The 57671-nt window shown below is 57.0% G+C and carries 45 protein-coding genes and 1 pseudogene (2 of these 46 cut by a window edge); 22 read left to right on the top strand and 24 right to left on the bottom strand.

The window, feature by feature from the left end:
- Positions 1–361: pseudogene (locus SLH49_RS19955) on the top strand (transposase); its annotated part reaches 113 nt to the left of the window's first position; the annotation flags it as partial.
- Between the two features lie 60 nt (positions 362–421).
- Here the strand turns inward: SLH49_RS19955 and SLH49_RS19950 are convergent.
- Both SLH49_RS19950 and SLH49_RS19945 read right to left on the bottom strand, forming a co-directional pair.
- The gene (locus SLH49_RS19950; RefSeq protein ID WP_320270908.1) at positions 422–1087 is read right to left on the bottom strand and encodes an acyl-homoserine-lactone synthase; all 666 of its coding nucleotides are present in this window, start codon (positions 1085–1087) and stop codon (positions 422–424) included.
- Between the two features lie 1371 nt (positions 1088–2458).
- Positions 2459–2647, bottom strand: coding sequence for a hypothetical protein (locus SLH49_RS19945; protein WP_320270907.1), 189 nt, complete (start codon positions 2645–2647; stop codon positions 2459–2461).
- A gap of 205 nt (positions 2648–2852) precedes the next feature.
- Between SLH49_RS19945 and SLH49_RS19940 the strand changes: the two genes are divergently transcribed.
- A complete protein-coding gene (locus SLH49_RS19940) occupies positions 2853–3038 on the top strand; it encodes a hypothetical protein (protein WP_320270906.1) in 186 nt (61 codons plus the stop codon).
- 75 nt (positions 3039–3113) lie between these two features.
- Here the strand turns inward: SLH49_RS19940 and SLH49_RS19935 are convergent, their stop codons facing one another.
- The gene (locus tag SLH49_RS19935; RefSeq protein WP_320270905.1) at positions 3114–3416 is read right to left on the bottom strand and encodes a hypothetical protein; all 303 of its coding nucleotides are present in this window, start codon (positions 3414–3416) and stop codon (positions 3114–3116) included.
- Between the two features lie 427 nt (positions 3417–3843).
- Here SLH49_RS19935 and SLH49_RS19930 point away from each other — a divergent pair, with 427 nt between their 5' ends.
- Positions 3844–4089, top strand: a complete 246-nt coding sequence (locus SLH49_RS19930) for a hypothetical protein (RefSeq protein WP_320270904.1) — start codon at positions 3844–3846, stop codon at positions 4087–4089.
- A 574-nt stretch (positions 4090–4663) separates the two neighbouring features.
- Here SLH49_RS19930 and SLH49_RS19925 read toward each other — a convergent pair.
- The 6 genes from SLH49_RS19925 to SLH49_RS19900 all read right to left on the bottom strand — a co-directional run bounded on the left by SLH49_RS19925 (position 4664) and on the right by SLH49_RS19900 (position 11954).
- Positions 4664–5842, bottom strand: a complete 1179-nt coding sequence (locus SLH49_RS19925) for a tyrosine-type recombinase/integrase (protein WP_320270903.1) — start codon at positions 5840–5842, stop codon at positions 4664–4666.
- Between the two features lie 589 nt (positions 5843–6431).
- Positions 6432–8030: a CocE/NonD family hydrolase gene (locus tag SLH49_RS19920; RefSeq protein WP_320270917.1), complete on the bottom strand. Its 1599-nt coding sequence runs from the start codon at positions 8028–8030 to the stop codon at positions 6432–6434.
- Positions 8031–8316: 286 nt separating this feature from the next.
- Positions 8317–8910: a ricin-type beta-trefoil lectin domain protein gene (locus SLH49_RS19915; RefSeq protein ID WP_320270902.1), complete on the bottom strand. Its 594-nt coding sequence runs from the start codon at positions 8908–8910 to the stop codon at positions 8317–8319.
- Between the two features lie 79 nt (positions 8911–8989).
- Positions 8990–9733 carry a hypothetical protein gene (locus SLH49_RS19910; protein WP_320270901.1) on the bottom strand — a complete coding sequence of 248 codons (744 nt, stop codon included), beginning with the start codon at positions 9731–9733 and terminating at the stop codon, positions 8990–8992.
- 579 nt (positions 9734–10312) lie between these two features.
- The gene (locus SLH49_RS19905; RefSeq protein ID WP_320270900.1) at positions 10313–11215 is read right to left on the bottom strand and encodes an alpha/beta hydrolase; all 903 of its coding nucleotides are present in this window, start codon (positions 11213–11215) and stop codon (positions 10313–10315) included.
- A 157-nt stretch (positions 11216–11372) separates the two neighbouring features.
- Positions 11373–11954, bottom strand: coding sequence for a hypothetical protein (locus tag SLH49_RS19900; protein ID WP_320270899.1), 582 nt, complete (start codon positions 11952–11954; stop codon positions 11373–11375).
- Between the two features lie 357 nt (positions 11955–12311).
- On the opposite strand from SLH49_RS19900, the gene SLH49_RS19895 reads away from it, so the two are divergent.
- On the top strand, positions 12312–12974 hold the full coding sequence (locus SLH49_RS19895) for a hypothetical protein (RefSeq protein ID WP_320270898.1): 663 nt from the start codon (positions 12312–12314) through the stop codon (positions 12972–12974).
- Positions 12975–13025: 51 nt separating this feature from the next.
- On the opposite strand, the gene SLH49_RS19890 is transcribed toward SLH49_RS19895, so the two are convergent.
- The 4 genes from SLH49_RS19890 to SLH49_RS19875 form a co-directional block, all read right to left on the bottom strand.
- On the bottom strand, positions 13026–15884 hold the full coding sequence (locus tag SLH49_RS19890) for a DNA translocase FtsK (protein WP_320270897.1): 2859 nt from the start codon (positions 15882–15884) through the stop codon (positions 13026–13028).
- Positions 15885–15897: 13 nt separating this feature from the next.
- Positions 15898–17073 carry an aminotransferase class I/II-fold pyridoxal phosphate-dependent enzyme gene (locus SLH49_RS19885; protein ID WP_320270896.1) on the bottom strand — a complete coding sequence of 392 codons (1176 nt, stop codon included), beginning with the start codon at positions 17071–17073 and terminating at the stop codon, positions 15898–15900.
- A 175-nt stretch (positions 17074–17248) separates the two neighbouring features.
- Positions 17249–20398 (bottom strand): efflux RND transporter permease subunit, encoded by a 3150-nt coding sequence (locus SLH49_RS19880; protein WP_320270895.1) that lies wholly within the window; start codon positions 20396–20398, stop codon positions 17249–17251.
- A gap of 3 nt (positions 20399–20401) precedes the next feature.
- Positions 20402–21484: an efflux RND transporter periplasmic adaptor subunit gene (locus SLH49_RS19875; RefSeq protein WP_320270894.1), complete on the bottom strand. Its 1083-nt coding sequence runs from the start codon at positions 21482–21484 to the stop codon at positions 20402–20404.
- Positions 21485–21554: 70 nt separating this feature from the next.
- On the opposite strand from SLH49_RS19875, the gene SLH49_RS19870 reads away from it, so the two are divergent.
- Positions 21555–22187, top strand: coding sequence for a TetR/AcrR family transcriptional regulator (locus SLH49_RS19870; RefSeq protein WP_320270893.1), 633 nt, complete (start codon positions 21555–21557; stop codon positions 22185–22187).
- Positions 22188–22201: 14 nt separating this feature from the next.
- On the opposite strand, the gene SLH49_RS19865 is transcribed toward SLH49_RS19870, so the two are convergent.
- On the bottom strand, positions 22202–23536 hold the full coding sequence (locus SLH49_RS19865; protein ID WP_320270892.1) for an amidase: 1335 nt from the start codon (positions 23534–23536) through the stop codon (positions 22202–22204).
- Between the two features lie 44 nt (positions 23537–23580).
- Here SLH49_RS19865 and SLH49_RS19860 point away from each other — a divergent pair, with 44 nt between their 5' ends.
- Complete coding sequence (locus SLH49_RS19860) at positions 23581–24828, top strand: UbiH/UbiF/VisC/COQ6 family ubiquinone biosynthesis hydroxylase (protein ID WP_320270891.1); 1248 nt, start codon at positions 23581–23583, stop codon at positions 24826–24828.
- Positions 24829–25180: 352 nt separating this feature from the next.
- Here the strand turns inward: SLH49_RS19860 and SLH49_RS19855 are convergent, their stop codons facing one another.
- Positions 25181–26074, bottom strand: coding sequence for a LysR family transcriptional regulator (locus SLH49_RS19855; protein ID WP_320270890.1), 894 nt, complete (start codon positions 26072–26074; stop codon positions 25181–25183).
- A 122-nt stretch (positions 26075–26196) separates the two neighbouring features.
- On the opposite strand from SLH49_RS19855, the gene SLH49_RS19850 reads away from it, so the two are divergent.
- A complete protein-coding gene (locus tag SLH49_RS19850) occupies positions 26197–27081 on the top strand; it encodes an SDR family oxidoreductase (RefSeq protein WP_320270889.1) in 885 nt (294 codons plus the stop codon).
- A gap of 69 nt (positions 27082–27150) precedes the next feature.
- Positions 27151–27990: an SDR family NAD(P)-dependent oxidoreductase gene (locus SLH49_RS19845; RefSeq protein WP_320270888.1), complete on the top strand. Its 840-nt coding sequence runs from the start codon at positions 27151–27153 to the stop codon at positions 27988–27990.
- A gap of 107 nt (positions 27991–28097) precedes the next feature.
- On the opposite strand, the gene SLH49_RS19840 is transcribed toward SLH49_RS19845, so the two are convergent.
- Positions 28098–28517, bottom strand: a complete 420-nt coding sequence (locus SLH49_RS19840; protein ID WP_320270887.1) for a hypothetical protein — start codon at positions 28515–28517, stop codon at positions 28098–28100.
- Between the two features lie 329 nt (positions 28518–28846).
- Between SLH49_RS19840 and SLH49_RS19835 the strand changes: the two genes are divergently transcribed.
- Genes SLH49_RS19835 through SLH49_RS19815 form a run of 5 tightly spaced genes read left to right on the top strand, consistent with a single transcriptional unit; the run spans position 28847 to position 39206 of the window.
- The gene (locus SLH49_RS19835; protein WP_320270886.1) at positions 28847–32683 is read left to right on the top strand and encodes a DUF4132 domain-containing protein; all 3837 of its coding nucleotides are present in this window, start codon (positions 28847–28849) and stop codon (positions 32681–32683) included.
- The gene (locus SLH49_RS19830) at positions 32677–33768 is read left to right on the top strand and encodes an AAA family ATPase (protein WP_320270885.1); all 1092 of its coding nucleotides are present in this window, start codon (positions 32677–32679) and stop codon (positions 33766–33768) included. Before SLH49_RS19835 ends, SLH49_RS19830 begins: the two co-directional genes overlap by 7 nt.
- A complete protein-coding gene (locus tag SLH49_RS19825; RefSeq protein WP_320270884.1) occupies positions 33761–36145 on the top strand; it encodes a DUF5682 family protein in 2385 nt (794 codons plus the stop codon). Before SLH49_RS19830 ends, SLH49_RS19825 begins: the two co-directional genes overlap by 8 nt.
- Positions 36142–37254, top strand: coding sequence for a VWA domain-containing protein (locus SLH49_RS19820; protein ID WP_320270883.1), 1113 nt, complete (start codon positions 36142–36144; stop codon positions 37252–37254). The genes SLH49_RS19825 and SLH49_RS19820 overlap by 4 nt, the downstream gene beginning before the upstream one ends.
- Entirely contained in the window at positions 37251–39206 is a 1956-nt protein-coding gene (locus tag SLH49_RS19815; protein ID WP_320270882.1) for an SWIM zinc finger family protein, read from the top strand. The genes SLH49_RS19820 and SLH49_RS19815 overlap by 4 nt, the downstream gene beginning before the upstream one ends.
- A gap of 832 nt (positions 39207–40038) precedes the next feature.
- Here the strand turns inward: SLH49_RS19815 and SLH49_RS19810 are convergent.
- Complete coding sequence (locus tag SLH49_RS19810) at positions 40039–40320, bottom strand: hypothetical protein (RefSeq protein ID WP_320270881.1); 282 nt, start codon at positions 40318–40320, stop codon at positions 40039–40041.
- 82 nt (positions 40321–40402) lie between these two features.
- Here SLH49_RS19810 and SLH49_RS19805 point away from each other — a divergent pair, with 82 nt between their 5' ends.
- The 4 genes from SLH49_RS19805 (at position 40403) to SLH49_RS19790 (ending at position 45621) form a co-directional block, all read left to right on the top strand.
- Positions 40403–40753 carry a hypothetical protein gene (locus SLH49_RS19805; protein ID WP_320270880.1) on the top strand — a complete coding sequence of 117 codons (351 nt, stop codon included), beginning with the start codon at positions 40403–40405 and terminating at the stop codon, positions 40751–40753.
- Positions 40754–41517: 764 nt separating this feature from the next.
- A complete protein-coding gene (locus SLH49_RS19800; RefSeq protein WP_320270879.1) occupies positions 41518–42945 on the top strand; it encodes an alginate export family protein in 1428 nt (475 codons plus the stop codon).
- The gene (locus SLH49_RS19795) at positions 42926–44269 is read left to right on the top strand and encodes a serine hydrolase (protein ID WP_320270878.1); all 1344 of its coding nucleotides are present in this window, start codon (positions 42926–42928) and stop codon (positions 44267–44269) included. Before SLH49_RS19800 ends, SLH49_RS19795 begins: the two co-directional genes overlap by 20 nt.
- A gap of 62 nt (positions 44270–44331) precedes the next feature.
- On the top strand, positions 44332–45621 hold the full coding sequence (locus SLH49_RS19790; protein WP_320270877.1) for a mechanosensitive ion channel family protein: 1290 nt from the start codon (positions 44332–44334) through the stop codon (positions 45619–45621).
- A gap of 24 nt (positions 45622–45645) precedes the next feature.
- Here the strand turns inward: SLH49_RS19790 and SLH49_RS19785 are convergent, their stop codons facing one another.
- The 6 genes from SLH49_RS19785 to SLH49_RS19760 all read right to left on the bottom strand — a co-directional run bounded on the left by SLH49_RS19785 (position 45646) and on the right by SLH49_RS19760 (position 51841).
- On the bottom strand, positions 45646–46320 hold the full coding sequence (locus SLH49_RS19785) for a class II aldolase/adducin family protein (RefSeq protein WP_320270876.1): 675 nt from the start codon (positions 46318–46320) through the stop codon (positions 45646–45648).
- Positions 46313–47443, bottom strand: a complete 1131-nt coding sequence (locus tag SLH49_RS19780) for a Tm-1-like ATP-binding domain-containing protein (protein ID WP_320270875.1) — start codon at positions 47441–47443, stop codon at positions 46313–46315. Before SLH49_RS19780 ends, SLH49_RS19785 begins: the two co-directional genes overlap by 8 nt.
- A 3-nt stretch (positions 47444–47446) precedes the next feature.
- Positions 47447–48382, bottom strand: a complete 936-nt coding sequence (locus SLH49_RS19775; RefSeq protein WP_320270874.1) for a carbohydrate ABC transporter permease — start codon at positions 48380–48382, stop codon at positions 47447–47449.
- Positions 48383–48386: 4 nt separating this feature from the next.
- The gene (locus SLH49_RS19770; protein WP_320270873.1) at positions 48387–49298 is read right to left on the bottom strand and encodes a sugar ABC transporter permease; all 912 of its coding nucleotides are present in this window, start codon (positions 49296–49298) and stop codon (positions 48387–48389) included.
- A 100-nt stretch (positions 49299–49398) separates the two neighbouring features.
- The gene (locus tag SLH49_RS19765) at positions 49399–50724 is read right to left on the bottom strand and encodes an extracellular solute-binding protein (protein ID WP_320270872.1); all 1326 of its coding nucleotides are present in this window, start codon (positions 50722–50724) and stop codon (positions 49399–49401) included.
- A gap of 28 nt (positions 50725–50752) precedes the next feature.
- Positions 50753–51841: a sn-glycerol-3-phosphate ABC transporter ATP-binding protein UgpC gene (locus SLH49_RS19760; protein WP_320270871.1), complete on the bottom strand. Its 1089-nt coding sequence runs from the start codon at positions 51839–51841 to the stop codon at positions 50753–50755.
- Between the two features lie 124 nt (positions 51842–51965).
- Here SLH49_RS19760 and SLH49_RS19755 point away from each other — a divergent pair, with 124 nt between their 5' ends.
- From SLH49_RS19755 to SLH49_RS19735, 5 genes are all read left to right on the top strand, one after another.
- Positions 51966–52628 (top strand): GntR family transcriptional regulator, encoded by a 663-nt coding sequence (locus SLH49_RS19755; RefSeq protein WP_320270870.1) that lies wholly within the window; start codon positions 51966–51968, stop codon positions 52626–52628.
- An 85-nt stretch (positions 52629–52713) separates the two neighbouring features.
- Complete coding sequence (locus SLH49_RS19750) at positions 52714–53649, top strand: N-acyl homoserine lactonase family protein (protein ID WP_320270869.1); 936 nt, start codon at positions 52714–52716, stop codon at positions 53647–53649.
- 3 nt (positions 53650–53652) lie between these two features.
- Positions 53653–54486, top strand: a complete 834-nt coding sequence (locus SLH49_RS19745) for a TIGR01459 family HAD-type hydrolase (RefSeq protein ID WP_320270868.1) — start codon at positions 53653–53655, stop codon at positions 54484–54486.
- Entirely contained in the window at positions 54483–55457 is a 975-nt protein-coding gene (locus tag SLH49_RS19740; RefSeq protein ID WP_320270867.1) for a class II aldolase/adducin family protein, read from the top strand. Before SLH49_RS19745 ends, SLH49_RS19740 begins: the two co-directional genes overlap by 4 nt.
- Positions 55454–56755 (top strand): FGGY-family carbohydrate kinase, encoded by a 1302-nt coding sequence (locus tag SLH49_RS19735; protein ID WP_320270866.1) that lies wholly within the window; start codon positions 55454–55456, stop codon positions 56753–56755. The genes SLH49_RS19740 and SLH49_RS19735 overlap by 4 nt, the downstream gene beginning before the upstream one ends.
- An 86-nt stretch (positions 56756–56841) precedes the next feature.
- On the opposite strand, the gene SLH49_RS19730 is transcribed toward SLH49_RS19735, so the two are convergent.
- Positions 56842–57671: the 3' portion of a mannitol dehydrogenase family protein gene (locus tag SLH49_RS19730; protein ID WP_320270865.1), read on the bottom strand. The gene runs 661 nt beyond the window's last position; only the last 830 of its 1491 coding nucleotides appear in the window; its start codon lies off the right edge, out of view; it ends in the stop codon at positions 56842–56844.

Here is a 57671-nt window from a genome sequence, read left to right as displayed (position 1 = left end):
CTCCATCAGTCGCAATGACTTACGGTGGCGTGACGCACCGAGTGCCTAGGACCGGCATAAGTCACGCTACAACCGTTGGAAGTGCTGGAGCGATAACGGCATCTTCGCGAAGATGATGATGTAATTGGTAGCCGGTCACGGCGAGGAGAAGACCGTGATGATTGATGCGACCTATCTGAAAACGCACCGTACTGCGTCCCGCTTGGGCGTCAAAAAGGGGGGCGTGGTCGTCTGATTGGTCGCACCAAGGTCAGCATGAACACGAAGCTGCAAAGCCATCTGCGACAGCTTGCACCGACCGCTGAATCTGTTCTTAACCGCTCGACGGGTCAGTGACTGCATTGGCGTCCGTAGCAACTTATCTGGGCGCTGGAGGGGCGGCTCAGCAAATGCTGAGCCGGTAGAAAACACATGTGTTTTGTCAATCAGTCAAAGCAAGAAGGCTTGGAATATGAGTGCAATCATGAGCAAGCCTTCTTCTACAAATATCAGAGTTTGCTATGTCTACCTCCAACTCTACTTCGTCTGTTTGACTCCGGAGCAGCAGTTCTTGGTAGCCTGCTGACGAGTACTTCCATATACCGACATTGACTTCGCCATGCTGGGTCCGTCCGGTGCCAACGACCTCTGGTGAGACCCCTGCTCGCCTATAGATACGTTTCATCGACGTACCAAATGTTGCAACAAACTGCTTGATCGACATCTCTTTCATCATTCTGGCCCCTGCAGCGAGCAGCCGTGAGGCTGATTTTTGATCGGCACCTGGTGCCACGCAGAACCTGGTAACTTCCCAAGTGTTTGGGTTGCTGAATTTATGGATGCCACAGAGTTGGGGGAAGTGGTCGTTCAGCATAGTGCGACCTGTCGTTGGAAGTAGGCGCATGGAAGAAAGGTGCCTTCCATCTTCGTCTTGATCAATGATGTATATGGGGTTCTGGGTGTCGTATTCGTCTCTCTCCATACCGACCGGGTCGACATATACGTCCCACCCAAGTCGCCGACCGAATAGATCGGCTCGGTCCGTGAACATCTGGATTGCGAGATCAGTGTGAAGGAAGAGATTTGTAGCGTGAACGAATTTAATCATGACTTGCTCCTGTAGTTGGCAGGAGAAGCATCGGGCGTGATGGTTAACAAAGAAAAACACCACAGTACGGTGGTGTTGCGCGGCCTGATCCTCTTGCATTCCTGGCTCTAGGGTCGATCATGTCCAGGTCTGATCACCTTTCTCAGCGTGTGTAGAGAATCGAAGTTCTTAAGCCTTTGAGGTTCTTGTGTGGGTGGTGGTGAATGGGGCCCTCTGCCATGTCAAAATGGAACGCAGGAGTAAGGCAATGCGATCGCAACCGGTACTGTTTCATGCGCTCCTGTGCTGCCTGCCGCTAGGGCTTCGGACAGGTGCAACCGACTCGCCAAACCAGAGTTCTGCAAAAGATCCGTTTAATGGCTCAGAGTTCATCGCAGCACCATTGCAAGAATGGCTAAGACATTTGGGGACTCAGCCGATCCAAGTCTCTCCAGAGCCGTCGTGGGAGAACGGGTACAACGGTCGCTTCAACAGTACATTGCGTCGCTAGGTTCCTAGACGCAGAATGGGACTATATCACCATCTACGCCCAGATCACCCTCAATAGACGGATCAGACAGCGTTGTCATTTGCGACCACATCAGGCCCGAAACATGCGCATGTCCGTTCCTGAAACCTTGCAAAAAGCTGCTCATAGACAAGAGATTGGATACTGGTGCTTCAAAATTGCCAAACCCTAGTCTCATTGAAGTCAAGGTTTTCCGCACTATCACCTACTGCGAATAGTCTGCCCAATTTAAAGTGAACGACGGCAGAAAACCAAACTGGAGATGATTGATTGTGAATGATAATGCTTGGTTGCTTCCAGTTCTTTCCGACTTGGAGAAGGCCAGTCGAAAGGAAGGGTTGACAAAAACTGCTTCGTTTCTGCGGTTAGCTCAGGGAACTGCAATCGCTGAGATAAAGTGGAATTCCGAGATTTGGAGAGCAAGTGATGAGCATGACACAATTAGTGTAGCGGAAGATTTGGGTTCGGGAGTTCGCCAATGACTTCGCGTAGTCTAGAGCGCTTCAACAGGATTGGCTTGCGCTAGCAACACAAGAGCCTATATGGAAGCATCCTAACTTAAAACAGGTGCTCGATCTCTTCGTAGTCTCGGTGTATGGATTCCCTGATGCTCTCAACCATCAAGCATTTCTGATGTTCGCTCGATGACGAACTTATGTATTGTTGTTCGACACTTTCGTGGAGTAACCGTTTCAATGCGACTGCCGTATTCTCAAATCCCTCTTCGGCCATACGAGCGCTCGCTAGTGCAATGCTAAATTCATATTCTGTTGTTAGCATTCCATGATCTCCAAGATTTCCAGTTTGATGCCTCATTTTCAGCATACATATTAATGGTTGGCTAATTTTACGAAGCTGGAGATCTAGCTGAGCGGAACGTCGCTTACGGATCTTTGCGACATTAAAGGATGCTGGCGCAACACCTTCACTTCTTTTTCTGCCAATGCCACCTCAATACAGGCCTTAATTAACACTTCTTCCTCCTCTTCAGTTAGTTTCTCTACCAATGACATGGCATCATCAAGAAACTTAGCTATTTGTCGTGCGTCCATTGCGTCGCTCTTAATTTACACTACGGGCGTCATCTGTATTAGACACTACTTAATTCTTTATTAATGGCATTAATTAGAAAGCATGAAATTGGAGAGCGCTTCAACGAATCCCTCTCAGATTCACCGCGGGTTAACCAATTTAAGCTTAACGTAGGTCGAGTGGGGCAATGCTTCTTTGATTAGTGAACGTGTGGAGGCCTGAAGCGTGATCGCAAACACCAAACATCCGCTTGTAAATGACGAGCTTGTAGATAAGCCTGGGCAGCTCCGCGTGGATGAACTCATCAGTTTTATGGAGAAGGCCGCGTACAACTATGCCCATCATGGTAACTCAAACACTGCCACCGCCCTGTTCATTGCAGTTGCGGCCTTGGAAAGACATCGTGCATGAGACCGCACGCACTCCATCTCATGCGTTGTCAACATGAGCTATTCGTTGATTAGCTTGTCGTTACGAGAGTGCACTCTAGGCAGCGCGTTGTCCGCACATGTCTTCATTTTGGGCTCGTAGGGCCGTTAGCACCTGCATACCTAGAGCCGTCACCGAGACTTTTTCACGGTTCGGTGCTGCATCGGCAAGTCTAAGTTTGATGAGAGATTCAGTGACGTAGCAAATCGGTAGATTAGGTTCGGTCCAAAGGTCGATAAGTTTGCTTGCTTCGCGTTCGTTGAGGCTGACGACGAGCAATTCAGCTATTCTGCTCATTTTGTTTTGGTGCGTCCTATTGCTGTTTCCTTTTGTCAAGCCTGATCTGCTATTCTCAGTCATACTGATACAACTTGGTGGATCAACGTTGACTAAGGTGGGCGGCTTGCTTCCTGACAGTCGTACAACGAATCCCCTATTAACCAAGATGTTTTCTCCCCAAACTACCTAAAAGTACAGCTGTGATTGGATAATTTAACTTCACTTGACAATGGATTAAGTGAGTATTCATTCAGACACCCCGCAGATTAATACTTCTTCTCAATTGATTTGTTGCGACATGTGTCCGCGAAGTTAGCACTTGTCTTGTCAGATGCCGATTCGGTCAGCATTTGAGCCTGCAAGCTAATGTCTTAAGTGCAGGAGTGTATAGAAGTGTTCGTGTTGAACTCTGGCATGTGCGCGAGGGGAAGTTTCGTCGGTAATAAACCTAGCTGAAAGGAACCCATGAAACACTGTCTCACAATCAAATTAAATGAAGTAGGAACACATGCCTAGAAAGACTTGGAGCGCAACTGATATCGCTAACGACGTAGGCGAAAGCCGCGATCTTGTTGTTCGGATCTGCATGGACTGCGCCGTCTTTCTTACCGGAATTGTATTCTGGGACGGGGATGACCCGCGATTGAACGAGGATGCGTTTGAGGAACTCAAAGAGGTTGTCACCAAGTTACGCAGCGAACCCAGCGGCATTGCTGACTATCTGGCGGCAGAGGGTGTTCGTACTGAACTTTGACTTTGAGCTTGTGTAAGCTGCTCTAACGCTGCTCAATAAGGCATACTATTTGGCCAAGCAGATCATCGTCAAGTGCGGAGCTTCGTCGTTCTGAGTCTTCGCCCGATATCGCAGGCTAGAGCGTGCAACGCCCAAAACAGCGCAGATGCGGCGCTCAGGTGCATCTAGCTTTTGGCAGGTGTAAGTATCATCCTCTTTAAGGCTTTGTTAACCTCTCGTGCAGAATCTACCGATATGGATCAGTCATTATCATTTATTTGGATTAGCTCGGCACTGATCGGAGTAACGGTTGGGGTTCTGGCCTGGTTATTTGGGTTGCCTTTTTGGGCATGCTTCCTTGCCTACCTTATTTCTACGGCATTCTCTTTGTGTGTACTGGGGTACCTAACGAGCCATTCTAAGAAAGAGTAGTGATCCTCGCGCTCAACACAATACTTATCGTCAATGTCAGTTTTCAGGATTCTGGGACAGATGGTCTCCTGAGCTAAGAAAGGGTCTGGCGCATCTGGTTGGATTAATTATGCGGCAGGTTTGCCCGAAGATTTGGGACTTTCATAGTTCCCGACCTTGTCGTCTACTTGGAGAACGCGACGATTTTTGGGTCGCTATTGCTGCTTGTTGCCGCCGTCGCCCAAGCCGCCATCAATTTCCGCCGCTTTTCAAATAGATCCGAGCGGGCATAAGCCGCTTCCGCCTTGTCCTTAATGCCATGTGCCAACGCTGCTTCGATCACCTCGCGCGGGAAACCGGTGGTTTCACCTGCCCAATCGCGGAAAGTCGAACGGAAGCCGTGGACGGTGATGTCGTCGCGTTTCATGCGGCGCAGAACAGCGGTCATGCTCATATCTGAAATTGACTTACCGTGTTTGGCTTCGCTTTCAAAGATCAGTTCATTGCCGCCGCGTTTACTGCCAAGCAACGCAATCGCCGCTTTGGAAAGTGGGACACGGTGTTCTTTGCCCGCTTTCATCCGGCCCGCCGGGATCGTCCAGAGCTTCGCGTCAAGGTCAATCTCGGCCCATGTCGCGCCACGCGTCTCGCCTGAGCGCGCCGCCGTCAGGATAGTGAAGCCCAGCGCGCGTGCCGCCACGCCTTCGCGGGCGTCCAACTGCATCATGAAGTCCGCTATCTCGGCATGGGGCAAGGCAGCGTGGTGCTTGACCGCCCGCACATTCTTCGGCTTCGGCAACAAATGATCCAGATGCCCACGCCAGCGGGCCGGGTTGTCGCCTGTGCGGATACCCAGCGCGGAAGTATAGTCGAGCACCGCTTCGATGCGCTGCCGGACGCGGTTCGCAGTCTCGGGCTTGGCTGACCAAATCGGAGTGAGCGCGGCGATTACATCGGCAGTTTCAATCTTGGCGACTTGAACCTGTCCGATCTTTGGGAAGGCATATGCTTCGAGTGTCGAAGTCCATTGCGCCGCATGCTTGGCGTTCTTCCAACCGGGGCGTTTCCTTTCGATCAGTTCGAGGGCTGCGTCCTTGAATGTCTTTGGCGTGGCTTGCTGCTTTTTGGCGATGGGGTCTTCGCCTTCGGCAATGAGGCGACGCGCCTCGGATGCGCGGTCGCGAGCCATGGCGAGGGTAACGTCGGGAAAAGACCCAAGACCCAGATCACGCCGCCACCCTTGCATCTGATAGCGCAGCACCCATGACCGAGATCCGGACGGCTTAACGTAAAGGAAAAGCCCACGCCCGTCGCCATGGCGTCCGGGGCCTGCCGTCTTAACTTTTTGCGCATTCAATGCCATTACGTTCCCACATTTGTTCCCACACTTTTTTTTGATTTAGGATGAACAAGTGCAAACGTCAAGAAACCGGCACGGATCTAAAAAGCTGAATCTATTTTCTTAATCTGACTTTATACAAACTCCGCTGAACACGTAGAAAAGGGGGTTAGACGGTTCCCCAGTCCGCCATTCCCCCATTTGTGAGGCGACACATAGTTTTGCCTTTTGCGACAAAACCTTTCCTCTGTCTGCATCTCTCACGTTCCACTTCCAAACCCGCTTGTTTCGTTTGATCCCGTTTCCCAAGCGGAAAATCGGGGGCGATTTGAAGGTTAGACGGCGAAGCCGCCTGCTCCTGCAAATCTGCCACGTGGCGAACGCGGAGGGGGCGAGACAAGATAAATCGACAAGGTTGGTGCGGCCCGCAGGCGTAGCTGAGGACACAGCCTTGTCTATTTGTCTTGTCCGAGGGGGAGGCCGCGCCTCCACCCTATGGTAGTCCGCACGTTCCATCAATGTCTGCTTCCGGGAAGCCGGGCTGTAGCGATGTTGGAGTAGTCGAATGACCGGTTTGGGCCGTCGTTGAGAGGCGACCCAAAGTTGCTAGATTTCAATAGCTTCGATCGTGCGGAATAGCTGGCACCAAAAGATGCGCATCATACTCATCTCCAAAATGCAGCACGTGTAGGCCCCTGTTTAGACTCGTGTCCTTACCAAAAACTGGAGCGTGGACAAGCTCTCGCGGCGAAATGATCACATGCAGGCTTTCGCCTGCTGAGAAAAACGTAGCGATGGGACACAAAGGGATGTCGACCGGAACAATCTGTCCAGCCGTCAGTTCTTGAACCGTTCTACCGTCCAGAACGGGAAGCCAATCGGTTGAACGCGCAGCGTCAAGCGATCGCCGGGAAACGCGTAAGTATCCGCGGGACAAAAGATCGTCCTCCGACCCGATCGTGCCATTGAAGCGGACCGAATGGCCATGGACGTCGCGCTTATCCAAAAAACAACACAGGACCATGTCGGTGGGCGTCTCGGCGACAGTGTCGCCTCTTGCCTCTACCCAGAGGCGCAGTTTGATGTGGCCACTCAGTTCAGTGTCTTCGGAAAAGGTCAGACCGAATTCCGTAGCACCCTGCATATCATAGTACACCTCGGATGCGATTTCAGGACAGGTTTCGACAAGGCCTTCGCCAGATAGGAATAGAGGTCTGTACTCTGCATCAGGCAGAGGCCAATCCTGCTCCCAACGCACATCCTGAATTTGGTCTTTTGAGGAACGTATTTCCAGACGCAACTTGGGGAGACTGTCGAAACGGTTGCTTTGGCTCTTCAGATGGTGATCCATGAAGTCCAGAAGCAGTGTTTTGACTTCCTCCGAATAGTAAGAAGCCCATTTGCCAGTCCTGTGCGTATACATCCACTTTCGGGCACTTGAAGCCTCGCGAAAGGCGCGATCTGAGCCCGGTGTGTGCAGTTCGTGATCCGAGAAGGATGTACAAACGAGCATAGGTGTCCTTATCGCGCTGAAATCCACGGTCTTGTCGGCCCAATACTCATTGAACAATGGATGAGCGGTCAGAATCTCTGTCGGTTTAGCACCTTCGCGCGCTGCCAGTTCTTCGTGGGAGTTGTTAAGCGTTTCCTTGATCTCGGTGTGCCACCAAAACTCCAGAAAGGTCGTATCTGCAACGCCACCGCGGCAGATCAAATCCCGGTAGAGGTCCGAAACGCCCTCCCAGGGTGAGATACATTTGAGAGGTGATGCATCGCCATCTTTCGCGGCAGCGACGGCTGCGTGATACTGGCTGATGGCGAGGTAGCTGACACCGCTTAGGCCAATCGCGCCATCGCACCACGCCTGCGCGGCAACCCATTTGATTGCTTCGTAGAAGTCCTCGCCCTGCTTCGTCGACATGAGCTCTGCCTGACCCATGCTATTGGCGTAGCCGGGCAGGTTAAGGTTCACCAATGTATAGCCATTTGGAACCCAGAAATTAGGATCTGGTGACTCCCAGCTTGTGAGCGTCGAAAACTTTGGGATCTCTCCGGATTGCGGTATGAGGCGATATTGCTGCGGGGGCCCTTTTAGCGGAGTGCGACCTAAAACCGGTAACAGGTGATTGTCGTACGGATGGGCACACATCACGACTGGGTCTGCCAAGCCATCTTTGGCCCGCGACTTTGATCGGAAGACGTTGCAGGTCATAACGCTGCCATTATCGATGGGCACGGTCACGTCGTATTGACATAGAATGTCTGGGTCCGGCTCAATCAAACTGCATTGCGGGCGAAAGATCTGACCACTGCGGATCGCCCGAGATAGCATCGGCCAGGCCGCCCGAATTGTCCTCAGCCTTTCAAGCACCAGAGGAATCTCTATCAAAGGCCGAAATGCCTCTAGAAACACCCGTAGTCACAAAGATTTCGCTCATTTGGACGTCCTGTCGCTTTAATTGTGTCGGTGTAAGTGGATGTCTTCGGGCCCGCCGGGGTCAGTCGGGATAGGCTTGCCAGCGCTGAAACGATGGATCTCCTTCACCACAGGTGGATAGCTGAAGGGCACGCGCAAGATGCGAGAATTTCGGATTGACTGGGCGCCCCCGACCGCGCGCGTCCTGTCGTGGCTCGAGTGCTTCATCAAACCTTGGTCCGGTGGCCTCTACAGCGAGGCAAAGATCAGAATCGCTTAGGCGCAACTCGCCGATCTCTTTGAATGTGAAGTTCTGAAGTTCGTTCGCTTCGCAATCCTCGAACGAAAACGGCGCCTCAGCTTGCGCTGACGCAGCCGTCAAACAGGCGGAGCGCCCACCGAATTCCCAACGGATCATTCCGTTGCCATTGCCGTTGAAAATAAAGACTTGATCCGGAAGCGGATCGAAGTGACAGGTATGCGCTATCGCAGGCATCGCCAGTATCGCTCTGTCAGCCGGACCCGGGACATCGATGCAATACCCATCCGGCTCGTCGAGAAAGCGCACCAACCGAATACGCCCCTCATACCCGCCGGGAGATGAAAGCAGCGATGCGCTCTCGTTCAGCTCCTGGCTCTGCGCATACGCATCAATCGGTATTGCCTTCAGAAGCACGGCAAAGAACGCCATTTGTATGAAGTGGGATGTTCTGATGAGCTTTCTCCTTGTGTTGCGGCGCCACCTTAGGTGGATATCATTGGACACGCGCTGACCCCGTCGCGTGACGAGACCAGAGGTCAATTGCCGCGAGTTGGTTGTGCAGCGCGCTGGCGCTCGCGCTTTCGGCTCCGGGTGGTTCTGGGCCGAGAACGAGTAATGTTGCGACGAGAGCAACGGCAGAAAGAATACTCACCGCCAGACCGAGCCAGGTCGCTTTGGTCAAACTGCCGAAGTGTTGGATGTCGAGGACAGCAATAATCGCCATCAGCGCAAACCAAGCTGGCATTGCCAGGGCTTCGGCTCCGAAGGGTTGAAACAGTCTGGCGAGCGCCGGCGTCATGAGAGCGAGGCTTGCAAAAAGGATCATCCGCATATGCGCAACACGATCTTTGCGCCAGACCATCGCGGCACCAAAGAAAATCGCGAAGGTCACCATGTTACCAGTGTTCGAGACTACCTGGATCCAATTGAATTCTCTCAAATTCAGTTCGATGATCATCAACGATCCCGTCACCACGACCAATAGCGCAGCGAGCTGGCCAAACTGACCTATATGCATGTGAGTGGCGACTTCGCGCCTGTTGATCAGCAACGATTGTGTAACGACTAAGAAGAACCAAACGGCCATAACAACAATATGGACGATGAGTGCTAAGCGGACCGGTGGCCAGTACTCAGGCAGAAACACAGCTCTGCTGCCAAAGCCCAAGACCACCAGTAAAAGGAGCATGAGACTGAAGTGAAATGCGAATGATTTCTTTTTTGCCGATTTTTCCATCGTCAAGCTCCACGCCAATCGCAAAGGCGCTTTCAATTGTGCCGAGACTGCCCAGTCGCCGAATCGTAAGCCTCCGCAGACAATAGCCTGAGGCAAGATCACTAAGATGAACCTCGGTTAAGCATGGAACTCAGTTCTCCAGACGGGTGGTCGCGAAAACAGAACCGGTACTCTGAACTGCAGAGCTGGGCACTTTTATCGACTCTGCGCATAGTGGCAAATACCGCCGAACTTCTTCGCGCCAAGGGCTCAGCCCGCTCCCGGCAAACCGATCACCGAGCCGATGTGACTGAGGAACAAGATGCCAAATGCACATGCAGCCCAGATCAATCCACGCAAGAAACGCATCCGCTTGATCTCGCGCAACTTCGAGGTTTTCAGTAGCTCGTAGCAATATTCGCTTAGGAATGCCTGGTCTTGCCTCCGAGACTTCGAAGCTGGGGTCCCTTGCACATCCCGACAAAGACAACGTTGCGACGCCAAGCATGAATGCCCTGCGATCAAATGAACCGGACGTCATGAGCGTGTTGGAAGCATTTGTTAGCGTGTCGAACGGCCACGCAGTGTCCGATGAGGCGATCACAATTCCAACCCAAGCTTATCATCGAGAAACGCTATGACCGCTTGGATAGTCGCGGGCTCGTTGAACTCACCGCCGCCATGTGTCCCTTCAGCGAGGATCTCCAGCCTGACACCACCGTTGGACGGACTCGCAGCGGTGGCATCGTGTAGACGCTCGGACTGCCGCGCTGCGATCAAAGGATCTTTTGCACCATGCATTATCAGGATGGGTGGCAAGCGGGCGTCTTCAGGCAGAGCCTCAAGAAAAGTAAGTGGACTGGCGGACCGCGCCAATTCCGGGTTTTCGCCCACTGGAGCGCCAATGAGCCCCGACTCCGGAGAACCTGGACCGTCCGTGTCGCTCGACCCTTGTCCGGAAGCAGCCATGTCGTCATCCATCGTGTTGAAGTCCACCGGGCCGAACCAAACGACGACCGCTCGAATGATGTTTGCCCCTTGTGCCGCGAGGTCAAACGTAGACGTCGCAGTCAAATGGCCGCCGGCGGATTGTCCAAAAATCGCGATCCGATCTGGGTCGATCCCGAAGTCTGTAGCGTTGTCATGTAGAAACCGCACTGCATGTGTGACATCAGTCAATTGCGCGGGCCACGTTGCTTCCCCAGAGAGCCGATAGTTGATTGCAGCGACTGCGATGCCGGCTGCAAGAAAATCGTCTAAGTGGCTTGGTCTTGCCTTATCACCTGACCGGAAGCCGCCACCATGAACCAAGATGACAACTGGCTGCGGCTCGGCAGCTGTCTCGGAGAGATGGACGTCAAGCGTGTTTCTGCTGCTTTCCTTGGCATACGCAACATCTTGAAAATGCGGCTGCGAGGCCGTCAGCCAGTAAATGGCAAGCGAGGAAATCGCTGCAACGGCAACGGCAATGGCGAATGCGGTCGCTATCCTTATTATTTTCATGCGAACCGTTCAATTTGGTTACACTACGTAGGTCTTACTCGAAGAAGGTGCCACATTGCTGAACCTTGGTTAACTCTCTAGCCGAGAAAAGCAGCGGTTTAGTCTTTTCGATCAGGGGGAGGAAAGAAGGAGCGTCCTCTACCGCTCCTTCGTCATCTTAACCATTTCTTCTTTGTATCCTGCTATAGGCTTGCGGGGTAATCCCTAGGAAAGCGGCAACGTCCTTCTTCAGTGCATGCTCCATGACAGAAGAATGGTGCGTTTTGAGAAACCTCAGGCGCGCCTCAGGGAAGTTCAAGTTTTGGCAAACCAAGAGATCTTTGTCGAACTGCAGCGTTTGGATGAAATGCAAACGGATAAACCGACCGAACTCTTGCCCGTAGGAGTATTCGTGAAAAAAGAAGCCAAACGGAAAATCGAGACCGACAACATCGGTGATCGCGATAACCTCCTCACTGCCATAGTCACCAGTCAACATGCTGTCGACGTTCGTCGCTATGTGTCCTTGCTCAAAGAACCGTGTCAGTGTCACATGACCATTCTGATGGTTGAAGAAAGACGCGGCAATTCCGGATGAAATAAGAAAGACACGATCAGCGATCGTCACGTCGTCGTAAATGGGGGTACGTGCCTTTACCTTCCTCTCGACCCCGTGTTCGCCGACCCGATCCCACTCTTCATTTGTTACCTTGCAGCCAAATCTTTCTACAAGGTCTTTGAGATAGTCCAAACGGCACATGGCAGGCTCCTGAATTTCAACGTTCGCACCCGGACTGCGGCGCCGGCGGTCCAGTATTGGAGGCCTTCCAGCAGTATTCACGACTTGCGCTTAATTTACGCTTGTGTTCACAGATTAGACTTAACCGAGGTTCAGTGAGTATGCAGCAATAGTGCTAAGCGCCATCCTGCGAAACTTCGGCGGTGGTGGAACAAGCGGTTTGGATTTCACTGCTTCGAACAGCTTCAAATGTCCGTTCTGGTGAGCAGGAATGCAATTTAGCGAGGCCCGTGCTACAGAAGCACATGGACGCCGTATGAACGGTATGCGTTTTACACATCGTGAGGATTGTTTTGTTGAGTAATTGAGAGGATTTTCGTGCCCAGACCATTTCGTATCGGAACCTACAACGTCGAGAACCTGTTTGATCGCTTTGACGATCCATATTCGGTGGGAGATGATCTCTATGGCCGCTTTCGAGCAAACCCAAAGTCGCGCGCCCATGCCTTTGATGTTGCGGAGCGCATCAGGGAAAATGGCGTTGGCAACAATTCCATCGACATTGTTGGGCTTCAGGAGATTGAGAGTTTTGGCGCTCTCTTAGACTTTGTACAGGGCAGTGTAGGCCCAGACTATGGACCAAAGACAGGGGTTGTTTCGATCCCGTCAAACGACCCTCGCGGGATCGATCTTGGCCTGATCTGCACCAAGAATTTCAGAATCGGGCGCGTCGTCAGCCATCGCTATAAGAAGTTTCGTCGCGCTGATGACAAGCTCTATCAGTTTGGCCGCGACTGCTTGCAGGTCGAGATCATGGATAAGGATCAGGATGGGGTCATCCTGACCGTCTTCATCTGTCACCTGAAGTCTAAATACACCGTTGTGGATCAGTTCAAGAGCCCGACCGAATACGCAGAGGCACAGGCGCTTAACACCATAAAGCGGAAGGCAAGCGGGAATGGGTGCGGCTGGTGTCGCGTTTGTTCTGAGCTGCCTAGTTTTGTCGATTTGGTTGGTTACTTTGCTGATATCTCCGAGTGAACCAGTCCAACCCATTGCGCTAGAAAGTGATCCTGAGCCCGTACGCTGCGTTCAGTGCTGCTCTGGCACCAGAATTTCGCGTTTACCTACATGGTTGGCCGCGCTGACCACGCCCTGATCTTCCATCTGTTCAACCAGACGAGCGGCCTTGTTATAGCCGATGGCCAGTTTCCGCTGGATGTAGGAGGTCGAGCACTTCCGATCCTTGATCACGATGGCCACGGCCTGATCGTAGAGCGCATCCTCACCATCAGTATTCCCGCCAAGGCCAAGTACCATGTCGATATCGCTTGATTTCTCTTCATCGGGGCCGTCCACCACGCCGGACATGTAGTCGGGTGGGCCGAAGGCTTTGAGGTGGTTGACGATTTCTTCGACCTCCTCATCGCTCACAAACGGGCCATGCACGCGGGTAATCTTCGACCCGCCCGCCATATAGAGCATGTCGCCCATGCCCAGCAGTTGCTCGGCACCCATCTCTCCCAGAATGGTGCGCGAGTCGATTTTCGACGTCACCTGGAAGCTGATCCGCGTCGGGAAGTTCGCCTTGATCGTGCCGGTGATCACGTCGACGGAGGGGCGCTGCGTGGCCATGATCAGGTGGATGCCCGATGCTCGCGCCATCTGGGCGAGGCGCTGGATGCAGGCCTCAATCTCTTTACCGGCAACCATCATCAGGTCGGCCATCTCGTCCACGATTACGACGATATAGGGCATCGCTTCGGGCGCGAATTCCTCGGTTTCGAAGATCGGATCACCCGTCTCGTCGTCAAAACCGGTCTGGACCGTGCGGCTGAACAGCTCGCCTTTCGCCAGCGCATCCTTCACGCGGCCATTGTAGCCGTCAATGTTCCGCACGCCCATTTTGGACATCTTGCGATAGCGTTCTTCCATCTCGCCCACGACCCATTTCAGCGCAACAACCGCCTTCTTGGGGTCAGTCACAACGGGCGACAGGAGATGCGGGATGCCGTCATAGACGGAAAGCTCCAGCATCTTCGGGTCGATCATGATCATCCGGCATTCATCCGGAGTCAGCTTGTAAAGCAGGCTGAGGATCATGGTGTTGATCGCCACCGATTTACCCGAACCGGTCGTCCCCGCGATCAGAAGGTGAGGCATCTTGGCGAGGTTCGCCACAATCGGCTCGCCGCCGATGTTCTTGCCCAGCGCCAGCGGCAGCTTGTGATTACCATCACCAAAATCGCGGTGGCTGAGGATTTCGCGCAGCACCACCTTTTCGCGGTTTTCGTTCGGAAGTTCGATCCCGATCACCGAGCGGCCCGGCACGGTCGAGACCCGCGCCGACAGCGCAGACATGGAGCGCGCGATATCGTCGGCGAGGCCAATCACACGGGACGCTTTCAGACCAGGCGCGGGCTCAAGCTCATACATCGTGACAACCGGACCGGGACGGACCGAGACGATCTCTCCCTTCACGCCATAATCATCCAGCACGCTTTCCAGCATGCGGGCGTTTTCCTCCAGCGCCTCGTCGCTCAGATGATGGCGCTGGACCTTCACAGGGTTCATCAAAAGGCCCAGAGGAGGATGTTCATAATCGGCATAGCGGTCATCAAACTTCAGCGCTGGCTGCGCCTCTGCCTTGGCCTGCCGTGACGGCTGTGGCGCGCGTTTGGGCGGATGCTGTACAACAGTGCGTGGCTCCGGTGCAGGCGGGACATGCACATCGGGGATCGGCATGTGCGGCGTCGCCATAATAGGCGCGTCGTCCTCGACCAATGCATCATCTTCGGGCTCGTTGAAGACCAGAGGCTTGGGGCCACGCCCAGCGGTCAGCGAGGGTTCGATCCGCACGCCCGATGGGACCGGAGGAACGCTCCGGTTCTTGATCGCATCCGCAATCCGCGCACTGACCCGGTCAGGATTGGTGTCCTCAGCAGTGCCGGACAAAGGTTCGGGCGTCACCAGTTCGGGTTCTGGCATCGGGTCATTACGTTTCAACAGCCCCGACAGGAACCCGTTGGATTGTGGTGGCTCCGGCACGCGGGCCTGCGCAGCCAAGGGCGGCGCAGGCGGCATCTTAGGAGCGGTCAAAGGCGGCTCGCCCATTGGCATGACAGGGTTAGCGCGCACCACGGCTGCGGCGCGCATCTTGACGTCGTTCTGGGCAATACTGCGGAAATCGGGAATATCGACGGGCGTTTCGTCCACCGCGATGTCGCGTGCCTCTGCCGCGGCTGCGCGCTTTTCTTGCAAATTCGTTGCCATTCGCTGGGCCGCATGCGCCGACAATGACGCACCTTTGCCCAAGCCGCGCACGATGAGCGCATAGAGCATCACCGTTCCTAAAAGCAGGAACCGACCCGCAACCCGCAGTTCTGGCCTCGTAAAGCCGAGTGCAAATGCCAACGCAGTCAGCATCGCCATTGCTGTCAGCAGTGACAGAAGCTTTACCCCAAAATGCGCTCCAAAAGGAACAATCGTCAGGACCACGCCCAGAACTGTATCGCCAAAAAGCCCGCCCAACCCGAAATTCGCGGGCCAATTAGCACCCGGCGTCAGGGTCGCCGCGTAAAGCGAGGCGAGAATGATCGCCAGCGGAACAAAGATCAGACGGCCGAAAGCCCGCTCTTGTCCGTAATGAAAGACAAACCGCGCGCCCCAGGTGATCAGCAATGCGGGCAGAACCCAGATGCCCAGACCGATGATCATCATCACCGGGGCGGCGATCGAGGCACCCAGATGCCCCATCCAGTTCTGCACCGGAGCATCCGTTGCCGAAATCCAACTTGGGTCGTCGGGCGAATAGCTGCCCATCATGACGGCAATGACGACCCCAAGAACGGCCAGCGACAACCCGAACAATTCACGCCCGCGTTTTTCGATCACCGCCTGCGTGGTGCTGTCCAAAAGCGGGTCGCGCTGTCGTGTCTGATATGATGCCATGATTACCGTTCCCTCAATCGTAGAGACAGTCGCGGATCAGGGTCAGACCGCGCTGCATTTCTTGTGTTGGGGCGACCATGGCCACCCGAATGTAGTTTTTGCCTGGATTTTCGCCGTTGACCGCGCGGCTGAGATACGCGCCGGGCAGAACCCGTACGCCGGTTTCTTGCCAGAGCCTGACTGCAGCTTGTTCGCCATCATCCGTTGGCAGCCAGAGAAAGAACCCCGCCTGCGGGGATTGATAGCCGGGGATATAACCCAGAATATCGTCTGCAATCTCGTATTTGCGGTGATATAGGGCGCGGTTCTCAACCACATGCGCCTCGTCATTCCAGACAGACGCCGCGATGGCCTGCAACGGCTCTGGCAATGGCGCACCGGCAAAGGCACGCAATTGCCGCAGCCGCGCAATCGACTCTGGCCCGCCCGCGCAAAACCCCGACCGAAGGCCCGGCAGGTTTGAACGCTTGGAGAGCGAATGGAAGATCACCACACATTCTGGATCAGCACCCATCTGGTGCGCGATCTGTAATGCTCCGGGCGGCGGCGTATCGCGGTAGATCTCGGAATAGCATTCGTCGGCCAGCACTTTGAAGTCGTACTTCTCCGCAAGCACGATCAGATCGCGCCAATAGGTTTCATCGGCAACAGCCCCCTGCGGATTGGCGGGCGAGCATATATAGGCGAGCGCGGTTCTATCCAGCACGTCATGAGGCAGGGCTGAGAAATCCGGTAAATGACCGGTTTCGGCCGTCGCGGGCACATAAACAGGCTCCGCACTCACAGATAGGGCCGCGACCGCGTAGACCGGGTAGAACGGGTTGGGCGACAGAATGATGGGCTTGCCGTTTTTCTGTTCAGGGCACAGCGCCATCGCAGCGTTGTAAAGCCCCTCGCGCGTGCCATTCAGGGTCAAAATCTGGCTTGGCGGGACGTCCACACCGTAGCGCCGATGAAGAAATCCGCCAATCGCCTCCAAAAGTGCCGGAACACCGTTATTGTCGGGGTACTTTGCAAATCCTTGCAGATTGGCCGCAAGGATGTCGCCCACAAAAGCGGGGAACGCATGGCGGGGTTCGCCAATGGTCATATTTATAGTCTCGGATGCCTTCGTTGGGACGTCAAGAAGCGCACGCAAGCGTGGCCACGTCGCTGCCGGAAGGTCCGCAAACCGCTCTGGAAACACCATAACTGCCTCAATATGCGGGATCGTTGCGCCCCGCTTTGTTACAAACTAGCGTGCATGCGGGATGTCTGTCCAGAATAAGGCGGCCCCGCGCGCGTTTTTGTGGCTTTTTGGTCAGGGCTGAAGGGCAGTATGCGGTGCGCGCGCGGGAGGAAACGCGCACCGCTGCACCGCGCTGCTATTCTGCGGCGATTTCCTGTGGGCCATGCGCAGGACCCGGAACGTGTCGCCGCCCCAGAAGACGCAGCAGAGCACCTGATTTTTTCTGGCCTGCGCGGTTGCGCTTTTCTTCCCGCCGCTCTTTGCGCAGATAGGTGTGATAAAGGGCCGGCACCCCGATCAAAGTAAGGATCGAGGCAAAGCCCAGGCCCGCCATGATCGCCACCGCCATTGAGGCAAAGAACGCATCCGCCAATAGCGGCACCATGCCCAGGATCGTCGTCGCCGCAGCAAGAATGACCGGGCGCAGACGACTGACTGAGGCGGCTACAATCGCCTCCGATTGCGGTTTACCCTCTTCGATCTTTTGCGCGTCAATTTCCTCCACCAGCACGATGGCATTCTTGATCAGCATGCCAGAGAGGCTGAGAAGACCCAGAAGTGCGGTGAAGCTGAACGGCAGATTTGTGTAAAGAAGGCCGAATCCGACACCGGTGACGGCCATCGGCACCACTGTCCAGATCACCGCCGTCTGGCGCAGCTTACCAAAAAGCAGGATGGTGATTAGCAGCATAGTGCCAAAGGCCAACGGCATCTGGCGGCCAAGACTGGCCTGTGCGGTGGACGCGCTTTCAAACTCACCACCCCATTCAAAACGATATCCCGGAGGAAGCTCCATCGCCTCAATGGCGCTGCGCACCTCGGCAAAGGCCTGCGGCGGCAGCACATCCGGCACCGTAAAGGCCTGCACGCTGATCGTGTTGACGCGATCCCGGCGCTGGATCAGCGTGTCGCGCGCGACAACGTGAAAGCCATCGGTTACCTGGGCCAGTGTGGTGTATCCTTGCGTGCTGGGCGCATAGACAGGCTGGTCAAGAAGCACGCCATCGGGCGTCTGATCGGCCGCTGGCGTGCGGATCACGATTGGGATCAGGCGGTCATTTTCGCGGAATGTACCCGCGCGAATACCGTCCGTGCCAAGCGCGATGGCCTGGGCGACATCCGAACGCGATATCCCCAAGGCCTGTGCGCGTTCAACGGCGTAGATTGGCTGCGTCGTCAGTTCGCGTTCGCGCCAGTCGATCCGTTCAACCATGAGCAAATCGGTCTGCGTCTCAAAGATGCGCTGCGCCTCCATAGCAAGCCCGCGCAAGACATCCGGATCAGGGCCCGACAGGCGCACCTCGACATCCGCCCCCACAGGCGGGCCATAGATGATCTGCTCTACCCTCGTTTCGGCCCAAGGGATCGCGCGACTTGTAAATGCCGTCAGATCATCGCGGAGCGCCGGGATCTCGGTGTGATCGTTCACGCGAATGACCAATTGACCAAAGGAGGGATCGGGGTCCGCTGGGGTATAGGTCAGCATGAACCGCGTCATGCTTTGGCCGATTGTCGTCGTGACCGCGGCCACGTCTGGACGCTCCAGCAACCAGTCCTCGACAATTGCAAGGTCATCCGAGACCGAGGCGATGGAGCTGCCTTGCACGCCTTTGTAGTTGAGGTAAACCAAGGGGGTGGTCGCTGGCGGAAAGAATTGCTGCTTCACACCGCCCATTGCGCCAACACCGGCGACTGTGGCACCGATCAGCCCGATGATGACCAGCCAGCGCACCCGCAAACTGGCCCGGACGACGCCAGCATACATGCGGAAGAACAAGGTGTCGTAGGGGTCTTTGGCATCCGTGGCGGTTTCTGTTTTGAAGAAGTAACTCGCCAGAAGCGGCGTGACAGTGACCGCGATCAGCCATGACAACAAAAGCGAGATGGCGATCACCGCAAAGAGCGAGAACAGGAACTCACCCGAACTGTCAGGGCTCAGCCCGATGCCCGCAAAGGCCATGATCCCGATGATCGTGGCCCCCAAAAGCGGTGTCTGCGTGCGTCGTGCCACATCGGCAGCGGCATCGATGGCCTTGCGCCCGCGTCGCATCTGGATTTGCATGCCTTCGGCGATCACGATGGCATTGTCCACCAGCATGCCCATCGCGATGATCAGCGCACCAAGGCTGATCCGTTCGATCTTGATGTCAAAGATGTTCATGAAGAAGAAGGTGAAGCTGACGGTCAGCAAGAGTGATCCTCCAACGACCACCGCCGCACGCCATCCCATGAAAAGCGCCAGCACACCGATCACGACGCCAACGGACATCGCGAGGCTGCCAAGAAAATTCTGATTTGCCGTGTCGACAACCCGGTGTTGTTCGTAGATCGGCTGCAGTGTCACGCCCGCTGGCAAAAGTGGCGCAATGGCGTCCAACCGCTCTTCCACCCGCTGCCCGACCGAGACGATGTTTTCGGAAGTCAGGCCCGCGACACCAATCGTGAACGCCTCTTGCCCGTTATGCCGGATGATGTGGCCGGGGTCGCTGACACGCCCGCGATAGACCTGCGCGATGTCGGTGAGGTTGATCACCTCGCCCTGAAAGCCAAAGGTCAGGGCGCTGATTTCAGACACGGAATCGTCCGGGGCAGGAGCGTCCACACGCAAGTCCCGCCGTGCGTCATCAGCCGTTCCCGTCGGCACAATCGTATTGGCATTGGCAACGGCACCCAGAATGACATCCGGCGGCACCCCCAAGGCAGTCAGCATCGCACTCGATGGTTCGACAAAGACAGCCTCTTCCGGCAATCCAAGAATCTCGGCATTGGCAACGCCATCAACGGCCAAAAGCTCTCGCCGCAGGAACGTACCAATCTCCCAGATATCGCTGTCGGCATAGCCCGGTGCCGTGACCGCATAAAGCAGGCCAAACACATCGCCGAAACTGTCGTTGACGACAGGCGCCAATGCGCCTTGTGGCAGCGCTGGTACGGCATCTGCAATCCGGTCACGCATATCGTCCCAGACCTGGGGAAGCTCTGTTCCGTCATAGGTGTCCTGGATCGTGACCTCGATCACAGAAAGGCCGGGCGTGTTGGCAGATGTGACAAAATCGATCTCGTCCATCTGCTGGATTTCCGCCTCAAGCACTTCGGACACTTCCACAGCCACTTCGGCTGCGGTGGCGCCGGGATAAGGCGTGATGACAAGCGCCGATTTCAGGGTAAAGACGGGGTCTTCCAGCTTACCGACGCTCAGATATCCCGCCGCGCCGCCAAAGAGGCAGAACAGGATCAAGAGCCAGGTGTAAAGCGGGTTCAGGATGGCGAGGCGGGCGATTTGCATGGATCACTCCCCCTCAACAATCAGACCGGCATAGCGCGCCAGCGGCATGTCGGGGCCAATCAGATGGCCACCCAAAGCCACAATCTCTGTCCCGGGCGCCACGCCGGAAATGCCGAGGTCAACGCCCGTGGTGGAGTGCACGTCGACCGGAATGAATTCCGGCAACAGACCGCCATCCCCTTCCTGCAATCCCACCACCGACGCAGCACCGTCTGGCCCGGTGATGACCGCCGTTGCCGGAACCGGGATAATGTCGTTTGGCCGCGCAATCCGCGCCGTCACAGTGACCGTCTTTCCGGGCAGCACGCGGACCGGAAGATCACCGGCCACGGCCAGCGATATGGTGTAGCTTTGCCCGACCGATCCGGTCTCTGCCGCAATCTCGCGAAAGATCAGAGGGACCGGGTCCGTTTGACCGGGCAACACGGCAGAGAACAACACCCCCGCCGGATCACCGACTGCCGTCAGCAGGCGTTCGGGCAAATCAAACTCAACCCGGATCTCGGACATGTTGTGCAAACGCAAGATCGGTTGGCCGGCGGCGACATTGGTAAAGGTCGACACCATCCGGTCAGCGACAATGCCATCAAAGGGTGCACGCATCTGTGCATCGGCCAGCGCCTCTTTGGCATCGCGCAGCGCGACTTCTGCCAGATCGCGGGCCGTCTCGGCATCCTGGGCCTGCACGTCGGATGTCACGTTGCGCGAAGCCAGTTCGGCCAATCGTCCAAGATCGCGTTCGGCTTGCAGCAATGACAGTTCCGCCCGCTCGACGGCCCGTGCAAACGGTCCCAGATCAAGACCCGCAAGCGCCTCACCCTTTGCCACAAACGTCCCGCGCGGCGCGTCGAGCATTGCAAGATAGCCGGGCACTTCAAATGAAAGATCCGCAGTTTCAAGCGCCGCGATGCGTCCGAAGAACTGGCGCTCCTGCGTCACGCTTGCGGACCCGAGAACCATCGTACGCACAAACAGTGGGGGCGCCTCTTTCACTGGATCTGGCATTGGCTCTTGCGCGGCGACAATGCTACCCAAAAGGCAGAATGCCAGGGTTGCTGGGATGAGGGCAGAGACTTGCATCGGCATGGCGGGCTCCTATCTGTCGTTAACCGACCGTTCGGTAGGGAAACTAGGAGGACTATTGGAAGGGTCAAGCATGAATATGGAAATCGCAGGAGCGGAGACACGTCGGGACGAAATCATTCGCATTTCCACGCAGCTTTTTCTGGAAAACGGTTTTGCTGGCACTTCGATGAGCAAAGTGGCCCAGGCCTGTGCCATGACAAAGGCGAGCCTCTATCACCATTTCACCGGGAAGGATGCGCTCTTTATCGCTTGTGTGACAGATGGTTATGCGCCTGCGCTGGATGATTTGCGCGTGCTTGGGGCTGACACGTCTCTCGACCCGGCAGACCGGCTGCGCGCGGCAATCAGGATACTTTACGACAAGACAATCCATTCCGATGTGGGCCGTATGTCGCCGCTGATTGCCGAGGTATCACGCGCATTCCCGAACGTCGCGCGCTCTTTTCATCAAGACTACATCGCCCCCCAGCAAGACATTGTCTGGCATATGATCGAGGATGGTCAGGCACGCGGCGTCTTCGAGGACGTCGATCAGAAAGCGTTTTTTCACCTCCTCTTCGGCCCCATTGTCACCCTGTCGCTATCGCGCGAGATGTTCACAAGCTTTGATGATCTCGACGATCATTTTCCCGTAAAGCCATTACGAGATGCTCATATCGACGCAATACTGGCCCATCTTGGAGCAACGGTCCCGCCGCCGTAGTCGCGGCATCTGACCTACTCTGCCCGAAGCACCTTCTCCGCTGCCGCACAGACCCGCAGCAGCGCGGCCTCATCCCCGTTCTGTCCGTTGAACATGATCCCGCAGGACGGAACGCCGGTAGGCAACGTGATCGCGCAGACATTCATCAGGTTGGCCACCCGCGTATTGCGTAAGGCGAGCAGGTTCTCTGATTTGTAGTAGTCATCATCATCCAAAAGCCGCTGCGCATTGGGTGGCAAAATCGGTGCTGTTGGCAGGATAACGGCATCGAATTGGGACGTCTCAGCGGCATATTCCTTGCGGATTTGCCGCAACAAGTTCCAGCCTGCCACATAATCCGGTCCCGTCACGGTCTGCCCGCCCCGGACCCGTTCCAGAATTTGCGGAAACATCTTCTCGGGATGGGCCTCGACCAAATCGCGCCACCAGCCATAGCTGTCAGCAGCGTAAAGATTGCCCGCCACGTTGAACGCATCAAAAAGCTGCGCAAAAAAGCGATGCTCGATTTGTGCGCCCGCCGCGCGCAGCTTGTCCACCGCCCCTTCAAAGGCTGCACGAGGCGCATCGCGCACATCCTCCGGCACAATCGTATCAAGTACCATCAAGCGCAAACCATCAAGGCGGGACGCCGTCAGATCAGCCGGTTTCTCTCCACCAAGTGCTGCCATCAGTAAGTTCGCATCCTCGACGGAACGACAGAGCGGACCCACCGTATCAAAGGTCAAGCAAAGCGGTACAACACCATCGAGAGACAGCTTGCCATGGGTCGTCTTCAACCCCACCAGATCGTTCCAGGCGGAGGGGATGCGGACAGACCCGCCGGTATCAGACCCGATCGCCGCAGCCGCCAAACCAAAGGCCACCGACGCACCCGCACCAGAGGATGAGCCGCCCGGCACCGCATCTTCGTCATTTACGCAAGGCGGTGTCGCGGTGATCGGGTTCAGTCCCAGCCCCGAAAACGCGATCTCCGACATGTGCGTCTTACCCAGACAAACGAGCCCCGCCGCCGTTGCGTTTTTGAGCACCTCTGCGTCATCCTCAGGTACCCGGCCCGCCATCAGCGCCGTGCCCGCCTCAGTGCCGATACCGGCGGTATCAAAGAGGTCTTTCCACGATACCGGCACCCCGTCCAAAAGCCCCCGCCGCATGCCCGATTTCGCGCGAAGACTGGCTGCGGCCGCCTCGGCGCGGGCTCGTTCATGGGTAACACGCGCATAGATGCGGTCGCGATGCGGATGTGTATCAATCGCCTCTAGAAAATGGTTGGTCAGCGCCACCGGATCAATCTGCCCTGCCCCGATCGCGCGACCAAGATCTGCGGCCTTCATCCAGCGCCAATCCTGCATGTCTGTCTCCCATTGTTCGCGCGACCCTAGCGGCCATCAGGCGCATGGACAATCCCGCGCGGGCGCGCATATTGCAGGCCATGGAAAACGATCTGATCATCGTCGGTGGCGGGCTGAATGGCCCCGCTCTGGCGCTCGCAGCAGCACAGGCCGGATGCAAAGTCACCATCATCGACAGCTTGCCCGTGGATCGCCGCAAACGGCCCGATTTCGACGGACGCTCTTATGCTTTGGCACTGGCCTCGATGCGACTTTTGCGCGGGATCGGCGTCTGGGACGCCATCAGCGAGAACGCCCAGCCCATGCGCGAAATCAAGGTGACCGATGGCCGTGCGGGCGAAGGGCCAGGTGCCTGGATGATGCATTTCAACCATGCCGAGATCGAAGAAGGGCCGATGGGCTATATGGTCGAAGATCGCCATCTGCGCCGGGCTTTTCTTGATGCCATGGCGCAAGAGCCGCAGATCACGCATCTTTCGAGCGAAACGGTTGTTTCTCAGGAAGTTGGTCCTGCAGAAGCGCGTGTGACCCTGCAAAGCGGCAAGACCTGCGCTGGCACGCTGCTGATCGGGTCGGACGGGCGCCAATCTGGTACGGCCGCGCGTGCCGGGATCAAGCGCACCGGTTGGGGCTATGGCCAGAAGGCAGTTGTCTGTGCCATCGCCCATGAAAAACCGCATGACGGCATTGCGCACCAGTTCTTCATGCCAGCAGGCCCCCTCGCTATTCTGCCACTAACCGAGAACCGCTCGTCCATCGTGTGGAGCGAGACAGATGCTCGCGCGGCGGAACTTGCCGCCATGAATGACGCGGATTTCCTGACCGCGCTCCGCCCCGCCTTTGGCAGCTTCCTGGGCGAGATCAGCTTGACCGGCAAACGCTTCACCTACCCGCTTGGCCTGACGTTGGCCAACAGCTTCGTCGCGGACCGTGTAGCATTGATCGGAGACGCGGCGCATGGCGTGCATCCGATTGCCGGACAGGGACTGAATGCGGGCCTGCGTGACGTCGCCGCCTTGGCCGATGTGCTGACCGAGGCACGCGGACGCGGTGAGGATATCGGCAGCCCACAGGTTCTTACGCGCTACCAACAATGGCGCAGGTTCGACACGGCGACACTTGCCATGGCGACCGACACATTCAACCGCCTGTTCTCAAACGATAACCCTCTCTTACGTGCGATCCGAGGTTTTGGCATGGGCGCCATCAACGCAGCGCCCAGCCTGCGCCGGGCTTTCATCCGTGAAGCTGCAGGGCTGACGGGCGATTTGCCATCGCTCATGCGGGGATAAGAGGATATTGGGTTTCGACTATGCGGGACAAAGCGATCTTTCATATGGATCGTTAAAACTCAGCTTTGAAGTAGTTTGAGGCACGGTCTAGAACGCACGTCCATTTGAGCGGACTGTTACCGAAATCACCCACAATGGCGGTAAAGCGGAGCCGAAAAGGATAGTCGCGATGCCAAAAAGCGCGGTCGAGCCAATAGGTGTGTCAAAGATAACGGAAGGCCGCTATCGCGGACGGCCCGAAGCCGACATCCGACACATCTCTCGAATGCTGCGTTGGCAGCCCGCATCGCCGCCATTCGCTGTTCCAGCAAATTCCGTCGTTAGTTGAATGAGCGGACTGCGGATAAGGGACTTACGTTGCATCGCCCGACAAGAGATTGGGGATCAGTTCTTCTGCGAGGGTGGCAACAGCATCAACGCGCGCGATCCGGCGGGTGCCTGGACGGAACGTCAAATAGACAGAGTATGGCCGTGAGACGTGATTGGGCAGGCAGCGCACTAGTTTTCCGCTGGCCAAAGCGTCCTCAAGCATAAACTCCGGTAGGTAGGCAAAGCCCTGCCCCCGCTTTGCGAGGTCCAGTAAGACGGAAAAGCTCCGTGTGGCGAAAGGTCCATGCACCTTGATGGTCGACACCCCGTCACCAGAAAAGAAAGTCCAATTACTGCTGGCAACATCGCCTCGGAATGTCAGACACGGCTGTTCCCTGAGATCTTCTGGTGTGTTGATCGTCGATTTGGCAGCCAGCTCAGGCGAAGCAACGACCCAGCACCGGAAGCTTCCCAATTGCTTTGCGACCAGTCGGTCATCGTCGAAAGTACCGATCCGAAATGCGAGGTCGGTGCTTGGATCCTGCATGTCTTCGAAATCATATGCGGGGCGCATGACCAGTGTGAGATCAGGAAAACGTTCCTGGACGGCAGGCAGAAGGACCGACGCGATGACGGAGCCGAACTCTGCTGTCGCAGCGAAGTTTACCTGGCCAGAGACATTGCCACCTTCCTCGCGCGCGATGTCATCAAGCAGATCAATGTCCGCCAGAATAGACTGGATGCGCTGGTTCAGGCGGACACCGGTCGGCGTGAGCTTGACGGACCGCCCGCTGCGTTCGACCAGTTTTACACCAAAATACTCTTCCAGTCGTGATATATGCCGGGACACGCCGGACTTCGCTATACTAAGATGATCTGCCGCAATGCTGATCCCACCGAGACGTGCGACGGCGTGAAAACTGACCAAGGCCGGCATACCAATTGTTCTAATGTCTGCAACCATTAGTTCAATTTGATATGTCTGTTGCTTTGTATTGGCAATCTCTAATTTCCTGTCATCGCAAGGCCCGATGGAGGGCCGCAATCAGGAGAGACGAAATGAACATACTTGTAACAGGTGCCAGCAGCGGATTTGGAAATCTGATGGTGGCAGATTTGGTAAAAGCCGGACACCGCGTCGCCGGGACTGTCCGTGACCCCGAGGGGCGCAACAAGGACGCTGCGCAAACCTTGCGCGATCTTGGCGTTGAAGTTGTCGACATCGACGTCACGGACGATGCATCTGTTGAAGCTGGCGTGGCCGCAGCAGAAGCTGCTCTCGGACACATTGATGTGTTGGTTAACAACGCAGGTGCCGGTGCCCATGGTTTGCAAGAAAACTTCTCGGGCGATGACTTCCAGCGCATCTTTGACGTCAACGTCTTCGGTGTGCAGCGGATGACGCGGGCTGTTCTGCCTGCAATGCGGGCGCGACAATCGGGTCTCATTTTGAACGTCACAAGCCTTCTTGGCCGCGTGACTGTTCCTTTCCTCGGGCCTTATAACGCCGCGAAATGGGCCGTCGAGGCGCTGAGCGAAAACTACCGCTGGGAACTGAGCCAGTTCGGCGTCGACGTTGCTGTTGTCGAACCCGGAGGTTTCCCCACAAACTTCTTTGCCAACTTGATCCAGCCATCGTCTAGTGATCGCGACGCAAGCTATGGCGAGTTTGCTGGTGCGCCGGAAGCCATGCTCCAGAGCATGGGGGAGTCGCTTGCAAATAACCCACTGCAGGTACCGCAGATCGTGGCGGATGCGGTGCTTGAGGTTATCGAAACGGCGCCTGGACAGCGCAAGCTCCGCAAAGAGGTGGACAAGAGCGGCATGGCCGAGCCCGTCATTCCCATGAATGTTCAGGCGGAAAAGGCGACAGAAGCGCTCTTCACCGCTTTCGGAATGGAAGGCATGATGAAGCTGAAAACCGATATCGCCGACGCGGCCTGATATCACTAGGCAGGCCTAGCGTGTGTCTGGGCCTGCCAAATTAACGTTCACACAGGAGGAACCTCGCCCATGACACATCCTGCATTCAACTCAGATTCCGTGGCCGTGATCACCGGAGGTGCCTCGGGTATTGGCCTCGCCGCCGCCACGAAGTTCGCCCGCATGGGTATGCGCATCGTCGTTGTTGACCGTGACGCGGAAAAGCTGGCAGAGGCGGCTGAGAAGATAAGCGCAGCTGGTGCGACCGAGGTTATGACCTCCGAGGCTGATGTGAGTGATCGTGCGCAGTTGGCGGCACTGGAGCAGCAAGTGACCGATCGCTTTGGCGGGACGGATATCTTGATGAACAACGCTGGTGTCGGTGGGAAATCCTCGACCATCGAAGACGCCGCTCCATGGGAGAAGATGCTTGGTATCAACCTCTGGGGACCGATCCATGGAACACAAGTCTTTGCCCCAAACATGATCGCGCGCGGCAGGCCCGGAGCGATTATCAACACCGGGTCCAAGCAAGGCATTACAACGCCGCCGGGCAACCCGGCCTACAACGTCTCAAAAGCGGCTCTGAAGGCGTTTACCGAGGCACTCTCCCATGAGCTAAGAACTGGCCCGGGGCATCGGATCACGGCGCACCTTCTGGTTCCCGGATTCGTCTATACCGGCATGATCAGCGCCCCTGAAAAGCCTGCCTCCGCCTGGACTGCTGAGCAAACAATCGACTTCTTTGTCGACAGCGTGAACCGTGGAGATTTCTATATCCTTTGTCCGGACAATGATGTCTCGCGCGACATCGACGAAAAACGCGTCGCGTGGAGTGTTGGTGACGTCATCGAAAACCGACCTGCGCTAAGCAGGTGGCACCCTGACTATAAGAAGGCCTTCGAGGCCTTCATGGCGCAAACCAACTAAGCGCCAACCCCACAAAATCAAATCGCTAACTGAGGTCCGTCCGGCAGCCTAACGGCATGCCGGACCTTTGCCCTTATACGACATGCAATTGTTCAATCGAATGGAACTTAATGTTTCTGAGGCAAGTCTTGTTGCAAAAAAAACACAATCATCAGTCTTGAGAGCACAGCAACCAATTGGAGAAACCCAATGACTTCTTTGTTCAAAACAGTCAGCTTCGGTGCATTGATGCTTTCAACCGCAAGCGTGGCGTTAGCGGATGGCGTCACGTTGGAAACGCGATAGATATGGCCGAGCTGCTTCCATTCCGTCTGGGATCCGAGTTGCCGCGTCAGTTCGGCCTTATCGCGCACGGACATCCGCAAGACGGCCTTTGAATCCGCAACGGCGGGGCTGTTTGACAGCTTCAAGCCAAGGATACTGCGACTTGCAGTACCGAATGCGACGCACAGCGCGTGCCGCATGCAATGCAGCTCGGCTGGGGGTGCTTGATGTATTCCGCGCGCAGCTTCTTTTGCTTCGGTCATTTGATCACAATCATTGATGTTCGGTATCGATGTTCATCAAGGTGAAGATCTGGCGGACGAGATCACATCGGCGTTTGACGATGAAGTCGCCTATGTCCACTTCCATAACACACGAAATCTGGCTGCTTTGCAGCTTCTACGTAAGCGTTCAGCATTATACTATGGATATTGGAACTGTCGCGCCAATCCATTTGTCCCTTAGCCGCCTAATTGTAAGGGTAAGGCGGTTCTTGACGGATTTGACACTCAATTTGAGATCTCGCGGCCATTCATTGTCGCAGAGTCAGTACTAGGCGACCAAGTCATGCGGTCTCAACCCAGATTTGCCAATGATTTGGAATGGCCCAAAATTTACATATTGTTTCCAACTGAACCACAATTTCGCCAAAATGTATTTTCATCACAAACGCGCGAGATTTGAGCGGGAGAGACTCATGATTGGAAAGTTGTTCCAAGGATTTTTGTCCAACGCGTCATCAGGCACAGTAGCCAACATCATCACTCGCGACCTGAAGCGTCTGAACAACGTCGAAAAAGGCATGGGCGACCAGGCGATTAAATACGTCCTGACCGGCGAATCGGCCACAGTACTCTCGACTCTCTCGGTCAAAGGTGGTGGCGATCAAATCCATGTTTGCGGCACGCGGTACCAGTCATTTGGCGACAACGACGTGCACACCAAACGCCCCGGTCTGTTCCTCGACAATGACCCTTACGAACTCGATTTGCTGGCCCGTTATGCCCAAGCTCTTGCGGCCTGCTGCAAAACCTTGCCCGGCCACGCCATTGGCACGACCAAATCCTCACCCGCCTTACGCGTGCTGTGCTCAGAAGCGTTCCAGGCGGCGATGCAAGACGTCCGACGTTGGCCGCCGCAACCGCGAAAGAAACCGATCAAGGGCCTCAGCGCTGATCGCTTGATCCAGGTCACCAAAGCGCTCAACGCCAAGCTCGAAGACCTGTTCGAACTGCTGTTCTGGGAAACTGGCCCGTACGAGCGAGTTAAGACCGAACTGTACCGCGCATGCGTCGACGTTACTCCGTTGATACAGCAACACTCCGATGCCGCCTTTGCCGGTGTCGCACGCTGTACCGCGCCGGGGCGAACGGCGTTCCTCGTGCATCTCGCAAAACACGACATGGCAAACGCCGAACCATTCCTCGGTCATGTCCTCGCGCAAACCAGCGACAGCGCTAAATCTGTGCGCGAAGCCGCCCTCGCCGCTTTGAAAAAAGTTGATGCCACGCTCATCGAAACTCATGCGACTGAGCAGCTCTCATCTGGCAAAGTCATCACCCGCGCGGCCATGGTCGATTTGTTGCTCAGCATCGACACCGACAGTGCTCGCGCCGCCCTCGAAGCGCACGCCAAAATCGAAAAAACCGCCCGCGTCAAAGCCGCCATCGAAAATGGCCTGTCCGTTTCACAAGTCGCGGCGCAGCTGGAACAAGACCCTGACGACACGAGCGGATACAGCGCCATCGATGGCACCCGCGTTGCCATCCCGGGTTCAAGACCCATCAACTATGATGAGCCCGCATATAGGCTAACCGCCGTCGACAAGCGGGGCTTCGTCGACGCGATCAAGAATGAAAATGAACGGATCGAGCAATACAACCGCGAAAACAAGGGCCAAAAATATTTCTTTAAGCAACACAAGCTCTCGCCAAACCTTGCCGACCTCGCCGCTGATTTCTTGAGCATGAAAAATGGGCTTAACCAGTCGCGCCGATATCAGATTACGAATTTCCTCGACCATCGTTGCCGCGACCACACCAAAAGCATCATCGCGAAAATGCCCTTGCATCAAAGGATGACGCTGGGCTTCAGGGCGACGCACTCTGTCGCCTATTGGTTCAGCCCATGGGCGGCAGGCACCTTTTCCGAAGTTTTTCAGGAATACCTTGGCAACCCCGGCGCGGATCTGCGCACGGTTGAAGAGCTTTGGATAAAGACTGAACAAGAGGTCACCATTGGCGGCTGGCGAAAAAACGTCACCCGGCCGGCGCAACGGGGCGACATGCTACGTGTCCTAATCCCAGACGAAGGCCATTGGGGGCCTGAACCCTCGGATGTACCCACACATGCGCTTTGGCCCTATGTGGCCGAAAACCTGAATGTTCTCGACGAAGCCTTCGGTTCAGGCGCTAACGCGGTCGCACTAAGTCGGGTCGGCGCGGTGTCTTGCATTGCCGCCCTTCCCAAGGTGCCGCTGCGTTGTTTAGGGCCGTTGCTCGATATTGCGACCGGCGAAAAGAAAGCCGGCAAAGCCGAGGCGCGCAAGCTCCTTTCCGACGTGCCGGAAGTACTTGATCGTTTGATAGCCCTTTTGGATGACAGTCGGCAGGCCATTCGCGCCGGCTCCGCAGAATGGATCGGGCAGCGTGGCGACACGCCTGCTGTCCCCGCGCTCAAGAAACGCCTCAAAAAGGAAAAAAGCGAGGTTGCCAAAGCGGCCATCCTGACTGCTTTGCAGCAATTGGGCGAACCACTGGACGATTACGTTGGCCCCGCAGCATTGATCCGCGAAGCCGAGGCGGGCCTAAAAAAGGCTAAGTTCGACAAGCTCGACTGGATGGGCCTTGATGCACTGCCTGCCGCCAAGTTCAAGAACGGCAAAGCGGTGCCTCAGGATGTGCTGCTTTGGTGGCTGTTCCTCGCAAACAAGCTCAAACAGCCGGGCGGCAACGCGCTCTTCGAGATTTTTCTAGACCAGCTCAAACCCGACAGCGCTGAGGCCTTTTCGCAATGGGTTTTCGACAGTTGGGTCACCTATGACACTACTGTGCCCTCCGATGAAGAAGCGAATGCCCATGCCGAAAAAAATGCCGATCGACGATTCAGGGAATGGAAGCGCTGGATCGAAGACTACACGCGCGAAAGGGCATTCGCCGATCTCCGGCGCGAGATCAAAAGCAATTACCTGAACAGCGGCGCGGCCACGAAAGGTATTCTGGGCCTTGCCTCGCGTACACCCGCCACCGTCGCAGCCGATCGCGTTCGCGGCTACCTGCGCAACCACGGGTCCCGCACCTCGCAAGCCTCTTCGCTTCTGGACGTGCTGGCCAACAAGGGCGATCCGGTCTCTTTGCAAGTGGTGATCGCGGCAGCCACGCGGCTGAAACAAAAAGGCGTGCAGGCCTATGCGGGCACGCTGATCCAATCGGTCGCCGACCGTATGAACTGGACGATGAACGAGCTTGGTGACCGCGTCATTCCCACGGCTGGGCTTGACGATGACGGCGCCCTCGACCTTCCATGTGGTCTGGACGAAAAGCTCTACTGCGCCACACTCGGCGAAGACCTAACATTTGTGCTGAAAAACCCAGATGGCAAAGTGATCAAATCGCTCCCCGCTGGAACGGACGACCATACCAAAGCGTCGAAAAAACAATTTTCAACTTCAAAAAAAGAACTGAAACAGGTCGTCTCCATGCAAACTGGTCGCCTATATGAGGCGCTTTGTGGTGCGCGTAGCTGGGCGGTGGAAGACTGGCAACGCGATTTCCGCGATCATCCCGTCATGCGCCGCCTGACCGAACGCTTGGTTTGGCAAGGCCTCGACGCTGACGGGGAAGTTCTCACCGCCTTCCGTCCGACGGCCGAAGGCGAATACATCGACAGCGAAGATGCGGATGTTGAGCCGACCACCTTTGCCGCCGTCCGCATCGCCCACGGCGCCATGATGGCGGACGCCGACGCCAAGGTGTGGGAAGCGCACCTTAAAGACTACGAAGTCAAACCGCTCTTCATCCAGTTCGGTCGCAGCCTAATGCGCCTCGAAGCAGATCAGGCCAACAAAACCCTGATCGAAGACCGCAAAGGTTGGGTGCTGGAAACCTTCCAAATCCGCGGCGTGGCCACCAAGCTGGGCTACGAACGCGGCGCAGCGGAAGACGGCGGCTGGTTCTACGAATACCGCAAAGGCTTCACCGGTGTCGGCTTGACCGCCGTGGTCTCCTTCACCGGCAACTGGCTGCCGGAAGAAAACCGCCCCGCCGCGCTGATTTCGCTGGGGTTCGAGAAAGACACATCGCGCATGCGCCAAACCGTGCCCCTCAAAGACGTCCCCGAAGTACTGCTGTCCGAATGCTGGAACGATTTCCACGCCATGGCCGAAAAGGGCAGCTTCGATCCGAAATGGGAAAAAACCTGCCAATGGTAGACCAGATCCAACGTGCGCCCGCCGAAGTACGCTATGCCGCTGAACTCATTCGCCTGACCGAGGCCGACAAAGACCCGAAACCAAACGGTTGGAACCTGTCGCCCAAAGCCGTCCGCCGTTTTATCCTGGGCGACAACGCGCTTGACGTGAAACAGAAATTCTTTGGTGACGACCCCTTGGTTGACCGTTGCATCGTTTCGCTGATGGGGCACCAGGGCCTTATGCTGGTTGGCGAACCCGGCACCGCCAAGTCGCTGCTCTCCGAACTGCTTTCGTCTGCGATCAGCGGTACCTCCAAACTGGTCATCCAAGGCTCGGCTGGCATTATCGAAGATCACCTCCGCTATGGCTGGAACTACGCGCTGCTGCTGGCCGAAGGGCCTAGCGAACGCGCGCTGGTCGCGTCCCCCATCCTCACCGCCATGCGCGAAGGCCGCATTGCCCGGATCGAGGAACTCACCCGGTGCGCCCCCGAGGTGCAAGACGCCATCATCTCGCTTATGTCGGAAAAAACCGTTTCGATTCCAGAACTTGGCGCCGAAGTGGAAAGCCGCGCATTGCCCGGCTTCAACCTAATCGGTACGGCCAACCTGCGCGACCGCGGTGTGCACGACATGTCCAGCGCCCTGAAACGCCGCTTCAATTTCGAAACCGTGCACCCTATCGCCGACGCCGCTTTTGAGAAAGACCTGATCGACAAGCAGGTCACCGAACGCATGGCCGACGGCCCGATTTCGCCCGATGTGAATGCCGACGTGCTCGACCTTGTCGTCTCGGTCTTCCGCGACTTGCGCACCGGCAGAACCGCCGACGGTGCTAGCGTCGCGGTGCCCAACAGCGTGATGTCCACCGCCGAAGCGGTTAACGTGACCCACGCCGCGGCGCTCGAAGCGGCTTACCTCGACGACGGTAAAGTCACTGCGGGCCATATCGCGCGGCAAATCGGTGGCGTGGTTTTCAAGGACGATCCGGAAGACGCCCGCAAGTTCCGCGCCTACGTCGATCAAATCGCCAAACCGCGCTCGCGCACTTCGCGCACATGGTCGGCATTCTACGGCTCGGCTAAAGACGCGCTGCGTGACTGAGCATCCGTCATTCGAAGCGATTGCCGACGCTCTGTTCCAACCAAAGCGCGGCATTTATGTGGTACCCATCAGGCACCATTCTCCGGCCTGCGCCTGGTACCTAAAAAAACTCATCGCCGAGATCAAACCGAAGCGGGTTCTGATCGAAGCTCCGCAAGACTTCGCAAACCAGATCCCGCTGCTGCTCGACAAGGCCACACGCCCGCCCGTTGCCTTGGTGTCGCTGGTCGATCCGAAAGGCGATCAACCCCGCGTTGCGGGCTACTATCCCTTCTGCGGTCACTCGCCTGAATTCGTCGCCCTGCAAGACGGTCATGCCATTGGGGCGACACTTGAATTCATCGATGCCCCCGCCGCCGACAAGGCGATGCGCCTTTCTACCGATGCAGCCGAACCCGTGGCGTTGGCCAGCGAGGCGCACTTCAACACCGGCGATTACATCAAAGCTCTGGCCCGCCACACAGGCTGTCGCGACGGATTCGAACTGTGGGATCACTTGTTCGAAGCGCGCATTGGTGGCGACGATTGGCGCGCCTTTTTCTGCGACACAGGCATCTATTGTGCCGGTATCCGTGCCGCAACGTCCGAGGCCGAAATCAAGGCGACAGGGGATGCCAACCGCGAGGCGCACATGGCCCGCGCAGTCCGCAAAGCGCTCGAAGAGGGCGGTCCGGTTGTTGTCATTGTTGGCGGCTTCCACGCACCTGCGCTCGTCGGCGACCTGAAAGACATTCCAAAGACCGAAAAGACCGAGGACAAAGCCGAAAGCTATCTCATCCGCTATGGTTTCCGCGCGCTCGATGCGCTCAACGGCTATGGCGCGGGCTTGCCACAGCCCGGCTATTACCAAGCGCTTTGGGATCGCACAGCCGAAACGCAGGATTGGCGCGGCCTTGCCATCGATCTTTTGTCCGACTTTTCAAACAAGCTTCGCGACGATGGCGCTATCGTCGCGCTGCCAACCCAAACCGAAGCCATCCGAATGGCCGAGGCACTGGCCCACATGCGGGGGCGCCCCGGCGCAATGCGGCACGACTTGATCGACGGTATTCAAGCCGCCTTCATCAAAGGTGAAACCTCTGGCCAAGATGCTATTATCACCGATTTCCAGGCGTTCCTTTGCGGCGATGATATGGGTGACGTGCCCGCCTCTGCAGGATCGCCCCCGCTTGTTGAAGACGTGCGCCGTCGTGCCAGTAACCATCGTTTCGATATCTCCGACAGCGCCCAACGTCGTCGCAAGCTCGACATTCGCCGCAAGGATTTCCACCTTGACGCCTCGCAATTCTGTCACGCCCTCAGCCTTATCGGATCGCCGTTCGCCGGGCGCAACATCGGGCCTGACTACATCACCGGGGCGCGCACGGAACTGCTATTCGAAGAATGGCTCTATGCCTGGTCGCCGCAGGTAGAAGGCCATCTGATCCAAAGCGCCGTACTGGGCGACAGCCTGCCCACTGCCTGTCTTGCCTATCTCGCGCGCGCGCGTGGCGCGCTGATCGGCGACGGCAAGGCCCGCGATCTGCCCGAGATGGTGACGCTTCTGTCGCGCGGCCTTCTGGCCGGGTTAGGCGAACGGCTGGCGCCGTTCGCAAGTGACCTCGCGGGAGACATCGGGAACTACGGTACGTTCTCCACCGTTACGCAGGCACTGCAACGGTTGATGTTCCTACAACGCTCGTCGGGGCCCCTTCGCGTGCCCGCGAAGCTTGATCTGCAAGGCGTGGTCGAAACGGCGTACAGGCGGTTGGTCTATCTCTGCGATGAACTGCCGCGCACAACCGAAGAACAAGTCGCCGACCGTCTCGATGCCCTCCGCCTGATCACCGAGATATTGCGCGGTACCGACTATGCGGGACTGGACCGCGACTTGTTGAACGACGCGCTTGATCGTGCGGCGGACGAGATCACCGAGCCGGTGATCCTGGGCGCTGTCCTCGCAGTCTGCGTGCAAGCGGGCCTGCGTCAGGCCGACGAACTTGTCCGCGCAGTCGAAGGGCGCTTGACAGGCGTCAGTCTAGATCTGCCCGCCCGCATCGGCGTGTTGCGCGGCATCCTGCACAGCAGCCCGACGCTCATCCGGCACGCCAAGGGTCTGCTGCCTGCCGTCGATACGTTCCTTTGTGGCCTCGACGCCGAAGAGTTCCTAGAACTCCTGCCGCACCTGCGCCTCGCCTTCACCGCGCTCAACCCACGCGACACCGACCACCTCGCCGAAGAGCTTGCCCGCATGCACGATATTCAGGCCGGCCAGCTGCTTTCGACCTCCGACACGATCAGCGAAGCCGATCTTACCCGCGCGCTCGCCATCGAGCAAAAGCTCCACGCCAGCCTGCAGCAAGACGGTTTGACCACCTGGATTGGAGGTGCGTCATGAACGAAGGTACACGCCGCTGGCGCCTGACGCTCGGCCGCTATTCCTCGAACAACCTCGGCGGCCTGTCCGGCAAAGACGGCCAAATGGACAACACGCTCGAGTTCCTCTACGGTCGCGAATACGACCGGCGTGGCATCGAACGCGATCGCGGCCCGGGCTCGCTTGATCCAACGCAAATGCGCCCGCTGAAATGGCTCGGCAAGGCCCGCAGCCTGTTCCCCGACAGCGTCTATGAAACACTGCAAGGCCACGCGCTGGATCGCTACGACCTGACCGACCTGTTGAAAGACCCGAAGACCCTCGACGAACTTGAACCCAATCAGGACATGCTCAAGGTCCTGCTGTCGTTCCACAACCGCGCCGACCCAAAGGTGCGCGACAAACTGCGCCAGATCGCCAACCGCGTCATCCGCGACATCATGGAACGCCTCCACCAAGACGTGAGGCGGGCCTTCTCGGGCCGCAAGAACCGCTTCCGCCGCTCGAACATTCCGTCTGCGGCCAACTTCGACTGGCGCGCAACGTTGCGCGAAAACCTCAAAACCTACGACCCCGAAACTGGCCGTATCATCGCCGAAACGCTCCGCTTCAACAGCCGCGAAAAACGCCACTTGCCGTGGACGGTCATCCTCTGCGTCGACCAATCGGGTTCGATGACCGACAGCATCATCTATTCGGCCGTGATGGCTGCCATCCTCGGCGGCCTGCCCGGTGTCACCGTCAAAATGGTGCTCTTCGACACCTCGGTCATCGACGTCTCCGATAAACTGACCGACCCCCTAGATACGCTGCTCTCGGTGCAACTCGGTGGCGGCACCGACATCGCGCGGGCCACAACCTATTGCGAAGACCTGATCACCGATCCCAACCGCACCGTCTTCGCCGTGATCACCGACTTCTGCGAAGGCGGCTCCCCAAGGGCGCTGCTGGCCTCAATCGCACGCATGGCCGAGGCGCGCGTGCGTCTTGTCGGACTGCTTGCACTCGACGAAGGCGGCGCACCATTCTACGACGAAAAAATTGCAGGTCAGGCGGCGGCCCTCGGCATGAATGTCGGCGCCATGACGCCCGACAAGTTTGCAAAATGGCTGGCCGAGATTATGTCATGACTCTCGCCGCCCTCCTCGATACTCACGACGAAAGCGCGCTTGCCGCACTGGCCTCGGTCGGTCTGGTCCGCCGGGCAAGCCGCGACCTCGAAGCCGGCAACTTTCAGATCACCAGCCGTGACGACACACAGGCCAAGGTGACAACAGGCGACCAAACCGTCGAACTGAAGGGCCCCTCACTCACCGACGCAACCTGCACCTGTCCCGCCACCGGCATCTGCCGCCATGTGGTATTGGCTGTCCTTGCCTTGCGTGCCAATGAAAGCCTCGCGACTGCACCCGACGATGTACCCAAAAGAACGGCTCACGATGATTTAACGAATCTCACCGAAGCGGCTTTGCGCAAATTTGCGGGCGTCGATTGGGACAAGGCCCTGACCCAGGCCACGATCAGCGTTGAAGGCACGGTAGTCGAAGATGGCACAAACCTCAGCGTGCAATTGCCCGACACCGAAATGCCGGTCACCTTCCTAGCCGGGCTTGGATTGAAAGGGGCGGTGTTCAAAGGGCCAAAGTCGACCAAGCGCCGGGTCGTCACCGCCGCCGCGCTGCTGGTGCGAACGCAGTCCGGCACGCAAAAGCTTGATGATCTGGCCCCTGCCAGCGCCGAAGCCGGACCGCTTTCGGTCGACTTCTTGCAAGACGCACGCGCAGCGGTCGAAACGCTAGTTTCAGGTGTCTTTGGCGGTGGCTCGTCCGTCGCAGAAGAGGCAATGTTCGATATAGCCATCTCGGCCCGGTCCCAAGCTGCACCCCGTCTGACTGGTTTGATGCGCACCTTGGCGCGTCAGGCGCGACAGGCCCGCGACCATCACGTGCGCTATGACGATGTCACCTTTCTGACGCTTTCGGCAACCACCTGCGCCTTGATCCACGCGCTGGAAGCTACGCCGCTTGACTCTGAACTTACAGGCGTCGTGCGCCGCAGCTACTCCGATCTGCCAGAAACGCATCTTCTGCCACTAGCCGCTGTCAAGTGGCAGTCGGCGACGGGCGCGCGCGGGATGCGATTGCACATCTTCGTGCCGGAGGAAGGTCAATGGTACAGCTCCGGCCAAGCCCGCGGGGCAGGAATGGACCCGACCTTTTCTCCATCGGCGGCCTATCAAGCTCCACTTTGGATCGCCGGAACCACGAAGTCATTAATCGGCAAGCATGTGACGCTCAGAAACGGGCGAACCAGCCCGGACCGTTTCCTGCCGATGGATCATGGGCAGGCTGAAATCATCACGGGCGCAGGAAATGCAGCCGAAACACTTGCGCAATGCGGCGCCTTGTTCGCGAATTTTGCAGCGGCGCGTGCTGATCTGACCGCACGCTTGCCCACGGGCCTGCGGCAAGCCGGTCGCGCCGTGCCGATTGCCCTGCGTCCTACGTCATACGGCGAGGCCAGCTTTGACGATATCGCGCAGCTTTATCGGCTGCCCATCGTTGGCACCGACGGCAGCACATTGGAACTGACCCTGACCAGTGGCGACGACGTGAAGTGGCTGACGGTACAAGCGAGCCGGGTGGAGTGCTTTGTCTGCGAGGCAACTTTTACCAACCGGCAGCTAACGCTTGCGCCAGTGACGGCTTATTTGCCCCGCACCAATGACAAACCGCAAAACATCTGCAACCTGACTTTGGATAGTGAACGCCAACGCGCCAACGCGATGGCTATCAGTGGCCGCGCATGGTCGCTACTCAAAAACACCATTACCGGGGCGCCGACCATGGCCCGTGATCCAATCGAAGATCTATCCATTCAGGTTTTGGAAGGGATTGCCGAGATGTTAAGATTTCATGACCCCTCAGTGCTGGCGAAGATCTCCCGCAAAAGCGAAACGCTCGGTCTGACGGGTCTGGCATCTGCCATTGAAAAGACTGTCGAAACAGGAAGCGTCGCCGATAGCTTGCGCGCAAGCTATATCGCCGCCGAGGTCAGTCACCTCGCCACAGTCACGGCCTGAACTTCACTGGATATGCTCAATGCAGGGGCTTTGATCCCGAGAATGTGTCCTCCGACAAAGAGAGACCTGATCTCGGAGCTAGAAATCCGGAACCCAAGGTGCGGACCTCATCAAGGCCTGGTTGGCAAAATCGGCCGCTGATCATAGGCCGTGCGAGGATGCGCATCGAATTTGATTATCAGCACTGTAGCCACGACTGCAGCATTTTCGTTTCTTTGTGAATGTCGGCTAGGGGGCGCATCATCCCAGCAGGCCGTGAGTGGCGTCCCGCAATCATCGCAGCAGACAAAGCCGCGCATTGGGCAGCCAGCATTGATGTCCTTAAAGGCAGGCGCACGCGCACCATCCTCGATCCGTTGTTGGTTCAGTTCATAGGTTTCGAACGAGATCGGACCCTGATGGTGACCCTGGCGCAGGGCGACGTCCCATTCGGGGCTTTCGATCTAACCCGCAAAGTGGATGCGGGGTCATCAGGCGGATGATCCGTTCAAGAGGACGTGGTGTTTATAGGCAACAACCTCCTCATCAGATGGCAAGTCACCGGGATCAATGGCGTCGCGACGTACCAGTTGCGCTTTGATGGGTGAGTATGCTGACGACGTTGAGCTATTTGTCTCCACCTTTGACCGATGCTCATTGGACACCCTCGAAACCAGGATAAAAAACCACAATGCTGCTGCAAACAAGTTGACGCGTCTGACAATGAGCTTCCCGCGCGACACTGCGTTCTTCGTGGATGAGGTTGAGTACCTGTTGGACACCTAAATTAGGGCAGTCATGCTTACATGTCTGAGGTCAGGTTTTTTTTGGGGGGGACCAATGGCGGCCTGCACTAAGCGAGAGTTTGGCTCATCTTGTTGGTTTGATTATGCGGCGTGTTTGCGGTGATGCAGGCCGGGGCGTTGCGGCGGAAAGGCCGCTGCGAAACTTCGGATGACCGTGGCGCAATCATCACCTTGTCGAGCAAGCCCTCCACCGTACCTTTTTGTCCGCCGACAGTACTAACAAGCTGACATCGTTGCCATCTGCATTGCGACTGGATGTTGTCGCGGTGCCTGATGAATATGAGGAATCCGAGGTCGCTCAAATGGTCGATGGCGCGTTCATAATTCATGGAAGCAAGGCCCTGAAACGTTTTGGCACGCTCCCTAAGAGGTGCAGTGACAATCGGCGCGCCCATCTCAGAAAATGAGACAATGTCAGTGACTGATGGTACATACCAAATCAGAGGTTACACGCCCATTGATCTACTCAGCGACGATATGCGTGAGTTGCGGAGTGGTATATTCCTTTCCGGTGCGCGCGTTCGGTTTCTTGACGATCTTGGCAAAACAGCCGGTGGCTATGTCGCGATTACAATCGTTGTTCCAGATTCCGGGCTGCTGCGTATGACCGCAATTTCAGAATACGCCACCAGCAACCTGGGTATTAGCTACTACTTCACAGAAGAAGCGACGGTCAGATCATCATTCCGGCAAGCCGTTATCAGCGACGTACTGTTTCAGCTATTGATTGCGGTCTTTGGCACAGTCGCAGGCTATAGCTAGTTCCGCCGTATTTTGGCACTTTGAAGACACACATTCCGTGGGCGCATGAATGCCTGCATGGATAATTGGGGTGGAGGCGTTTGAGCACGTCCTTCTTCTTGCCATCCCGCAGACACTGCCAGTTGGTGTTGTCGTTTCCATTGGGAAACTGGCGATGAACAGCCCAGGCGTACTGAATACGGTGCGGTCAAATGCCCCGTCACTAGAGATTGCAAACCCGTAGGTGACCCAAAGTCCATTTTGCCGGAACTCTATGTTCTCGCGATGCGAAGGCGGACGCGACCACAAAACAATCTGATAGGGCCGCTTCTCTGGTGCGCATTCGGTTTGTCATCCCATCTTATGGATTTGGCTTGCAGTTTATCGTCAGGGCCCAACACAATATGATATGTCCACCAAATCGCTGTTTCTGCCGCGCCCTACAGCTTGAGGGATGTACTGCGGTTGGTTTTCAGCCCGCTCAGCAAATGCGAGACTTACGCCAATTGTTCGTCCCGAGGTTGGAGAGAAGGGCCAGGATCGGACGCGATGAGAGCGGCACCAAGTTTGGCGACGAGTTTTTCCTGCGCGTATTCGCTAGCCAACGTCACCGTGCAAACCTTTGGACAACCAAAGGGAGAGCCAAAAACTTTTTAATTGGAAGTTGAAGGACCATACACCAACGCTAACTTGCTCGTTATAGATCATGGTAAGACGCTACACAATGGGCTACAGCCAAGGGGGCGCGGTGACCAGTTTTTTACAAATACTCGCCTTTTAGTCGTATGAAGGCGAATGAAAACTTCGCTGCGCGAATTCCCGGCACTATGGCCGGTGTCGTTGTCTTGTTTGCTGCTACGAGAGCACTTTCTCAAGATCGCGACCTTACGCTCATTTACGACCAAGACGGTCTGAAAGTTCGGGGGCATTTGCAGCTCGGCTTGAATGCCGTTGCCGAGAACAACCTGTTTTGGGATCTCGCTGCAACAACCTCTCCAGAAAGTGGCTTCGATCCGGATGCAGAGTGGCTCGAGGGTTATATCAAACCGGGCCTGAGCTTTGAACGCAGGCTAAACTCCGATGCCATTTTCTACGGCAAACTTTCGGCAGTGGCGTCTTATACTTGGGGCACAGATGCATTCGACACGGGCGATACTGGCGACACGACACTTGAGGAAGCCTATCTGGCGCTGCGCAATGATCTTGGGACCGGCTTTTCATATGACATTTCGCTCGGGGCGCGCGAGCTGAGGCTGGGCTCCGGCATGTTAATTGCCAGTGGAGCGACCAGCGGTTTCGAACGCGGAGCATTAAAGTTTGGACCACGCAAAGCCTGGGAGATGGCCGCTATCGGCCGCATGACCTTCGATAAAACAACGGGGACATTTTTCTATCTCGACCCGAACGAATTGCCCTCCACTGACGGTAGCAATGAACTGGCGGGGTTTGATCTGCGCACCGACACATTGGAAGGTGGTTATGTCGGCGCAACTTTCGTCAGCGTACTGAATTCGAACTCACCTTACCCCCAGATCGGTGGGGCGCCCGTCATAGGTGCACGCGAAGGAACAAACACCCTCAACTTTTATGCCAAGACAAATCCGTTTTCCGGCAATTTAGAGAACTGGAATTTCACAAGCGACCTTGCATATCAGCGCAATGATGACTTCAATCTAGATGCTTACGCTGGCCGTGTGACAGCGGAGTACAAGTTTGCCAATATGGCGTGGTCATCGAGCGTCGCTATCGGCTATCATACCTTCTCGGGCGACGATCCAGACACAACGACGTATGAACGGTTTGACCCGCTTTACTATGAAGGCAGTCCGAGCGCTTGGGCAACGGGGTCAAAGTCGGCCTCAACCTTCATCAACTCGAACGTGAATGCCCTTTCTTTGGCCCTTCGGATCAAACCAGCGCGGCGGGATACTTGGACACTGCGCTATGCGCATATTCGGGCCAACGAGCTGAATAGCCCGATCCAATTTGGACAGGCGACACGCCTTGATTCGTCCGGCAATGTAATCGCGGGTGTAACGGATGCGCATCTCGCCGACGATGTGTTCCTTGAGTACAGCCGCGTCATCAATCGAAGTACGTTCCTGACAGCCGGCGTTTCGGTCTCTTTTCCGGGGGCCGGAATAGAAGATGTCGTCGGAGGGAGCGCAGACCCTTGGACAGGAGGATTCCTTAATGTTGTTTTCAACTTCTAATCTGATTGCATGTTTCGCTGGCACGATCCTTGCGCTGAGTGGGGCAACTGGCGCGCTGGCACAGTCGACACCGCTGTCCGCACAAGAGTCCGATCCAAATGTGATGGGCTGGATGCAAGGCTTTCCCCCGCCCCCGGACAAGCTGATCACGCAGCCTGACACCAACTATTTCAGCTTTCCCAGGCTGCGCTGGTCGGTCTGTCACCTGCGCGAGTTCCTCCCTACAGAGCAAATCAGCCGGGGGCTTGGCGCGCCTGTGCCGCTGGACTACCCGACCCCTGCCGCATTTGCCGAGATGCACCAGCAGATCGACGCGCTCACCTTCACACCAATGAACAGTGACGAGACGATGACCTGGGAAGAGTCGCTTTATGCGAACTACACCGATGGCATGCTCATCATCCACAAAGGCGAAGTCGTTTACGAACGCTATTTTGGCTGCCTGGAAGAGGATGGGAAGCACGCCATCATGTCAATGACGAAGTCGATCACCGGGCTTTTGGGGGAAATCCTGGTGGTCGAAGGTGTATTGGATGACACGGCTTTGGTCCGCGACGTGATCCCGGAGATTGGCGACAGTGCCTTTGCGACAGCCACTGTGCGCGAGGTCATGGATATGACCACAGGTGTCCAGTATTCGGAGGATTACTCTGATCGCAATGCGGATGTCTGGCTTTACTCTGCCGCTGCGAGCCCGTTGCCCAAACCGGCAGATTACGTTGGCCCGGATGGATACTTTGAATACTTGCAGCAGGTCGCTCCGGAAGGCGAGCACGGCGCCGAGTTCCACTACAAAACCATCAATTCAGACATGCTCGGCTGGATGATCAGCCGCGTGACCGGCCAGTCCATGACCGACCTGGCATCGGAGCGGCTGTGGAGCCGCATTGGTGCAGAGCAGGATGCCTACCAGACCGTCGACGGCAAAGGAATTCCTTTCGCGGGCGGCGGGGTGACCGCCGGGCTTCGTGATCTGGGGCGCATCGGTCAGTTGATGCTGAATGGCGGCGAGATCAACGGAGAACGCCTATTCCCCGCCGAGGTTGTTGAGAAGATCAGCGCAGGCGGGGACCGAAGTAAGTTCGGAGATGGTTTCCCGACTGTCGGTGCCGGCAGCTACACCAGCCAATGGTGGGTCTTCCACAACGATCACGGTGCCTATGCCGCGCGCGGTGTCCATGGGCAGACAATCTATGTCGACCCGACGGCAGAGATGGTTCTCGTTCGCCTCGCTTCTTTTCCTGTGGCGCAAAACGGGTTCATCGACCCGACCTCGCTGCCCGCTTATCAGGCGGTGGCTGAGTTCCTCATGTCGCGGGATTGATGCGCATCCGGGTCATGCCTTTGGGGAGGATGCGCGCATGTGGAGAAACGACGCGCGTCCTCATGCTGGGCCTGTTTATCTGGCTAACAGCAGGACTGCTTATTCTACCGGGTCCAGCCCTGTCTCAAGACACCACGACTGATCCAACAATCACCAGTAGTGCGCCGGAACTCGTCAATCCTGCGATCTCGACCGATGAATTGGCCTATCGCCTGATCCCGTTGACAAAGGACGAACTCGATCCGCTTTCCGGCGCTTGGCTCGGGATCGTCCAGTCAAAGACCGCAGAGATCGCAGCACGCCAGATCGCTTTGCTGAACAACCCGGCATTGGCAAATGACACGACCTTTCAGGAAATCGCGCTGATGGTTGAAGAACGCGCGGGTCTGTTTGAGCGCTTCTCAATGGTTGTGGCCGCGTTTGAGAGCAAGGGCGGTGATCCCAGGATTGTCGCTGAACTGCGCGCTTACCGCGACTCGGTTCTATTCAACGAAACGATCCTCGCCAGTCCGAGGGCCATTGCGCTGGCCTTTCTGGAATGGCTGACGCGTTCGGACGGCGGGTTGGCTGTCGCACTGGACATAGGTGTGGTCATTCTGGCCTTCGTCGCGCTCTTGTTTGTCTCGCGTTTCGCGCGTGGCCTTGCGCGGCGCTGGATCGGCCGGGTCCCGAATATGTCAAAGCTCTTGGAGGCGTTCCTCGTCGGGGCGGTGTTCTGGCTGGTCATCACCCTTGGGCTGTTGTTCGTCCTCGCCGCACTTGGCGTCAACATCACACCGCTCTTTGCGATGATTGGCGGTGCCTCTTTCATACTGGCATTCGCCTTTCAGGACACGCTGGGCAACCTCGCGAGCGGGCTTATGATCATGATCAACCGCCCCTTTGATGAAGGCGATTACGTTCTGGTTGGCGGTGTCGGCGGCACAGTCCGATCTGTCAGCATCGTCGCAACGACTGTGACGACCGGAGATAATCAGGTCATCGTGATCCCGAACAAGAATGTCTGGGGCAATGTCATCACCAACGTCACGGCGAGCGACACCAGACGGGTCGATCTGGTCTTCGGTATTTCTTACGACGACTCAATCGAAGACGCCGAACGGGTGATCAATGATATCGTAAGAGCACATCCGCTCGTTCTCAAAGACCCCGAACCTACGATCCGTGTGAATGAACTGGGTGCCAGTTCAGTCAACTTCATCTGCAGGCCATGGGCCCGAACAAGCGATTACTGGACGGTTTATTGGGATTTGACGCATCAGATGAAGGATGCCCTCGAGAATGCGGGGCTATCAATTCCTTATCCGCAACAAGACGTTCACATCCGAGGCGGAGAAGCCCATTCTTCTTAATCGTAAGCTCGTTGAACGCGCGTATCATTTTGTATGCATAGCTGCTTCCGCCGCTGTCCCGTATTGTGGCAAATTCGCGTTTGTTTTGCCATGAGCCGCAAGAAGCGTGTCACGGACATAGGCGATTTGCGCGGTTTCCTCGATGATCTCGGCCAAATACTGCGCGGCGATCAGCGTTTTGCCAGTGCCGATTGTGCCATGATTGGCCAGCACGGCAGCGCGGATATTTGTCTCGGCAAAAACAGGGCTGATCTCGTTTTCGGTTTGCGGGCCCCCATTGCTTGAAAGGGGGATCAGCGGCATGCGACCGATCTTTTCGATGGTTTGAACGGTCAGGCACGGGATTTCGATACCGGCGCTGGCATAGCCGGTCGCCCACGGACTATGGCAATGGACGATGGCGTTGATGTCCTTTCTGATCCGGTAAAGGTCGCGATGAAAGTCGAGGTCTTTCGAAGGTTTCAGTTCGCCTTTTGAAAGGATCGTCCCGTCCAGTGCGACAACCTGCAGGTTATCGCGCGTGCATTCGGCAAAGCCCACGCCCGATGGTTTGATGACAATCGCATCGCGTGCATCCAGCCGCACGGATAGGTTGCCGCCCGCATTCGTCTGCAGGCCCAGATCAAAACAGCGCCGCGCGCTTGCAATCAGTGCATCCATCTTGTCGTGCAGGTCTGGAAATCGGTTCAGGTCAGCCATGAAGCATCCTTTCAAGAAGCGCTGCGACAGCGACTTCTGCGCAATCACTGGTGTTGATGTGGTGGTCGATCCGCTGCGTTGTGTAGGTTTTCGCCGAGGCTTCCAAGGTCTCGGCAGCAACCCGGCGCAGTGCGGGATCTTCGATCGCGCCGCCTGGCCGGTCTTCGTGACTGAAGCCGCCCATGGGCAGAATGACATGGCAAGGTGCACGGGCGGCGTTTAACTCAGCGGCCAGTGCCTCTGCCTGATCTGCCATCTCGTCGGGGGTCAGTTTGATATGTGTAAACTGTGCGGTGTGGCGGTAATGGGGGCGTGCCTTATACGCATCCGGGACCGTATCAATGGCACCTAATCCAATGAAGTTCAGCGCACCGGGCAGGACAACGCGCGGCAAATCATGCGCCGCGCTAAAACGCGTGTCCATTGGTACATGCACCCCCGCCAGCCGCAGACGGCCTAATTCATGAACATTCAGGTCAATGACGCCTTGCGCATGGCCTTCTTCGATAAATCGCGTGAAGGCCGCACCACCGTAACCATTGGCGTGAAACACCGTCGCCTCATGTCCCGTTCGGTCGAGTATTCGCGCAACTTCCGCGCCCGCGATGCCGGTGGCGCCCAGTGTCGTGATCGCGATGCAAGCCCGGCCAGACGCTGGAATAGCGCGTCGTTTGGCCAGCCCAGCCACACCCGCCGCGGCGTTTTCAAAGACCTGTTTGAGGTAGGTGTTCAGCCCCTCGATGTCGCAAAGTGTCGGAATAATGGTTATAGAGGTGTCGGCCAGTGCGGGTCGCGGATCGAAGGCAAGCGTTGTGATAAGGATTTTAGGATAGACTGAGGGCAGGCCCTTCATCGCAGCGAGGATGATTTCGCCGCCAGTGCCGCCACCTACGCCGATGGCAACAGCGCATTCAGCGGATTGTTCGGTGATATGGGCCGCTGCAGCTTCGGCCTTGGCCGCCATCTGAGATAGCTTCTCGACTCCCGACCAGATCACCCCGTTATTGGCCAGCGACACATCAAGCGTCGATACCTCCAAACCGTGATCTTTCAAGGCACTTGCGAGGTAGTCCAGCTCCGCTTTTTTGGTCTCGAACGTGCCGATCAAAAGCACCCGCGCCATCACTTACCCTTTCACGGCCCCGGCGGTCATGCCGGTGATGATCTGGCGTGAGGCGAAGAGCGTAAAGAGAATCGGGGGAATGGCGAGCAACATGCCTGTCGCAAAGATCGTGCCCAACCCGTCGAACTCCGACGCGTTGTTCACGATCAGGATCGGCACGGTCATCGTATCGCGGTCAGCAAGGGCGCTGGCCAGCAGATACTCGTTCCATGCAATACGGAAGGTAAAGATCGACGCGGCTGCCAGCCCGGGCTTGATCAGCGGAAGTACCACAAGGAAAAAGGTCTGAAATGGTCCCGCCCCATCGACACGTGCGGCTTCCTCAAGACTTCGGGGAACCTGTACGATGAAGCTCTGCAGGATCCAGATCACGAAGGGCAGGTTCATCGCGACATAGATCAGGATGATCCCGGAATGTGTGCCTGCAAGGCAGACATCGCCGCGCCCGCCGAACGTATCACGGATCCAGGCGCCCACCCCGTAATCGTTGTCGAGGCAGAAGGCATTGTTCCAAAGCCCGAAGACCGGCACCAGCAGAACTGCTGGCGGGATCATGCGGACAGCGAGGGTTGAAAGCGACAGGCTATCGCGCCCCATGAACCGGAACCGCACAAGCGCATATGCCGCCATGCACCCGAAGATCAGTGTCAATGCAGTGGAGATCAACGCAATGATGATCGAGTTGATAAAGGCCCCGCCAAAACGGATTTGGCAGAACCGCAGATGTTCAGGTTCATACCATAGGATATCGCAAAGGGCGGTTTCGTAGTTGCGTATCGTCGGCATGAATAAAAGGCCACCCGCGCCGCTGGTGATATCGACGTCCAGTTTCAGCGAATTGATCAGCAAGAGCGCGACGGGACCGACGCTCATGAAGATCAGGATGGCGATCAGCACATAGAAGGCGGGGTTCTGGCGGTCATAATTGGTGTCGGCCATCGCCCTAACCCTCCTCTTCTTGCGCGAATTGCAGACGTCGGGCGCGGGCCTCTTGCCAGCGGGTGAAGGCGAACATGCCTAAGGTGAGCACCATCAAGAGCATCAGAAGGTAATTCGACATTGCTGCTGCTTCGCCCAATTCGCGGAACTCCCGCGCGGTGCGGGCGATCCGCAGGGCGAGGATTTCGGTGGAAAGGCCGGGGCCTCCGCCGGTGAGGACCAGAATAACTTCAAGCACTTTGAAGGCATCAATCAGGCGCAGCAGCATGGTAACAATCAGCACCGGCATCATCAGCGGCAGCTTGATATGGATCACTTGTTGCCAGCCCGTCGCACCATCAATGCGCGCCGCCTCAAGCGCCGAGCGTGGGAGGGATTGCAGCGCAGCCAGTGACAGGATGAAAATAAAGGGCGTCCATTGCCAAATATCGGCGATGATCACCGATAAAAGCGGGTTTTGCCCTAGCCAATCGACCTTCGGCAGGCCAATCGCCTCGAAGAAGCGGTTAAAGGTGCCGTAAGTCTGGTGGAACATGTAGCGCCAGACGAGGCCCACAACCACAGGTGCGATCATCATCGGTAGGATGAAGAGCGTGCGCAGAACGCTCATGCCCCGGATGTTGCGATCAAGAAGAAGTGCAAGTCCCACACCGATCACCATCTCGACCGCGACAACGGTAAAGGCGAACACCAAAGTCACCCAGAACGATGTATGAAAGGCAGGGTCAACCAGCAATTTGGCGTAGTTGGCAAGGCCGACGAACTCCGTCTCGCTGAGGTTCTGGCTCGGGTCCCAATCGCGAAAACTGCCCCAGATCATGTAAGCGATGGGGTAAAACAGCGCGAGGATCATCACCAATGCCGCCGGTGCGACGAACATATAGGGCGTCAGTCGGTTCAGACGTTGTTTGGACACGAGCGCGCAAGCCTTCGGTTGGTGGGGCCCTGGCCACGATCATGCAGCCAGGGCATCAGGGAGAGTTGAGGCGGGGGAGAGGCCGCCTCAGGTATCTAGACTATTGCCAGATGTAGTAGCCCTCTTCCTCCATCAGCGCTTGGGTGCGTCCGGCGATGCCATCCAGCGCTTCTTGAATGTCGATGCCTTCCGTCAAGACCTGGCTCATCGTTGTGCCGATGTCGGCGTTGATCCGACCCCAGGCGGGGATGATGGGGCGCCAGTCAGGATCGGCGAATGCGAGTGCCTCACCAAAGGTCGACGACCATGGGAACTTGGCGTTGAGCTCGGCGTTTTCGTAAGTTGAGAAGCGGGACGGGTTGCCGCCAGCCATCGCAACCATCAGGTCCCCTTCTTTCGAGGTCAACCATTGCATCAGAAGGAACGCGGCTTCCTTGTTTTCAGCGTTGGCGGGAATGCCAAGGCCGAAACCACCGGTTTGCGATGCCGCCATGACACCTTCAGGATGGGCGGCCCAGCCCACATTGCCGACGACGGTTGAGCGGCTGTCATCTTCGAATGTTGGCGCAAAGGCGATTGAATCAAGGAACATGGCTGCCTGCCCCTGGGCAAAGGCGTTCGCTGCCTCGGCCGGACCAAAAGCGGAGGAGCCTTCAGGCCCACAATCCACAATCGTCTTCAGTGCTTCGGCCGCCTCGACACCGGCTGCATTGTTGATGGTTGGGTTCCAGCTTTCGTCAAAGACCCGTCCGCCCAGCGGGGCAAGGTGCAACAAAAACGCGTGGCTTGCCTGATGCCCGGACGCCGCACGGGACGCGACACCACCCATGCCCGGTTCAAGCTCCGGGATCTGACAGGCGAGTTCAAGGAACGCGTCATAGGTTGTCGGCACCTCCAACCCATGTTTGTCGAAAATATCCGCCCGGTAGAAAAGGACTGAGGTCTCGGACCCGAATGGCAACCCATAAAGCGAGCCTGTGGGTCCTGGCAGATATCCTTTCTCTCCCCCAGCCACGCCGATGTTCTGGACATAGCCATCAATCAGATCGCCCGCATCATAGTTGGGATCCGAGAGCATCGGGTTCATGAAATACTTGGCGAGGTTTTCCAGCTGATCGGCATAGACATAGTCGGCCTTGGAAAACACGACATAGGAGATCAGGTCATAGGCTCCCTCATCCAGCGCCAGTTCCAGTGTCTGCCGCTCGCGCATGTCGAGATAGGGCAGCATGTCCACCTCAACCTCGATGCCGGTCTGCGCGGTAAACTCGGGCAGTACCTCCATCACCGCGTTGTAATGTGGGTGGGCGGGGAAATTCACGATCAGCGTCGTGCCCTCATAAGGGGCGTAGGGGCCTTCGGCAAAGGCCCCGCTGGCCATGACCAACCCGCCCAAGACGGTTGTCGTCTTCAATAGGTTCAGCATCGTTTCCTCCCAATTGCTGATGGACGCTTCAAATGGCGTCCTCGGTTTTATTGTCGAACAGGTGCAGACCCTCTTGCCGCACCGCAAAACGAAGTGTTTCGCCCAAGGCGATCGGTGTTTCAGACTTGATTTCAACGGTCACGCGCGACCCGCCGCAATCGCAGATCAGCACTGATTGCGCTCCGACATATTCCGAGACGACGACATTGAGATCGATAGATGCGTCCTCTGCGCCATCCGGGTTGTATTCGAGATCGGAGGGGCGAATGCCAAGGATCGCAGAGGACACTGCCTGCCGTCGCGACCGCTCGGCAAGGTCAGGGTCCAGCGCCAGCTGAAAACCCTTTCCGACCGCGTAAAGCGTGCCACCCTCATCTTTCAGCTCCGCCGCCAGAAAATTCATCGGTGGTGAGCCCAGAAATCCGGCGACGAACTTGTTGGCCGGGTTCTTGAACAGCTCAGCCGGCGTGCCCTGCTGCTGGATATGACCGCCATGCATCACGACGATCCTGTCGGCGAGGGTCATTGCCTCAATCTGATCATGGGTGACGTAGATCATGTTTTTCTGCACGCTCTGGCGCATCACGGCCAGTTCAGCGCGCATCTGCCCGCGCAGCTTGGCGTCAAGGTTTGACAGCGGCTCATCAAAAAGGAACGTGCCCGCGTCACGACACAAGGCCCGGCCCATTGCAACGCGCTGGCGCTGTCCGCCAGATAACTCGCCGGGTTTGCGGCCAAGGTAGGCGGAAAGCCCCAGGATCTCGGCCACTTCCTTTACCTTCTTGTCGATCTCGGCCTTCGGCGTCTTCTGCAGCCGGAGCGAAAACGACATGTTCCGTGCCACGTTCATATGCGGGTAAAGGGCGTAGTCCTGAAACACCATCGCGATGTCGCGATCCTTGGGATCAAGGTCTTTGACCGAGGCCTCGTTCATCAGGATGTCACCGTCTGACACGGCCTCAAGCCCCGCAACCATGCGCAGGGTCGTGGATTTGCCGCAGCCAGAGGGGCCGACAAGAACGGTGAATTCATTCTCGGCCATCTGCAGGTCGATCCCATGCAGCACCTGAACCGCACCGTAGCGTTTAACCAGTTGCTGCAAGCGTATTTCTGGCATCGAATCCCTCTCCTCCGGTAGCGCAGAGCATTGTGTATACAAAACTAAAAGTAAATATCCAAAATTGCCAAACGGCCCGTCGCCGTGTAACAGTATGCAGTAGCGATAGAAGGATATCGAAGCATTGCAGTTCAAGGATCATCATGAAAAAGGTGCACGCGGGTCCACGGTCCAACGGATCGAGGCCGCCTTGATGGACGATATTGCAACAGGCCTTCTGCGACCGGGCGAGCGGCTGGATGAGGTCAAGCTGACCGAACGCTTTGGCGTCTCGCGCACCCCGATCCGCGAGGCGCTGACGCGACTCACCGCGCAGGCGATCCTGGTGCCCGGTGCAAAGCGTGGCGTGCGGGTGGCCGAGTATAGCCGCGAGGAATTGGCGCAAATCTTTGAAGCTATGCATGAAATCGAGGCGACCTGTGCCCGAATTGCCGCACAGCGCCTGTCTTTGTTGTCGCGATCTGAAATAGAGGCGGCGCAGTCAGCATGCGTCGCGGCAGCGGAATCTGGCGATATGCACGCCTATCTGCATGCGAACGAGGCGTTTCATCAAACGATCTATCGCGCGACAGGGAATCCTTACATTGCAGAAATTGCCTCTGACTTCCGCCGTCGCACCGGGCCGTTCCGTGCGAAAAAGTTCGCCTCCAAGGATGACCTGATCGCCTCCGCGAAATCTCACGAGGCGCTGATTGCGAGCATTTTTTCCGAGGATTCGAAAGCAGCCTCTGATGGCATGCGCGCCCACATGACTGAAAGTTTCTTGCGAACTTTAGAGGTCAATTAGTCCTTTCAACACGATTTCATCTTGCATCTGCATTCTCGATCTTGTTTTTGTATACAAAACTCGACTCGCGGGGATGGAGGGCCAGATGGGCGCGCATGAGACGAAGATTTATCCGATCAATACCGGCTGGCTCGAAGCAGATCTTGGGACCTACACATTCTGGAAAGGACCAGCGGGCAAGAAGTTCTGGAACCCGGTTTACTGCCATTATGTCGATACGGGCACGCATAAGATCCTGATCGACACGGGTCTGTGCGATGAAGAGCGCGCGACGAAATACCACCACAAATGCCAGAAACGCGGCTGTCTGCAGGTCCATGAGCATCTGGAACAGAAGCTCGGCGTGCATCCGGATGAAATCGACGCCATCGTCTTTACTCATCTGCACTGGGACCATGTGCAGAACATGAAGAAGTTCAAGAACGCCCGCTACATCGCGCCCAAGGCCGAGATTGAAATGGCCCATAACCCGCTGCCGCTTTACTACCGCACGTATGAATCCGGTTATCTTGGGATCGAACCGGCCTATACGGGCTGCGTGTTTGAGGCCGTGGAGGACGAATGCGAAGTGCTGCCTGGCATCACCATGTTCCACACACCGGGGCACTCCGTCGGACATATGGCTGTCACGGTTGCCACCTCTGCCGGTGATATCGTTGTTGCGGGTGACGCAATCTTCCAGGAACGCAACCTTGAACCTTGCGAAGCCGAAGGCTGGCGTTATTGGGTGCCCGCCCGCTTTGTGAACTCCTACGAAGGCTGGAAATCGGTCGAGGAGCTCGACAAGCGTGCCGATTACATCCTGCCGTGCCATGACGAGGCCGCGAATGCCCGGTCTGACGTTTTCCCTTATGACGGCATGCCGCTGCGCAAACGCCGTCAGGTGATCCCCGGTTTCCAGTTTTACTTCGGTGATATGTCTGACGGTGCGGTGGCCAAAGCGGCACCCGCCATGAAAAAGGAAGACGTGCCGGCATATCTGGCAAGTCTAAAAGACCCCAAGGATATGGCCGAAAGCTGAAGGATGACCCGCAGCCTTGACAGCCTGACCGAGGTTGCCCGCGACTTTGATGCGATTGTGCTCGACCAATGGGGCGTGCTGCATGACGGAACCCGGCCCTATCCGGGCGCTGTGCAAGCGGTGGAAAGGCTGAAGGCGCTGACGCGACTGGCGGTGTTGTCCAATTCTGGCAAGCGGGCAGATGTGAACCTTGACCGGATCGCCGCGAAGGGATTTGCGCCCGACCTTTTCGATGTTGTCATGACCTCTGGCGAGGCGTTGTGGCTCGACCTGACCCGGCAAGGCAAGGCCCTGTCCCTCTACGCGATAGAGGGACACCCCGGTGATGCAGCGGTTTGGGCAAAGGGGTTGGACATCACACTTGTCGATGATCCTACAACGGCCGATGCAATCCTGCTGATGGGGTTGCCGGAGAACGCCGAGACTGCTGCATATATGGCGATTTTGAACGCTACTGGCGCCTTGCCAGTTTATTGCACCAACCCGGACCGCGCCTCGCCGCGGGCGGGCGGTGTGACGGTGACGTCTCCCGGAGCGTTGGCGCATACCCATGCAGAGGCTGGTGGCCGCGTGATATTCTACGGAAAACCGCATACGGCAGTTTTTCGTGCGGTCGCGGATGCGCTTGGCGCGGTACCGGAGCGTTTGCTCATGGTCGGCGACAGTTTTGAGCACGATATCGCAGGCGGGCACGGCGCGGGTTGGTCGACAGCCTTTGTCGAAGGCGGGTTGCATACTGCCCGGTTTGCCAACGCGGACCGGATGGAAACGGTGCAAACTCTGGCCCAGGAGGCAGCCGCGCCGCCGCCAAACTTCACCCTCAGGAGCCTCTCGTGACAATCACCGCCCCCCCCGATTTTGCGGCATTCCGCGCCCTGTCCGCCAAGCTCGGCCAAGACCCGCTCCGCGTGCAGGGCCCGGGCGGCAACACATCAATCAAGGATGGCGATGTGATGTGGATCAAGGCCTCTGGCACGGAATTGGCCGATGCGGAAACGAGGAACATCTTCGTGCCTGTCGACCGGGCCGCAGCCTTGGCCGAGGCAAATGGCGAGGCAGGAGATGGATCGTGCAAGACCACCGTGATTGATCCAGCTAACACGCTCCGCCCATCTATAGAGACGACCTTTCACGCAGCGCTAAACTGGCCCGTTATCGCGCATACACATTCCATCGCGACTCTTGTGCATGCTGTATGCGATGCTGGGCTGATTGCATTGAAGGAAAAGCTGGACTGCCTCCCCTTCGTAACTGTCCCCTACGCCAAGCCGGGTCTTCCACTGACGCGTGAAATCCTTGCGAGGGTCAAACCTGAAACGCAGGTCGTGGTCTTGGGCAATCACGGTCTGATTATCTGCGGCGCGGATGTGGCTGCGGTCGCGGCTCTGACAGAAGAGATTGAGACACGGCTTGCCATGCCTGCGCGAAATGCACCTTCAAAAGTGTCGGATAGTGCCCCGCCAGATGACTTTGTCTGGGCAGAAGAGGGCTGGATCGCCATCGACGAACGCGCCTGTGCCATCGCCGCTGCCGGCTCATACTACCCCGACCACGTCGTGTTCCTTGGTCCTACCCTGCCCGCCAGCGACCACGACGGGGTGAGACCCGCCTTGCTTATCCCAGATCAGGGTGTTGCGCTGCGGGAAGGCGCAACCTCTTCGCAGAAGGCGATGCTGCGGTGCCTTTCGGACCTTTTGCTCCGCTTGCCAGATGACTGGGTCCCAACGGCGATTGGACCCGCGGCAGAGGCGGAGTTACTGGACTGGGACGCAGAGAAGTACCGTCAGGCCCTGGCGGCACGGTCATGACGGGGCTCGCGGTCGGTATCGACCTAGGCACGTCAGGTGTGCGATCTGCCGTCGTTGATGCAGCGGGCAAACCGCTGTCGTTTGCGCGGTCCAGCTATGGCGGTCCAGAAGATAGCCGCGACCCTGCATGCTGGTGGCAGGCGGTCACCCAGTGCATGCGGGCGCAAATCTCGGCGTTGGAGGACAACGACATCAGTCCAACAGACATCCGCAGCATCGCTGTTGATGGCACGTCCGGTACCCTAGTTCTGGTGGACAAGACCCACAACCCTGTTACCCATGCGTTGATGTACAGTGACGGCGGTTTCGACGCAGAGGCGTCAAAGATCTCCCGACATGCGCCCGATCCGCACATCACTCGAGGCAGCGCTTCCGCCTTGGCCCGCGCGATGTATCTTGTTGCTAAAGATGGCGATGGACGAGCAGCACATCTGCTGCATCAAGCGGATTTCATAGCCGCGAAGTTGCGGGGCACTGGAGCTGTTTCGGACGTGAACAACGCGCTTAAGACAGGGTGTGACCCCGCGCAGGCGACTTGGCCGGATTGGATTGGAGCACTGCTGCCAGTCCAACTCTTGCCGGACCTAGTGTCGCCCGGCACGGAGGTTGGGCCGGTATCATCACAAGTATCAGATGAGTTCGGCCTGCCAAGACAGACGATGATCCACGCAGGAACGACCGACAGCATCGCGGCGTTTCTCGCCGCAACGCCCCCAAAACCTGGCGCCGCTGTTACATCCATCGGCACGACACTGGCGATCAAGCTATTCTCGCATAAGCGCATTGATGCGCCCGAAATGGGTCTCTATGCGCATCGCTTGGGTGAAGGCTGGCTGGTGGGTGGCGCATCTAACACTGGCGGTGGCGTCTTGCGCGCACATTTCAGCGATGCCAAGTTGGTAACACTCTCTGCCCAGATCGATCCAACACAGTCCTCCGGCTTAGACTACTACCCGTTGCTGAAACCGGGCGAGCGTTTCCCCATTAACGATCCCTGTCTGCCACCTCGGCTTACACCGCGTCCAGCAAATGATGCCGCTTTTCTCCACGGTATATTCGATGGGATCGCCCGTATCGAGCATCAAGCCTATACACTGCTGAAGGAACATGGCGCCGAATGGCCGCAGCTCATCCTCACCGCTGGTGGCGCATCGCGGAACCCTGTCTTGACCCAGATCAGGGAAAGGGTGCTCAAGCTACCCGTAGAAGCTGCCGCCGAAGTAGAAGCTGCAGTCGGTACGGCCAAGCTGGCACTCACTAGTGGCAGAACGTTTTCAAGCGAAATCCCAAAAACCTGAAGCAGCTTTTGAATTTCACTACAGTTGCGGGGCATGGCTCCCTGCGATAGCCAATAAGCGTCGTAGCCGATTTTTCCGACGCTGCGCTAAGCCGCTAGATAGCGACCTATGGTGCGTTCCAATCCATCACGTCGAAGGGCATTAAAAGATTTCTCGAATAACGATCTGAAACGGTCGTCATCTCCGATATTTCCGTAGAACTGATGTTGTTCGAGCCAGGCTTGTGGATTTGACATTGCTTCTTGCGCAGCACCTGTAAGCTGTCCCCATGCAGGATCATTGGGTTCGATGACACTGCCGTTTTCCCGTTGCCCCGCACACATAAGGGCCCAGAGCGCTTGGCTTAGGGCCAAGCCTTCAAGTTCAGTGCCTTTTGCGATGGCATCGCGGATGACAGGGATAATCGCGCCGGTGTGACGAGAAGAACCATCGAAAGCTACACGCCGGACGGTGTCGTGAATAGCTGGATTCGAGAAGCGCTGTTCAATAAGATCAACATATTGTGCCGGTGTCATTCCACGAACTGAGGGGACATGTGGCGCGATTTCGGTCAGGGCAACCTTGCGCAAAAGACCTCTGATCGGATTATGCGCCATCGCATTGGCGATGGTCTCAAGGCCAAGCAGCTCGGCGGGCGCCGCGATGATCTGATGCCCGCCGTTTAGTAGGCGGAGTTTCATTGCCTCGTAGTCATGGACCCGATCAGTCAAGGTGGCACCGAGGTTTTCCCAAGGTGGCCGCCCCGCACAAAAGTCATCTTCCATTACCCACTGCCGAAAGTTCTCATGCGTCACAGGTGCTCGGTCAACGATGCCTAGGCTTTGGGCTAAAGATAGCTCTTTCGGACCTGTCGCAGGCACGATGCAGTCAACCATGGAGTTCGGAAAACTCGCGTTCTGTGCAATCCACGCGCCCA

Origin of the sequence: Cognatiyoonia sp. IB215446 (assembly GCF_033963825.1) — a bacterium.
Lineage (GTDB): Bacteria > Pseudomonadota > Alphaproteobacteria > Rhodobacterales > Rhodobacteraceae > Yoonia.
Note: the sequence above shows the minus strand (reverse complement) of the source record. Positions and strands in the feature narration are given on the sequence as shown.

What these genes read in the sequence shown, in the direction of transcription:
- SLH49_RS19790 (WP_320270877.1), top strand. Translation starts at nt 44,332, where the DNA reads ATGCTGGGCCTGTTTATCTGGCTAACAGCAGGACTGCTTATTCTACCG.
- SLH49_RS19890 (WP_320270897.1), bottom strand. Translation starts at nt 15,884, where the DNA reads ATGGCATCATATCAGACACGACAGCGCGACCCGCTTTTGGACAGCACC.
- SLH49_RS19760 (WP_320270871.1), bottom strand. Translation starts at nt 51,841, where the DNA reads ATGCCAGAAATACGCTTGCAGCAACTGGTTAAACGCTACGGTGCGGTT.
- SLH49_RS19795 (WP_320270878.1), top strand. Translation starts at nt 42,926, where the DNA reads ATGTTGTTTTCAACTTCTAATCTGATTGCATGTTTCGCTGGCACGATC.
- SLH49_RS19950 (WP_320270908.1), bottom strand. Translation starts at nt 1,087, where the DNA reads ATGATTAAATTCGTTCACGCTACAAATCTCTTCCTTCACACTGATCTC.
- SLH49_RS19780 (WP_320270875.1), bottom strand. Translation starts at nt 47,443, where the DNA reads ATGGCGCGGGTGCTTTTGATCGGCACGTTCGAGACCAAAAAAGCGGAG.
- SLH49_RS19735 (WP_320270866.1), top strand. Translation starts at nt 55,454, where the DNA reads ATGACGGGGCTCGCGGTCGGTATCGACCTAGGCACGTCAGGTGTGCGA.
- SLH49_RS19775 (WP_320270874.1), bottom strand. Translation starts at nt 48,382, where the DNA reads ATGGCCGACACCAATTATGACCGCCAGAACCCCGCCTTCTATGTGCTG.
- SLH49_RS19850 (WP_320270889.1), top strand. Translation starts at nt 26,197, where the DNA reads ATGAACATACTTGTAACAGGTGCCAGCAGCGGATTTGGAAATCTGATG.
- SLH49_RS19920 (WP_320270917.1), bottom strand. Translation starts at nt 8,030, where the DNA reads ATGACCTGCAACGTCTTCCGATCAAAGTCGCGGGCCAAAGATGGCTTG.
- SLH49_RS19860 (WP_320270891.1), top strand. Translation starts at nt 23,581, where the DNA reads ATGGACAATCCCGCGCGGGCGCGCATATTGCAGGCCATGGAAAACGAT.
- SLH49_RS19785 (WP_320270876.1), bottom strand. Translation starts at nt 46,320, where the DNA reads ATGGCTGACCTGAACCGATTTCCAGACCTGCACGACAAGATGGATGCA.
- SLH49_RS19885 (WP_320270896.1), bottom strand. Translation starts at nt 17,073, where the DNA reads ATGGTGTTTCCAGAGCGGTTTGCGGACCTTCCGGCAGCGACGTGGCCA.
- SLH49_RS19800 (WP_320270879.1), top strand. Translation starts at nt 41,518, where the DNA reads ATGAAGGCGAATGAAAACTTCGCTGCGCGAATTCCCGGCACTATGGCC.
- SLH49_RS19745 (WP_320270868.1), top strand. Translation starts at nt 53,653, where the DNA reads ATGACCCGCAGCCTTGACAGCCTGACCGAGGTTGCCCGCGACTTTGAT.
- SLH49_RS19945 (WP_320270907.1), bottom strand. Translation starts at nt 2,647, where the DNA reads ATGGACGCACGACAAATAGCTAAGTTTCTTGATGATGCCATGTCATTG.
- SLH49_RS19880 (WP_320270895.1), bottom strand. Translation starts at nt 20,398, where the DNA reads ATGCAAATCGCCCGCCTCGCCATCCTGAACCCGCTTTACACCTGGCTC.
- SLH49_RS19830 (WP_320270885.1), top strand. Translation starts at nt 32,677, where the DNA reads ATGGTAGACCAGATCCAACGTGCGCCCGCCGAAGTACGCTATGCCGCT.
- SLH49_RS19750 (WP_320270869.1), top strand. Translation starts at nt 52,714, where the DNA reads ATGGGCGCGCATGAGACGAAGATTTATCCGATCAATACCGGCTGGCTC.
- SLH49_RS19845 (WP_320270888.1), top strand. Translation starts at nt 27,151, where the DNA reads ATGACACATCCTGCATTCAACTCAGATTCCGTGGCCGTGATCACCGGA.
- SLH49_RS19875 (WP_320270894.1), bottom strand. Translation starts at nt 21,484, where the DNA reads ATGCCGATGCAAGTCTCTGCCCTCATCCCAGCAACCCTGGCATTCTGC.
- SLH49_RS19910 (WP_320270901.1), bottom strand. Translation starts at nt 9,733, where the DNA reads ATGGAAAAATCGGCAAAAAAGAAATCATTCGCATTTCACTTCAGTCTC.
- SLH49_RS19935 (WP_320270905.1), bottom strand. Translation starts at nt 3,416, where the DNA reads ATGACTGAGAATAGCAGATCAGGCTTGACAAAAGGAAACAGCAATAGG.
- SLH49_RS19840 (WP_320270887.1), bottom strand. Translation starts at nt 28,517, where the DNA reads ATGACCGAAGCAAAAGAAGCTGCGCGCGGAATACATCAAGCACCCCCA.
- SLH49_RS19865 (WP_320270892.1), bottom strand. Translation starts at nt 23,536, where the DNA reads ATGCAGGATTGGCGCTGGATGAAGGCCGCAGATCTTGGTCGCGCGATC.
- SLH49_RS19835 (WP_320270886.1), top strand. Translation starts at nt 28,847, where the DNA reads ATGATTTGGAATGGCCCAAAATTTACATATTGTTTCCAACTGAACCAC.
- SLH49_RS19905 (WP_320270900.1), bottom strand. Translation starts at nt 11,215, where the DNA reads ATGAAAATAATAAGGATAGCGACCGCATTCGCCATTGCCGTTGCCGTT.
- SLH49_RS19805 (WP_320270880.1), top strand. Translation starts at nt 40,403, where the DNA reads ATGTCAGTGACTGATGGTACATACCAAATCAGAGGTTACACGCCCATT.
- SLH49_RS19810 (WP_320270881.1), bottom strand. Translation starts at nt 40,320, where the DNA reads ATGAATTATGAACGCGCCATCGACCATTTGAGCGACCTCGGATTCCTC.
- SLH49_RS19855 (WP_320270890.1), bottom strand. Translation starts at nt 26,074, where the DNA reads ATGCCGGCCTTGGTCAGTTTTCACGCCGTCGCACGTCTCGGTGGGATC.
- SLH49_RS19870 (WP_320270893.1), top strand. Translation starts at nt 21,555, where the DNA reads ATGAATATGGAAATCGCAGGAGCGGAGACACGTCGGGACGAAATCATT.
- SLH49_RS19815 (WP_320270882.1), top strand. Translation starts at nt 37,251, where the DNA reads ATGACTCTCGCCGCCCTCCTCGATACTCACGACGAAAGCGCGCTTGCC.
- SLH49_RS19820 (WP_320270883.1), top strand. Translation starts at nt 36,142, where the DNA reads ATGAACGAAGGTACACGCCGCTGGCGCCTGACGCTCGGCCGCTATTCC.
- SLH49_RS19930 (WP_320270904.1), top strand. Translation starts at nt 3,844, where the DNA reads ATGCCTAGAAAGACTTGGAGCGCAACTGATATCGCTAACGACGTAGGC.
- SLH49_RS19765 (WP_320270872.1), bottom strand. Translation starts at nt 50,724, where the DNA reads ATGCTGAACCTATTGAAGACGACAACCGTCTTGGGCGGGTTGGTCATG.
- SLH49_RS19925 (WP_320270903.1), bottom strand. Translation starts at nt 5,842, where the DNA reads ATGGCATTGAATGCGCAAAAAGTTAAGACGGCAGGCCCCGGACGCCAT.
- SLH49_RS19900 (WP_320270899.1), bottom strand. Translation starts at nt 11,954, where the DNA reads ATGTGCCGTTTGGACTATCTCAAAGACCTTGTAGAAAGATTTGGCTGC.